The organism is Halioglobus maricola (genome assembly GCF_009388985.1).
In the GTDB taxonomy this organism is placed as follows: Bacteria; Pseudomonadota; Gammaproteobacteria; order Pseudomonadales; family Halieaceae; genus Halioglobus; species Halioglobus maricola.
Window position 1 is genome coordinate 4045278 of record NZ_CP036422.1, and the last position, 56293, is coordinate 4101570.

General features: G+C 57.4%; 58 protein-coding genes and 1 other RNA gene (2 of these 59 only partly in view). 19 read left to right on the forward strand and 40 right to left on the reverse strand.

Annotation, left to right across the window (positions count from 1 at the left end):
* The 7 genes from EY643_RS18285 to EY643_RS18315 all read right to left on the reverse strand — a co-directional run.
* On the reverse strand, nt 1–550 hold the 5' portion of the coding sequence (locus tag EY643_RS18285) for a TonB-dependent receptor (protein WP_153240601.1). Its footprint begins 1607 nt before the window's first position; only the first 550 of its 2157 coding nucleotides appear in the window; it begins with the start codon at nt 548–550; its stop codon lies off the left edge, out of view.
* A 37-nt stretch (nt 551–587) separates the two neighbouring features.
* The gene (locus tag EY643_RS18290; RefSeq protein WP_153240602.1) at nt 588–887 is read right to left on the reverse strand and encodes a hypothetical protein; all 300 of its coding nucleotides are present in this window, start codon (nt 885–887) and stop codon (nt 588–590) included.
* A 71-nt stretch (nt 888–958) separates the two neighbouring features.
* Nucleotides 959–2152 (reverse strand): sodium/glutamate symporter, encoded by a 1194-nt coding sequence (gene gltS / locus EY643_RS18295; protein ID WP_153240603.1) that lies wholly within the window; start codon nt 2150–2152, stop codon nt 959–961.
* Nucleotides 2153–2161: 9 nt separating this feature from the next.
* Nucleotides 2162–3076: a YbaY family lipoprotein gene (locus tag EY643_RS18300; protein ID WP_153240604.1), complete on the reverse strand. Its 915-nt coding sequence runs from the start codon at nt 3074–3076 to the stop codon at nt 2162–2164.
* Nucleotides 3077–3124: 48 nt separating this feature from the next.
* Nucleotides 3125–3517: a nuclear transport factor 2 family protein gene (locus EY643_RS18305; protein ID WP_153240605.1), complete on the reverse strand. Its 393-nt coding sequence runs from the start codon at nt 3515–3517 to the stop codon at nt 3125–3127.
* A gap of 112 nt (nt 3518–3629) precedes the next feature.
* On the reverse strand, nt 3630–4472 hold the full coding sequence (locus tag EY643_RS18310; protein WP_153240606.1) for a DUF1295 domain-containing protein: 843 nt from the start codon (nt 4470–4472) through the stop codon (nt 3630–3632).
* Nucleotides 4473–4542: 70 nt separating this feature from the next.
* Nucleotides 4543–6870, reverse strand: a complete 2328-nt coding sequence (locus EY643_RS18315) for a TonB-dependent receptor (protein ID WP_153240607.1) — start codon at nt 6868–6870, stop codon at nt 4543–4545.
* 196 nt (nt 6871–7066) lie between these two features.
* On the opposite strand from EY643_RS18315, the gene EY643_RS18320 reads away from it, so the two are divergent.
* Entirely contained in the window at nt 7067–7540 is a 474-nt protein-coding gene (locus tag EY643_RS18320) for a hypothetical protein (protein ID WP_153240608.1), read from the forward strand.
* Here EY643_RS18320 and EY643_RS18325 read toward each other — a convergent pair whose 3' ends face one another.
* The 4 genes from EY643_RS18325 to EY643_RS18340 all read right to left on the reverse strand — a co-directional run bounded on the left by EY643_RS18325 (nt 7541) and on the right by EY643_RS18340 (nt 13915).
* Nucleotides 7541–8410, reverse strand: a complete 870-nt coding sequence (locus EY643_RS18325) for an alpha/beta fold hydrolase (RefSeq protein WP_153240609.1) — start codon at nt 8408–8410, stop codon at nt 7541–7543. It abuts the gene before it with no gap.
* A complete protein-coding gene (locus tag EY643_RS18330) occupies nt 8403–9959 on the reverse strand; it encodes a class I adenylate-forming enzyme family protein (protein WP_153240610.1) in 1557 nt (518 codons plus the stop codon). Before EY643_RS18330 ends, EY643_RS18325 begins: the two co-directional genes overlap by 8 nt.
* Nucleotides 9960–10049: 90 nt before the next feature.
* Nucleotides 10050–12320, reverse strand: a complete 2271-nt coding sequence (locus EY643_RS18335; RefSeq protein ID WP_153240611.1) for a TonB-dependent receptor — start codon at nt 12318–12320, stop codon at nt 10050–10052.
* 149 nt (nt 12321–12469) lie between these two features.
* The gene (locus EY643_RS18340; protein ID WP_153240612.1) at nt 12470–13915 is read right to left on the reverse strand and encodes a sodium:solute symporter family transporter; all 1446 of its coding nucleotides are present in this window, start codon (nt 13913–13915) and stop codon (nt 12470–12472) included.
* 107 nt (nt 13916–14022) lie between these two features.
* Between EY643_RS18340 and EY643_RS18345 the strand changes: the two genes are divergently transcribed.
* Nucleotides 14023–14670 (forward strand): TetR/AcrR family transcriptional regulator, encoded by a 648-nt coding sequence (locus EY643_RS18345; RefSeq protein ID WP_153240613.1) that lies wholly within the window; start codon nt 14023–14025, stop codon nt 14668–14670.
* 6 nt (nt 14671–14676) lie between these two features.
* Here EY643_RS18345 and EY643_RS18350 read toward each other — a convergent pair whose 3' ends face one another.
* The gene (locus EY643_RS18350; protein WP_153240614.1) at nt 14677–15036 is read right to left on the reverse strand and encodes a hypothetical protein; all 360 of its coding nucleotides are present in this window, start codon (nt 15034–15036) and stop codon (nt 14677–14679) included.
* 339 nt (nt 15037–15375) lie between these two features.
* Between EY643_RS18350 and EY643_RS18355 the strand changes: the two genes are divergently transcribed.
* On the forward strand, nt 15376–15693 hold the full coding sequence (locus EY643_RS18355) for a hypothetical protein (protein ID WP_153240615.1): 318 nt from the start codon (nt 15376–15378) through the stop codon (nt 15691–15693).
* A gap of 53 nt (nt 15694–15746) precedes the next feature.
* On the opposite strand, the gene EY643_RS18360 is transcribed toward EY643_RS18355, so the two are convergent.
* From EY643_RS18360 to EY643_RS18370, 3 genes are read right to left on the reverse strand one after another with little or no spacing between them, the layout of a single operon-like run.
* On the reverse strand, nt 15747–18404 hold the full coding sequence (locus EY643_RS18360) for a TonB-dependent receptor domain-containing protein (RefSeq protein WP_153240616.1): 2658 nt from the start codon (nt 18402–18404) through the stop codon (nt 15747–15749).
* Between the two features lie 15 nt (nt 18405–18419).
* Nucleotides 18420–21935, reverse strand: coding sequence for a hypothetical protein (locus EY643_RS18365; protein WP_153240617.1), 3516 nt, complete (start codon nt 21933–21935; stop codon nt 18420–18422).
* Nucleotides 21936–21950: 15 nt separating this feature from the next.
* Complete coding sequence (locus EY643_RS18370) at nt 21951–22331, reverse strand: hypothetical protein (protein WP_153240618.1); 381 nt, start codon at nt 22329–22331, stop codon at nt 21951–21953.
* Nucleotides 22332–22572: 241 nt separating this feature from the next.
* On the opposite strand from EY643_RS18370, the gene EY643_RS18375 reads away from it, so the two are divergent.
* Entirely contained in the window at nt 22573–22764 is a 192-nt protein-coding gene (locus EY643_RS18375; protein WP_153240619.1) for a hypothetical protein, read from the forward strand.
* Nucleotides 22765–22832: 68 nt separating this feature from the next.
* Here the strand turns inward: EY643_RS18375 and EY643_RS18380 are convergent, their stop codons facing one another.
* On the reverse strand, nt 22833–23180 hold the full coding sequence (locus EY643_RS18380; protein ID WP_153240620.1) for a hypothetical protein: 348 nt from the start codon (nt 23178–23180) through the stop codon (nt 22833–22835).
* Nucleotides 23181–23308: 128 nt separating this feature from the next.
* Here EY643_RS18380 and EY643_RS18385 point away from each other — a divergent pair, with 128 nt between their 5' ends.
* From EY643_RS18385 to glk, 5 genes are all read left to right on the forward strand, one after another.
* The gene (locus EY643_RS18385; RefSeq protein ID WP_153240621.1) at nt 23309–23584 is read left to right on the forward strand and encodes a DUF3012 domain-containing protein; all 276 of its coding nucleotides are present in this window, start codon (nt 23309–23311) and stop codon (nt 23582–23584) included.
* Between the two features lie 13 nt (nt 23585–23597).
* Complete coding sequence (locus tag EY643_RS18390) at nt 23598–24407, forward strand: substrate-binding periplasmic protein (RefSeq protein ID WP_153240622.1); 810 nt, start codon at nt 23598–23600, stop codon at nt 24405–24407.
* A gap of 64 nt (nt 24408–24471) precedes the next feature.
* Nucleotides 24472–25449: a glycerophosphodiester phosphodiesterase gene (glpQ, locus tag EY643_RS18395; RefSeq protein ID WP_153240623.1), complete on the forward strand. Its 978-nt coding sequence runs from the start codon at nt 24472–24474 to the stop codon at nt 25447–25449.
* A gap of 29 nt (nt 25450–25478) precedes the next feature.
* On the forward strand, nt 25479–26927 hold the full coding sequence (gene pyk / locus EY643_RS18400; protein WP_153240624.1) for a pyruvate kinase: 1449 nt from the start codon (nt 25479–25481) through the stop codon (nt 26925–26927).
* Complete coding sequence (gene glk / locus EY643_RS18405; protein ID WP_153240625.1) at nt 26927–27880, forward strand: glucokinase; 954 nt, start codon at nt 26927–26929, stop codon at nt 27878–27880. The genes pyk and glk overlap by 1 nt, the downstream gene beginning before the upstream one ends.
* Before the next feature lie 15 nt (nt 27881–27895).
* Here the strand turns inward: glk and EY643_RS18410 are convergent, their stop codons facing one another.
* Both EY643_RS18410 and EY643_RS18415 read right to left on the reverse strand, forming a co-directional pair.
* Entirely contained in the window at nt 27896–29272 is a 1377-nt protein-coding gene (locus EY643_RS18410; protein ID WP_153240626.1) for a histidine kinase dimerization/phospho-acceptor domain-containing protein, read from the reverse strand.
* Nucleotides 29269–29931, reverse strand: a complete 663-nt coding sequence (locus EY643_RS18415; RefSeq protein WP_153240627.1) for a response regulator — start codon at nt 29929–29931, stop codon at nt 29269–29271. Before EY643_RS18415 ends, EY643_RS18410 begins: the two co-directional genes overlap by 4 nt.
* 295 nt (nt 29932–30226) lie before the next feature.
* On the opposite strand from EY643_RS18415, the gene cspE reads away from it, so the two are divergent.
* The gene (cspE, locus tag EY643_RS18420) at nt 30227–30433 is read left to right on the forward strand and encodes a transcription antiterminator/RNA stability regulator CspE (RefSeq protein ID WP_153240628.1); all 207 of its coding nucleotides are present in this window, start codon (nt 30227–30229) and stop codon (nt 30431–30433) included.
* Between the two features lie 60 nt (nt 30434–30493).
* Here the strand turns inward: cspE and EY643_RS18425 are convergent, their stop codons facing one another.
* The 10 genes from EY643_RS18425 to lgt all read right to left on the reverse strand — a co-directional run bounded on the left by EY643_RS18425 (nt 30494) and on the right by lgt (nt 38397).
* Nucleotides 30494–31834, reverse strand: coding sequence for a tetratricopeptide repeat protein (locus EY643_RS18425; RefSeq protein WP_153240629.1), 1341 nt, complete (start codon nt 31832–31834; stop codon nt 30494–30496).
* Between the two features lie 16 nt (nt 31835–31850).
* A complete protein-coding gene (locus EY643_RS18430) occupies nt 31851–32453 on the reverse strand; it encodes an energy transducer TonB (protein WP_153240630.1) in 603 nt (200 codons plus the stop codon).
* Nucleotides 32454–32458: 5 nt separating this feature from the next.
* Nucleotides 32459–32869, reverse strand: coding sequence for an ExbD/TolR family protein (locus tag EY643_RS18435; RefSeq protein ID WP_153240631.1), 411 nt, complete (start codon nt 32867–32869; stop codon nt 32459–32461).
* A 14-nt stretch (nt 32870–32883) separates the two neighbouring features.
* Nucleotides 32884–33291, reverse strand: a complete 408-nt coding sequence (locus tag EY643_RS18440; protein ID WP_153240632.1) for an ExbD/TolR family protein — start codon at nt 33289–33291, stop codon at nt 32884–32886.
* 13 nt (nt 33292–33304) lie between these two features.
* Nucleotides 33305–33823, reverse strand: a complete 519-nt coding sequence (locus EY643_RS18445; RefSeq protein ID WP_153240633.1) for a MotA/TolQ/ExbB proton channel family protein — start codon at nt 33821–33823, stop codon at nt 33305–33307.
* Between the two features lies 1 nt (nt 33824).
* The gene (locus EY643_RS18450; RefSeq protein WP_153240634.1) at nt 33825–35210 is read right to left on the reverse strand and encodes a MotA/TolQ/ExbB proton channel family protein; all 1386 of its coding nucleotides are present in this window, start codon (nt 35208–35210) and stop codon (nt 33825–33827) included.
* Nucleotides 35211–35996 (reverse strand): DUF3450 domain-containing protein, encoded by a 786-nt coding sequence (locus EY643_RS18455; protein WP_153240635.1) that lies wholly within the window; start codon nt 35994–35996, stop codon nt 35211–35213.
* A gap of 237 nt (nt 35997–36233) precedes the next feature.
* Nucleotides 36234–36752 (reverse strand): dihydrofolate reductase, encoded by a 519-nt coding sequence (locus EY643_RS18460; RefSeq protein WP_153240636.1) that lies wholly within the window; start codon nt 36750–36752, stop codon nt 36234–36236.
* A 2-nt stretch (nt 36753–36754) separates the two neighbouring features.
* The gene (locus EY643_RS18465; RefSeq protein ID WP_153240637.1) at nt 36755–37588 is read right to left on the reverse strand and encodes a thymidylate synthase; all 834 of its coding nucleotides are present in this window, start codon (nt 37586–37588) and stop codon (nt 36755–36757) included.
* Entirely contained in the window at nt 37588–38397 is an 810-nt protein-coding gene (lgt, locus tag EY643_RS18470) for a prolipoprotein diacylglyceryl transferase (protein WP_153240638.1), read from the reverse strand. The genes EY643_RS18465 and lgt overlap by 1 nt, the downstream gene beginning before the upstream one ends.
* A 111-nt stretch (nt 38398–38508) precedes the next feature.
* On the opposite strand from lgt, the gene EY643_RS18475 reads away from it, so the two are divergent.
* A complete protein-coding gene (locus tag EY643_RS18475; protein ID WP_153240639.1) occupies nt 38509–39282 on the forward strand; it encodes an NRDE family protein in 774 nt (257 codons plus the stop codon).
* A 6-nt stretch (nt 39283–39288) separates the two neighbouring features.
* On the opposite strand, the gene ptsP is transcribed toward EY643_RS18475, so the two are convergent.
* Together ptsP and EY643_RS18485 are read right to left on the reverse strand one after the other, a co-directional pair.
* A complete protein-coding gene (gene ptsP / locus EY643_RS18480) occupies nt 39289–41556 on the reverse strand; it encodes a phosphoenolpyruvate--protein phosphotransferase (protein WP_153240640.1) in 2268 nt (755 codons plus the stop codon).
* A gap of 1 nt (nt 41557) precedes the next feature.
* Nucleotides 41558–42061: an RNA pyrophosphohydrolase gene (locus tag EY643_RS18485; RefSeq protein ID WP_153240641.1), complete on the reverse strand. Its 504-nt coding sequence runs from the start codon at nt 42059–42061 to the stop codon at nt 41558–41560.
* A gap of 120 nt (nt 42062–42181) precedes the next feature.
* Between EY643_RS18485 and EY643_RS18490 the strand changes: the two genes are divergently transcribed.
* On the forward strand, nt 42182–42838 hold the full coding sequence (locus EY643_RS18490) for a histidinol-phosphatase (RefSeq protein ID WP_153240642.1): 657 nt from the start codon (nt 42182–42184) through the stop codon (nt 42836–42838).
* Nucleotides 42839–42863: 25 nt separating this feature from the next.
* Here EY643_RS18490 and EY643_RS18495 read toward each other — a convergent pair whose 3' ends face one another.
* From EY643_RS18495 to EY643_RS18520, 6 genes are all read right to left on the reverse strand, one after another.
* On the reverse strand, nt 42864–44048 hold the full coding sequence (locus tag EY643_RS18495; protein WP_153240643.1) for a class I SAM-dependent rRNA methyltransferase: 1185 nt from the start codon (nt 44046–44048) through the stop codon (nt 42864–42866).
* Nucleotides 44049–44060: 12 nt separating this feature from the next.
* A complete protein-coding gene (gcvH, locus tag EY643_RS18500; protein WP_153240644.1) occupies nt 44061–44453 on the reverse strand; it encodes a glycine cleavage system protein GcvH in 393 nt (130 codons plus the stop codon).
* An 81-nt stretch (nt 44454–44534) separates the two neighbouring features.
* Nucleotides 44535–45758, reverse strand: a complete 1224-nt coding sequence (locus EY643_RS18505; protein ID WP_153240645.1) for a UbiH/UbiF/VisC/COQ6 family ubiquinone biosynthesis hydroxylase — start codon at nt 45756–45758, stop codon at nt 44535–44537.
* A 4-nt stretch (nt 45759–45762) separates the two neighbouring features.
* On the reverse strand, nt 45763–47001 hold the full coding sequence (ubiH, locus tag EY643_RS18510; protein WP_240732760.1) for a 2-octaprenyl-6-methoxyphenyl hydroxylase: 1239 nt from the start codon (nt 46999–47001) through the stop codon (nt 45763–45765).
* A gap of 3 nt (nt 47002–47004) precedes the next feature.
* On the reverse strand, nt 47005–48318 hold the full coding sequence (pepP, locus tag EY643_RS18515; protein ID WP_153240646.1) for a Xaa-Pro aminopeptidase: 1314 nt from the start codon (nt 48316–48318) through the stop codon (nt 47005–47007).
* A gap of 18 nt (nt 48319–48336) precedes the next feature.
* Nucleotides 48337–48909 carry a UPF0149 family protein gene (locus tag EY643_RS18520; RefSeq protein WP_153240647.1) on the reverse strand — a complete coding sequence of 191 codons (573 nt, stop codon included), beginning with the start codon at nt 48907–48909 and terminating at the stop codon, nt 48337–48339.
* 149 nt (nt 48910–49058) lie between these two features.
* Here EY643_RS18520 and EY643_RS18525 point away from each other — a divergent pair, with 149 nt between their 5' ends.
* The 4 genes from EY643_RS18525 to EY643_RS18540 all read left to right on the forward strand — a co-directional run bounded on the left by EY643_RS18525 (nt 49059) and on the right by EY643_RS18540 (nt 50430).
* Nucleotides 49059–49259, forward strand: a complete 201-nt coding sequence (locus EY643_RS18525; protein ID WP_153240648.1) for a TIGR02449 family protein — start codon at nt 49059–49061, stop codon at nt 49257–49259.
* A 4-nt stretch (nt 49260–49263) separates the two neighbouring features.
* A complete protein-coding gene (locus EY643_RS18530) occupies nt 49264–49590 on the forward strand; it encodes a cell division protein ZapA (RefSeq protein WP_153240649.1) in 327 nt (108 codons plus the stop codon).
* 67 nt (nt 49591–49657) lie between these two features.
* A non-coding RNA gene (ssrS, locus tag EY643_RS18535) (6S RNA) lies at nt 49658–49837 on the forward strand.
* Between the two features lie 8 nt (nt 49838–49845).
* Complete coding sequence (locus EY643_RS18540) at nt 49846–50430, forward strand: 5-formyltetrahydrofolate cyclo-ligase (protein ID WP_153240650.1); 585 nt, start codon at nt 49846–49848, stop codon at nt 50428–50430.
* Nucleotides 50431–50447: 17 nt separating this feature from the next.
* On the opposite strand, the gene EY643_RS18545 is transcribed toward EY643_RS18540, so the two are convergent.
* Both EY643_RS18545 and ilvA read right to left on the reverse strand, forming a co-directional pair.
* Entirely contained in the window at nt 50448–50594 is a 147-nt protein-coding gene (locus tag EY643_RS18545) for a hypothetical protein (RefSeq protein ID WP_153240651.1), read from the reverse strand.
* Nucleotides 50595–50743: 149 nt separating this feature from the next.
* A complete protein-coding gene (gene ilvA, locus EY643_RS18550; protein ID WP_153240652.1) occupies nt 50744–52285 on the reverse strand; it encodes a threonine ammonia-lyase, biosynthetic in 1542 nt (513 codons plus the stop codon).
* A gap of 142 nt (nt 52286–52427) precedes the next feature.
* Here ilvA and rpiA point away from each other — a divergent pair, with 142 nt between their 5' ends.
* Nucleotides 52428–53102 carry a ribose-5-phosphate isomerase RpiA gene (gene rpiA, locus EY643_RS18555; protein WP_153240653.1) on the forward strand — a complete coding sequence of 225 codons (675 nt, stop codon included), beginning with the start codon at nt 52428–52430 and terminating at the stop codon, nt 53100–53102.
* 2 nt (nt 53103–53104) lie between these two features.
* On the opposite strand, the gene EY643_RS18560 is transcribed toward rpiA, so the two are convergent.
* Nucleotides 53105–53833 (reverse strand): acyltransferase, encoded by a 729-nt coding sequence (locus EY643_RS18560; RefSeq protein WP_153240654.1) that lies wholly within the window; start codon nt 53831–53833, stop codon nt 53105–53107.
* Nucleotides 53834–53966: 133 nt separating this feature from the next.
* Between EY643_RS18560 and trmB the strand changes: the two genes are divergently transcribed.
* Together trmB and cysE are read left to right on the forward strand one after the other, a co-directional pair.
* Nucleotides 53967–54635, forward strand: a complete 669-nt coding sequence (trmB, locus tag EY643_RS18565) for a tRNA (guanine(46)-N(7))-methyltransferase TrmB (RefSeq protein ID WP_240732761.1) — start codon at nt 53967–53969, stop codon at nt 54633–54635.
* A 36-nt stretch (nt 54636–54671) separates the two neighbouring features.
* Entirely contained in the window at nt 54672–55478 is an 807-nt protein-coding gene (gene cysE / locus EY643_RS18570; protein WP_153240655.1) for a serine O-acetyltransferase, read from the forward strand.
* Here the strand turns inward: cysE and hemE are convergent, their stop codons facing one another.
* Nucleotides 55479–56293: the 3' portion of a uroporphyrinogen decarboxylase gene (gene hemE, locus EY643_RS18575; protein ID WP_153240656.1), read on the reverse strand. The gene runs 256 nt beyond the window's last position; 815 of the gene's 1071 nt are visible here — the last part of the coding sequence; the start codon falls outside the window, past its right edge; its stop codon occupies nt 55479–55481.

Below are 56293 nucleotides of genomic sequence, written 5' to 3' on the forward strand. Positions count from 1 at the left end.
AACTGCCGTCGAAGCGTCCGACGACATTGTCCAGATCAGAAGCACTGTCGTGGCGATACTCCAGCGCACCGGCAGATTCTTCACTCAGGTTAGCCGGTACACGGTTGTCGATCACATTGACAACACCACCAATGGCACCGCCGCCGTACAATAGGGTAGCGGGGCCGCGCAGAACTTCGATGCTATCGGCCAGCAGGGGCTCAACCGCAACTGAGTGGTCGGCACTGAGATTAGAGGCATCCGCACTGCTGGTACCGTTTTGCAGCACGGTGACTCGAGCACCCTGGTGGCCGCGAATTACCGGCTGGCCCACACCGGGGCCGAAGGAAGCGTTGGCAAGGCCAGGCTTGTTACCCAGGGTATCCCCCAGGGTGGCGGAAGCGGCACGGCTCAAATCGTCGCCAGTAAGCACAGTGACAGGCATGGCGGTTTCAGCAGCCTGCTTGTGCAGCGGCACAGATACCAGCACATGTTCCATGGGAAGGTTTTCGTCGGCTACAGCCGCGTTCGCTGCGGCGACAGCCACAGCGAGGGGAATCAATCGTTTCATTGCTATCTCCTGAAGATTATAAAATTAAGTTTTATAGTCAGGAAAGTTGCGGAGGTCCCCGCGCAAGGAAGGCCAGGCTGGCGCCGGCGTGACTGGATTGCTGGTCAGCGGAATCCGGTGTAGATGCGGCCACCGGGGGCAATATGGGCATACCGGAAACCGGCATAGCCGCCCCGCTGCCGCTTTTGCAGACCAGGCATTGAGAATAGCTGTCGTCGAGGCCGCTCCAGTGATCGTGGCTGGCCTCCTGGATCTGCAGCGCAGCGGCGAACAGCAACGCCACCAGGGCCATGGCCCTGGCGGTAGCGTTCTTACTGAGTCGGTCGCTGAATTTCATGCAAATCTATGATAATCGCCGGGGGGCGGATTATATACAGCCTCTGCTATCTATTACTACCACCGGAAACGTCAACCAAACCACGCCAACAGCAGGTTGATGACGACTGCATTGAACAGATCGATGAAGAAAGCTCCCACCAGAGGCACCACAATAAAGGCTCTCGGGGCCGGACCGAGGGATTTCGTTACCGCCGTCATATTGGCGATCGCGGTGGGGGTCGCCCCCAACGCCAGCCCGGAATAACCTGAACAAATAACGGCCGCGTCGTAGTCACCACCCAGAGCGCGAAACACCACGAAAATGGAAAACAGACTGATGAGAACCACCTGAGCGACGAGTAGCAACATCATCGAACCCGCCAGATCAGCCAGGGCCCACAACTGGAGGCTCATTAACGACATGGCCAGGAACAGGCCCAGGCTGACATCTGACACCAGGGCCAATGAGCGCGTACCCGAGGGCCACTGGTACTTGGGCAGGAAGCGCGGCAGGCTATTAGTCAGGATAATCCCGGCAAAGAGACAGGTTACGAAGTCGGGAAGCTTAACCCCCCAGCTACCGAACAACAGGTTCAAATGGAGGCCCAGGCCAATCGCTATGGCGATCACCAGCAGCACCTGGAGGATACTGTCGACGTTGATAATTTCGTGTTCTTTGTAGCGAAAACCAACCGTCAGGTCGCCAGTGGCGTCAGGTGTCAATTTGTGCCGCCACACCAGAAAACGGGCGATGGGACCGCCGATGATGCCACCAAAAATGAGGCCAAATGTGGCGCAGGCGAGGCCAATCTCCATGGCGTATAAGATACCGTAGTCACGCGCAAAGGTCGGCGCCCAGGCGATGGCAGTGCCGTGACCGCCGCTTAAGCTCACTGAGCCCGTGAGCACACCGAGTACCGGCACGCTGCCGGTGGCTGCCGAAATACCGATACCCACCAGGTTCTGGATAAGCAAATACCCCGCGGCCAGCAACAGCAGAATGCCCAGTGATTTGCCGCCAGCCTTGAGGACATCAATCCGGGATGAGAGACCAATGGTGGTGAAAAAGACCACCAGCAGCATATCCCGATTCGCCATATCAAAATTGACTTCGATATCGGCAAACGTATACAGCAGCCCGAAGAAAATTGAAGCGAGAAGCCCTCCGGTCACAGGCTCCGGAATATTGTAGTTGCGCAATAGCGCCAACCGCGCATTGAGAAATCGCCCCAGATAGAGGACCAGAATGGCCGCAATCAGAGTCTGTCTGGTATCGAGTTCCACAACTACTCCCTACTTGGGCTTAAAGGTCGCGACAACCTCGCTACCTGACAGCAGGGCGAGGTTATCCCCCTCCATGCGATAAGCATCAACGCTGCCCAGTGTCTTGAGATAACGCTGCTCCAACTCACCCCCATCCGCACAGGCCATCATCGTTCCCGCTAAATTGCCAAAGACAATGGGGGTGCCGTGAGTGGACCCACCATCGGTACTGAAGCCTCCGCTGTAGCGGTTGCAGCCAGAGAAGCCCGCCGCCGTGCTTTTACTTGCATTCATATGCAGATCAATTGCCTTGCCCCCAGCCCCGGCGGGCGCGGTTTCACCGGCCAGTGTGTCGAGAATCCAGACAATAGTGCCCTCCTCGGGCTCCGCTGGTGCAGCCACAGCCGCACCACCACCTGCCGAGGGTGCCTGCTGTTGTTCTGTGCGTGCTTCCTCCCGCGGTTCGGTGCGCGCCACGTTTTGAACCAACACACTCACCGGATTGCCGCTGAAAGGATCGATATAGTCAGTATTGGTAAAGCGCAGCCTGCCATCCGGGTCGGTGATGCGCACTCGCAGGGCGTAGCGCATACGCTCGTCTATCTCGGCCGGGTTGTACTCGATACTGAACGGATAAGGCGGGCCACCCTGGGGTTTGAGCATGACACTGGCCATCACCGTCGCCATAGCATCAGCCCTGGAAATATCCTCTAGCTGCACCTCCACCTCGGTGCCGGGAGGCAGCATGATCCGCTCGCGATAGAAAACTTCACCTTCAATTTTTGCCACTTCAACCACCTCCTGCTCGGGTTGGGGCTCAGGTGTTGCAACAGCCGCAGGCGCGGTTGCCTGCTCTTCACCGCCACAGGCCGCAAGAAAGACAGCGAGGGCTGCAGCAAGTGTGGTGCGCAAAGGTGTTTTCGCCGCCGCGGTGCTCTTCAACATTGTGGTTCTCCTGATTGCCTTCCTGAAAATATAGCCTATCCAAACAGATCAGGCTGACAGTTGCTCCAGCATATCAGCCATCTTCTGCTTCACCAGATGGAGAGCCTTGAGAGGACGCACCATAACCTTGAACTCACAAATCTTACCCTCGTCGTCGAAGGTCATGATATCCACGCCATTGACTGTCAGGCCATCAACCTCCGTGACAAACTCAAGCACCGCATGGTTGCCGCTGACGACTTCCTTAATATAGCGGAAGCTTCCACCCACGCCGAGGATGTGAAACGCCCCCGTCAGGTACATTTTGGTCAGCTCGCCACCCTCTTGCGTTGTGTGCAGAACGGGAGAGACAAAATCACAGTCATCCGCAATCACTTCCGCCAGTCGAGAGGGGTCTTGAGCCGCCAGCATCTCATGCCAGATAACCAGGGTATTGTTCATATAAAGCTCTCGTTGTGGACGCCGCCAAAGCGCAGAATCTAACATGGTAGGCCAGCCCAGCGCGCAATCCAAGCCGCTCTCTGCGCACTGACGGCTCGCCTCTCTGGCGTCGCTAGAAAAGCCGGGGGAAAAGTACCGGGGTACGCGCCTTGTAGGCTTCGTATTCTTCCTGCCCGCCCCACTTGGCATCCGCCTTCTTCTCCAGCAGCGGAACACCGCTCACACGCGACAACAGCAAGTAAACAAATACCGGTGATACCAGGGTCGCCATGGCCCAGCCCTGCAGCGCTGGCAAGGCGATCAAGGCCACCCCAAACCAAAGCAGTATCTCGCCTGCATAATTGGGATGACGGGAGCGCGCCCACAAACCCTCGGTGATAAATTCGCCAGCACCAGCACGGCCGCGAAACACGCGTTTTTGGTGATCGGCAATGACTTCTATCGCAAAGCCGGCGACCCACAAGAGCACGCCGACACATGCCAGCACCCCGATGGGAGCATCGCTGTCTGATGCTATCGCTGCGAGTGCTGCACCGGCGGTGATCAATACCCACAAACCCTGCAGACTCCAGGTCATGAAAAACCGAACGGGGTTGGGCTTGATCTTGTCAAAGCGATCATCCGCACCATCCTTGTGGATGCGCGCAAAAAGGAAAGCGCCAAGACGCGAAGCCCAGATCAGCACACAGATAGCCAGCAACAGCGAGCGCATATCAATGGAGCCACTGAGCGCAAGGGCAAGCACGATACAACTGGTGTAGGTGATGCTGCCGACAAGATCGTAGAATTTTTCTGTCTGCTTCAGATAAGCCGGCACGAACGCAAGCCATTGCAAGGCAAAAGCCAGCAAAGCACAGAGCGCGAAGACGGGCATTCCAGCATAGCTAGCTGAACCCTGACTGCCGGCCCAGGCGATAGCCAGACCCAGCGCGTAGACGATGATGATTCCTCGCATAGTGGATTCCTTGGAAATTCAGATAAAAAAATGGCGGCTCAAAAGAGCCGCCACATCAATCACACCGGGCTTAGAAGTGCCAGGTAGCCTGCAGGTAGGTCGTGCGAGGCCGTGACATGAAGCTGTAGAAGGTATTGGTGCCAAAGGTGCTGCCAGACAGCGGCGTGTTGCCCACGTAAGTGAACTGCTGCTCGTCCGACAGGTTTTGTACCAGTACCGCGACATCCCAGCTGTCAGCGTAGAGACCCATGCGGAAGTTCATCTGGGTGAGGTCATCCACTTCCCACTGCGGGTCCAGGTTCACGTGCACATTTTGCTCACCGGTGTAGGACAGGTCGAAGGCGCTGTGCAGCTCCAGTTCGGCACCCAGCGGGTAGACATGGCTCAGGCTGAAGAAGCCGCTCCACTCAGGTGCGTACTGGCCGGTACGGCCGGTGTAATCACACAACCCGGTCTCAGGATTGGGAGTCTCACGGTTGTAACAGTTACCGTTGGGGTAATCCGTGTACTCGTGATCGAGATAGGCTGCGCCATAGGCGGCTGTCAGGTTATCAGTGATCGCCCAGCGACCATCGATCTCCACTCCCCAGAGTTCAGTTTCAGGCGCGTTGCCCACGTTGAAGCCGAGGGTGCCGTCGAACTGCGCTATCTGCAGGTCGGTGTACTCGGTGTAGTACAGGGCGGCGTTGAACTCGAGCGTGCCGTCCAGCAGGGTAGACTTGGCGCCCAGTTCGTAGGTCTCGTTCTCCTCACCCTCGAACTCCCAGCTCGCAGTAGAGTTGGAACGGGCATCGAAACCGCCGGACTTGAAGCCCTCGGTATAGGAGACGTACATCATCACATTCTCAGTGACATCCATCTGGAAGTTAACCGCAGGCGTGAAATCGCTCTCGTCGCGGCTGCCGTCCAGCTGGTGGCCAGGGATCTGCTGGTTTTCAACACCAAACACAGCGAACCACAGGAAAGGTGCCGCTGAATTTTCAAGGAAATTGCCATCGAGGTCGGTGATGAATACTTCACGATCGGCGTCGCGCGTCTCGTCGGTGTAACGGCCACCCAGTACCAGGCGCATGGTGTCGTTAATATTCCACGTTGCCTGGGCAAAGACAGACCACGCCTCACTGTCCTGGTTGTAGAAACGCTTGGCGCCGGTACCCGTCAAGGGTGCAAGGGCTCCGCCGGCGATAGCAGGGCTGCCGAGAATCGCATCTGTCGGGACGGTCAGATCGCCGTCATAGTTCAGTTCACTTTCCTGGTAGAAGACCCCGGCCAGCCAATCGACAGTTTCACCGCCCGGTGACACGATCCGGATCTCCTGACTGAACTGGTCATATTCTTCCGCTTCCAGAGTATCGATAATCGGTGCTGCTACGAAGTCACAGTCACAACCATTGAGGATGTCATAGCCGACGAAACCAGTGATCGACGTAAGCTCATAGTCACCCATGGCGTAGTCAATCGTCAGGGTGTAGTTCTCGATCTCATTCTCGGAAATCTCGGACTCGTCGCGCTGACGCTTGTTGTTCTGCTTGGCCTCTTCAATACCGCCGGGATAACCCAACAGCCCCAGGATCTGGGAGAAGTTGAAACCGGGCAGCGGCGCATCCGCGAGACCGGGATCATCCTGCACAATTTCGATCTGGCGGCCGTTTACGTCAAACTCATCGCGCTCGGCTTTGAAAGTAATCTCGAGGTTGTCGGTCGCGGCCCAAAGCAGCTGACCGCGCAGGGCCCATTCGTCACGCTCGGGCTCGTCGTTGCCCAGGGTGGTGTTTTCCATCCAGCCGTCTTCATCATACTTGCGCGCTGAAATACGTCCGAAGAGGTTGTCAGTCAGTGGGCCTGACAGGATACCGGTGAACTCGGTGATCTCACCGTCCGGGGAGTACTTACCAGTAACACGTCCTTCGAGCTCGTCGGTGGGCTTGGCTGTCACAATGTTTAGCGCACCCGCAATACTGTTCTTTCCGAACAGAATACCCTGGGGGCCACGCAGGACCTCGACACGCTCAAGGTCGAGGAAAGGTGCGCGCAGCAATTGCTGGCGACCATAGTGGACGCCATCTACGTACTGGCCCACGGACTGCTCGAAGCCCTGGTTGTTGCCGGTACCGACACCACGAATATAAATCTGGGTGCTGATGCCGGTCTCGGTCATTGACAGGTTAGGCGTGAAGGTTTGCAAATCTTCGATCTTGAAGACGCCTGCCTCTTCCATCTTGTCACCGGCAACGGCGGTGATGGACAGCGGCACATCCTGCAGGCTCTCGACCCGTTTCTGGGCGGTAACGATAACTTCTTCCAGCTGGGCGAAGGCAGTGGGCGCTGCGACGGCAGAGGCGAGAGTGATAGCTGCGGCGAGGCGTACCGGGGTAAACCGGCGGTTGATATTAGACATAAGACTCTTCCAGGTTGCGTTTATTTATTAGCGAAAGGTAACTTTGACCCTACGCTTTTATACGGCTCGCGCAGTATATCGGTTCTTTTGAAAAAGTTTCTAGCCGGGTAATAGTGAAAATTTCCCATGTGAATAGCTCAGCAAGAGTCGGCCCGCTATGCGCTAAACTTCCACCTGAAGTCACGAGGAACCCACCATGCCAACTCGCATTAGCACTTTATTGCTATTCACATTGTTGTCAGTCGCCGCGAACGCAAACCCGCTGGCTCCGTTCGAGCGACTGATCGGCGGCAAATGGGTAATCGTGGACTATTCGTATCAACGCTTTCACTGGGGCCCCGGTAAGCACTCGGTGCAGGCCCGTGGCTACAGCATAGAAAATGGCGAAGAAGCATTAACATCCACAGGATTCTGGTACTGGGACCCGGAGGAAAACGCCATTGTTGGTGTGCACTCTGCAGCGGATATGCAGGTGAACCTGTTCAAGTATCGCACCCATTTTGAAGGGGACACCATGGTCAATGAACTAAAGAGTTTTGGCGACAGTGGTGCAGCCACTTACATGGAATACTGGGAATTTACCGATGTCGATACTTACCAGTGGCGCCTCGTGGAGAAAGGTACAGACAAGCCGATAATGCATGGCGCTTTCAAACGCCTCGCCGAATGATCAGGGAAGACCTTGCAGAAATTGCTCGATAGCCTCTAATGCCAACGCTTCATTGAGCGTCGGAGCGTGGCCGCGGCCAGGGATTTCGACGTACTGAAGATCCGGCTTGCGCTCTCGCATGGTATCGACACAACTGCGCGCCAGAATATCCGAGGTCTCACCGCGTACTACAAGGAGCGGGATGCCTGAAACCGCGTCGAACAGCGGCCACAGGTCCGGCGGCGCGGCCACGTCCTTATCACTATCGATGGGCTGTGAAATCGCCGGGTCGTAAGCCAGCACGGGAATACCGTCAACATCGTTGTAGATCCCGCGCGTGAACTCCTTCCATTCCTCATCAGTGAAGTCGGGAAACGCTATACCATTGATTTCTCGCGCCTGCGCCACGGCATCATCCCAATTGTGTACCGGTTTGGTCTTGCCGACATAGGCTTTGATACGGTCGAGACCTCGCGGGTCAATCTCGGGCCCAATGTCGTTGATGACCATCCCAAGAATACGCCCTGGCTGCGTGGCACCCATCATAATAGACATCAAGCCACCCATCGACGTCCCGCAGAGAATCACCTTGTCGATCTGCAGATCTTCTAACAAGGTCAGCATGTCCTGAACATAGACAGCGGGATTGTAGTTGGCCACCACCGGATCGTAGTCTGATTTTCCACGACCGCGGCAATCGACTGAAACAACTCGACAGGCTTGACTCAATTGGCTCGCTAATCCGGCAAAGTCGGCGGAGTTGCGGGTGAGGCCATGCATGCACAGCACAACCGGTGGCTCAGCCCGCCCGGGTGTGCGGCAGGCATAGTCCCGAGCGTACAGGCGCAGGCCATCTGTGCTCTGGTAATAATGGTCGACATATTCAGCCATATTCACGGTCCTTGAACTGTTGGCGCAATTCGCGCTTCAGTATCTTGCCGTTCGGGTTGCGTGGCAACTCATCAACCAGGATGACATCTGCCAGGCGCTGCTGTTTACCCAGATGACTGTTAGCCCACTCTTTTAATGAACCCGGCTCACAGCCTGTGTCAGCAGGTACCACCAGTGCAACAGGAGTCTCACCCCATCGAGCGCTGGCCAGGCCAATCACGGCGACATCATCGATCGCCGGATGATCAAACAGGATCGCTTCGATATCCTGCGGATAGATATTCTGACCACCGGACAAGATCATGTCCTTCTTTCGATCGACGATATAGAGGTAGCCTTCATCGTCCACATAGCCGATGTCGCCTGAGCGCAGCCACTGTACACCGCTTGCGTCAATGAACTCTGCTTCCAGGGTCGCGTCTTCACGCGCCCAGTAACCCGGCATCGAGATGCGGCCCCGGGACACAATCTCGCCGCTCTGATTCGTGCCAACAACCCTGTCATTGTCATCGACAATACAGATGTCGGTGCCGATAAGCGGCTTGCCCACACTCGACCAACGGCCTTCGGCCTCCTCCGGCTCCAGTGTCGTAATAATACCTTCGGTAAGACCGTAAAGTTCAATAATCCCGCAGGGGAAGTACTCGAAAATCTCCTGCTTGAGGCTCTCGTGCAATGGCGAACCACAACTCATCATGCCCTGCATACTTGAGACATCGCCATTCCCCGCCTTAAGCAATTCAACCACGCGCTGAAACTGGATCGGCACCATAGCCGTGTGGGTGATCCCCTCCTCTTCTGTACTGCGCAAAAACTCCACCGCATCAAATCGAGACTGTACAACGAGGGTGCCGCCGGCGATTAGCGTACAGAGCATCGCCACCCAGGAAATATTGGAGTAGAGCCCGATGGTAAGCAGCGTTCGAGCGGAGCCGTTGTAGCGCAACGCAATCGCGAGATCGTAGGCCCAGTCACGTCGCCCACGGTGATTGTGCAGAATGCCTTTGGGCAAGCCGGTAGTGCCAGAGCTGTAAATGATATTGAGCGGCGTATCACCGTCGTAATCTGGAGATGGCATAGACTCCGGCTGGCCTGCGCACAATTCGTCGAGAGAAATCCAATCATCGACAGCGTGGCTGTCGGTCACCAGTAGCTGCAGTGACGCGGGCAAACTACCGGCCATTTTGCGGATGCGAACAGCCTGCTCCGCCGTGGCAACGAGCGCGACAATGCCAGCATCGCTGAGCATGCCTGCTAAAGCATCGTCACTAACAGACAGGTTGATGGGCACCGAGCAGGCTCCGGAAGCCATGATGCCGAAAATGGCTTGAACCATGGGCAGGCCATTGGACATGACGATGGCTACCCGGTCGCCAGTGCGCACACCGCGCGCGCGCAGGCCGTGGGCAAAGCGATGGTTGGCTGCACAGAACTCAGCCCAGCTCCAGCGCGCGTCCCCGCAAATCACCGCGTCCTTGGCGCCCCGCCATTTGCCGTGTAGCGAGAAGATCTCCGGCATCAAGGGGGCGACTGAATCAAATCTGTTCACTGCTTAAGTATCCACGAATCTGGTCTGGAAAAAAGGGCCGCGGGATCAACCGCGGCCCAAACAAGGGCATTGCTGCCCTTCTGCACACATCTAGAAGCGATACTCTGCGGTCACCGTCCAGGTACGGGGCGGGCCGTAGAAAATAGTCGTGTTGTCCTCCAGGCCGATCGCTGAGCAGTAGACCTCATTACCGAAACAATAACCGGCAGTTTTAACATCTTCGTCGGTCAGGTTTTTACCGTGAATGCCCAGCAACCAGGTGTCGGCCGCTGACAACCAGACGACACTGGCATTGACGATGTCGTGGGAGTCCTGGTCGATCACCGGCGCTTCAAATTCGAACTGGGTGATATCTCCCTTATAGGAGTAGCTGGCGTTCCAGTTCAAATCGCCGCCGAAGGCATCCATCACGTAGTTGAAGCCAACATAAGCCATCTCTTCCGGTGTGTTCTGAATGTAGCGATCATCAGAGACGTCGACATCATTGACGATCCACTCGGTGATATCTGTATCCAGAAAACTCGCTGCGACTTGCATGCTCAATCGCTCAGTCAGCAGGAAGGTACCTTCGATCTCGATACCCGCGATTTCCGACTCGCCCGCGTTAGTCAGCGTGCCGACAAAATCGTCATTGGTGCCGTCACCGTCGCTGTCGATACCGACCGAACCAGGCACCTGCATGTCGGTGTATTCCGAATAGAAAAGCGCGATGTTGGTCACCGCCCGACCGTCCCAGTAGGTGGATTTGAAACCCACTTCATAGGAGTCCAGTGTCTCGGGATCCACACCCTCTTCAACGGCGGGAGTCACAAAATTTGCGCCGCGTGGATCGAACATTCCCGCTTTGAAGCCCTGGCTGTAGCCAGCGTATACCGTCATGTCGTCATTCCACAGATAGCTGACGTTGACACGAGGGGACCAATCATCCCAGGTTTCGCTGGCCTCATAGTCGCTTGTCGCACCCAGGAGGAAAGCATCATCGTTGCCAAAGAAGGGTGAGCCCACCCCAAGATAGCTTGCCCTGTACACATCGACTGAGCGCTCATCCTCGGTATAGCGAACACCCACAGCGACGGACAGCCTTTCAGTAAAGTTCCAGGTCATATCAGCAAACGCCGACCAGGACTCAGTGTCCACCGTGCCGCCTGTATAGGACGTCAATTCAGTACCGTAGGCCACGCGGCCCAACTGCCCCAGGACAACATCGAAATCATTGGAGGCAGTTGCGTCGATGTAGAATAAGCCCGTGACCAGGTTCATTTTTTCGCCGCTGTATAGCAGCTGGAATTCCTGCGTGAATTGCTCGTTGTCGTAGATCACTGGCGCGTCGAAATCGTCCACTGACAAGCTGTCGAAATCGATCACGGATTCGGTGTAGTCGGAACGGTCAGCAGTAATCGAGCGAAGCGTATAGTGGTCGCCGAAGTTCCAGTCTACGGAGAGCGCCCAGCCATCGGCTTCGACTTCATTGTTGCCATTGATTCCAGCCGTGGTCGCATTGTCAGCAGCGCCCGCCCAGGTATCGCGGATATCGCTCAGCACAGGTTCGCCAGAGGCCGCTCCGGCGCGTGGACGATAGCCCGCCACCGGGTCCGACTCATCCTGAGTGTCGTCGTAGGAGAATCGCACCAGCAAATCTTCCGTCGGCAACCACTCGGCGCTCAGACGATAGGCCAGAATATCCTTGCTGTAGTTGTCATCGCCCGTGGTAAGGCTCTCGCCGAATCCGTCGCGCTGAAAAGATGCCAGTGTTCCCCCCACACGGAAGGTATCGCCGAGCGGCACACTGATCGTTCCCACCAGATCAACCTGATCGTAGTCACCATAGCTTGCTTTCAAGCTCCCGCTGAGCTCATCGTCAAGCCGTCGGGTGACATAGCGAATGGCGCCACCCATGGTATTGCGGCCATACAGCGTACCCTGCGGACCACGCAGCACTTCGATACGTTCTACATCGTAGATGTCCACCACATTTCCCTGGGGGCGAGACATGTAGACATCGTCCATGTACAGGCCGACGCCCTGCTCGAAACCAGCCAGCGGGTCTTGTTGTCCCACACCCCGAATGAACGCTGTGAGGGTAGTGTTAGTAGCCCTGGAAGGCTCGAGAGTAACGCTGGGAACAGCCTGCGCCAGCTCGGTTATATCGGAGGCCCCTTTCAAGGTCAGGGCGTCACCTGAGATAGCCGTAACTGCGATGGGCACATCCTGCAGGCTCTCAGAACGGCGGCGGGCGGTAACGACCACTTCCTCGAGGGAGAAACTCTCACCTTCACTCTGGGCGACAACAGCGGGGGAACCCACAGCAGTGGCCATCGCGATGGCAGCGAAAAGCGGCGTACGGGCGGTACAAGGTTTCATGTGTAATCCTCTGTTTGTGTCTTATTTTGACGGCAAATCTTAGTGTTATCAGCGCGAAGGCCTAATCGCGCATTTATTTCAACAATTGTTGAATTGACTGGAAAAGTAATTCAACAAGCGTTGAACTGTCAAGCTTCGAATGAAATTTTTTACACGCCGGCAGGGTGATTGTTGGGCGTATTACGTGTCAGGAATAAACCAGCAAGACCGAAAGCCAGCGCCGCCAGTATCGCGTATGTGGCTGAAACGGCCGGGTTTTCCACCCCGCCGAACAAGTTGAGCCCAAGGTGCAGGAGCAGGCCTATCGCGGCAGAACCCGCCACCACCCAAAGGGGAATATGGCGCCGCACCAGCACGCCGAACAGCACCGGCACAAGCGACGCTGCCGCGAGCCCATAGACGCCCTTCTGGGCGAACAAGCCGATCAATGGCGGCGGGTTCCATGCGAGAACAACACCGACAATGCCTACACCCACGAGTACCCAGCGGGACATGACCAGGCCGTCCACCTTTTCGCCGGCCAGCGGATGCACGATATCGTTCACTACCATTGCGGAAAGCGAGACCAGGATGCCGTCAAGCGTACTCATCCCCGCAGCCAGCAGGGTAATAAAGATAAACACCAGCACATACTCGCCCCACAGCGAGGAGCTGAATTCGTGCAGCAGGTATTCCCGGACCACCGTATCCTGGGCCCCCACGTCCACGCCGGAGAGGCGCGCATAAAAACCAATCATCAACATCAGCATAAACAGCGAGCCCACCGCGACGGTCGTGCCAATGAACTTGCCAATGTCTTTTTCGCTGCGAAGATACAAAACCTTGGTCAGAATATGCGGCTGTAGCATCAGCGCGAATGTCACGACAAACCCACTCAGAAAGACCGAAAAGAAGTCGAAGTAGAGATTGCTGTCGGGATTGTAAATCGAGCCGTAGCCCTCGCCGATTCTGTTCAGGGATCCCAGAAAATCACCGTCGAAGTACTTGAAGCCCAGTACAAACAAAACCACAGTCACCAACATCATCATGATGCCCTGCAAGGAATTCGTATAGGCGTGGGCATACGTGCCCCCCATCAAAACGTAAGAGAACACAAACAGCAGGACCATAATCAAGGCGGTCTTCTGCTCCACGGGAAAAAGACCGGTCACCAACAAACTACAGCCCACCAGAATCAGTACCACGAAGGTAATGGAGAGCAGGTTAATAAACGCGAAGAACAGGCTGAAACCACGGTGGTTGTAACGATAATAAATCCACTGGGGGATCGTAACAGCGGCGCTATCTTCTCCGAGGCGCAGGAAGCCCCTGGTCAGCACAAGAAATGCGGTGAGAATACCCAGAGAGCCTGCGACGCCGTAATGGATATACGCGGAAAGACCATGGGTGTAGACAAAGCCCGGGTTGATTACGAAGGTCGCCGTGGATGAAATAGACGCTGCCAGGGTTATGCCAACCAGATAGGGACTCATATCCTTGTTGCCAATCGAAAAACCCTCGACACTGCGGGTTCGGCGCATGCCCAGCCACGATAGCCAGTACACCAGTAGCGCGTAGCCCCCTACCATCAGGTACTTGAAAATTTCTGGGCTCATAGATTTCGAAACCACTTCATTATGATTTATTGTCGCTGCGGAGTGTATTCAACAAGCGTTGAATTTACAACTATGCTAATCTCTGGCTCTGGAAAATAAGGACGATAATGAGTAAACGCGCACCCAGTCCCAAGAGCGAGCGCATCCTCGATGCGGCGGAAGAACTTTTTGCCCTGCATGGTTTCGATGGCGTGACCCTGCGTCAGATCGCCACGAGTGCCGGCGTCGACGTGGCCCTGGCCAGCTACCATTTCGGCAAGAAACTCGACCTGTTCAACGCAGTATTTGAACGCAGGGCGGGCGACCTTAATGACTCGCGCCTGAACGCTCTGCGCGAGTGCCAGCAACAAGCCGGCAAGAAAGGCCCCACCGTAGAGCAAGTCATTGAAGCGTTCCTGCGCCCTCTGGAAATCGCCCAGGAGACCGGGGATGACGGCTGGAAGAATTATCTGGCACTCATTGCGTACATCAACAACTCCCCCTATTGGGGCCAGAAAATGATGTCCAAGTTATTCGACAAACTGGTATTGGAATTTATTGAGGCACTGCGGGGCGCCTTGCCCGGGGCCCGGGATGAAGATCTTTACTGGTGTTACCACAACTTGTCCGGCGCTCTAACCCTTACCCTGGCGCAGACTGGCCGAATCGATAAACTTTCCGGGGGGAAATGCCGCTCCAGCGATTTCCAGGCGGCATACGATCACATGATCCCGTTTACTGCGGCAGGATTCCGCAAAGTGTGCGGTTCGAAATAGCCCCGGCTATAGGGCAACGGTAACCCGATAGTAGGCCTGCTCTTCGCAGGAAGAACTGTCGACAAACGTCTGCAGCCGCGCGTCAACCTGATCCGGATTATCGCTCTCAACCGCAAACATCAAGCCGTCCATGTAACCGAGCGCCTTGGACAGGATATTGTCACGCTCGAGGTCATCGAAGCCATCCAGCACGGTGTGAGTGCGGGAGCCGTATTCATTTTCTGACAGGTATCCCAGTGATTGCTCCGCCAACACACAGGCCAGCTGGCGCGAGGCAACAAATTCTTCCGGGGCCAGGGAGAGGCTGTGGGCCGACGAGGCCAGCAGCGTTGCGAACAGGCCTGCCACTATTACAAAAATACGCATGATACCAACGAAATCATAGGCTTAAGGGGCACTTGGGCAACATTTATCCAACTCATTGGCGCCACAATACAGGGCTTTTCTTACAGCAATGTGACTCTTTTTTGACACTCCCACAGCGCCAGCACTCTTCATGAAATGGTTGTTTCATATGTATGAATGAATTATGAATTTTTTATTACAAAGATAGATGGTGGAGACCGTTTGTGGGTATATTTTAAGCAGTCGCCTAGCACTCAATTGTTATTGTTTTGTGACACTTAAATGAATTATACGGCCGCGAGGCCGAAACCCCCGGTGTGGGGTAGTTGAACCCCACCCGAGCGCGAGGAGGTAAACACAATGAAAAAGTTAATTGCAGCTCTATCTACCGCAGCCCTGTTGGCCACGTCCGGCCTGGCCATGGCAGAAACACGCAAAGACTGCCTGTTGGAAGGTACTGTCTATGAATCGGGTGAAGGCCAGAGCGTAAAATTCCACTCTGCCAAGAAGTACGACGAAGATGCTAATTGCCGCGTCCGTCGTGGCGAAAAAATGGAGTTCAAACTGCCGGAAGATACCCGCCTGAAGGAAGCGCCCTCTGGCAGCACGGTCAAGTACCGCTATCAGGAAAATAACGACGGTAGCAGCAAAACTGAACTGGTTAGCGTTAGCACCTGATCGGCGGCTCAGCGAAAGCGGCAGCAAAAAAAGGGGGCTTACGCCCCCATTCACTAGAACCTGGCCTTCAAGCCAAGACTGTAGGTGACGCCCGGATCCCAGCGCTCGTATAGCTGGCCTCCCTGGGTCCACTCAACTTCTGAGTCGAAAATATTGGCCGCCTTGGCCTCCAACTCCAATTCAGAGTTCTGCCATTCGAAGGCGTACTTCAACAGTACGTCGACACGGTGGCGGTCTTCCTCGACGATATCCGGCGCATTGTTGTCACCCACCAGCACGATCCGCTCGCCAGTAAAGTTGTAGGCAATACTACCGGTGATACCGTTGTCATAACCCTGGTAGGAGAACAACACATTCCCCAGCAGGTCAGACTGGCCGGTCATGGGGCGCTCGTTGGAATAGAGCGGAGCGATCTGGCGACCGCCGGTCAGAGGCACGTCTGCCGCGGTTTCGCCGTCACCCAGAAGAGTCACCTCTGAATCAATCCAGGAGACGTTCGCCGATACGCGGAAACCGTCCCACTCAGGACTCATGCCGAACCATTCGCCGAAGTAAAGCTCTTTACGGATATCGAACTCCACACCTTCCAGCGTGGCCTCTTCCGCGTTGAACCAGGTGAAGATATCGCCCTGTGCCTGAATCTTGGCAAGCTCGATCGGATCGGTGAAGTCCTTGGAGAACACACCAACTGACATTTCGTCTGCCGCTCCGAAATACCACTCCCAGCGTAAATCCAGGTTCTCCACATCGGCGGGTTCCAAAAATACATTACCGCGATAGAGGTTTTGATCTTCGGGATTGCGCAGGGTAGAACCGGTGATCTCCAGCAAGCTCGGACGGTTTACTGTTTCCGAATAAGCCACTCGAACCTGCATATTCTCCAGGAATTCCCAGGTGACCGAGCCGCCGGGCAAGGTATCGGAATAGGAGCGTTTCACAAGGTTTTCTGTGCCCTGTTCGGTGTTACCACCCCAGGCATCAGCGGTGATGTCCGTATCTTCGTTGCGAACACCCAGTTGCACCCGAACCGAAGGCAAAACCTGCGAGTCAATGGTGCCGTAAAAAGCGCTCACTTCCTCGGACGACTCGGCAAACGGGAAGATCCCTGAAGCATTGGCCTGGCCGGCAGAGAAATCTCGCACCGTCAGATACTGGTTCGCCCAGTTATCAGTGCTGAACAACTGTTGCGGCGTCATCCACGACACGTAGTCAGGTGCCGATGGCTGCAGGCCAAAGCGGAACAGGCGATCTTCACTCTCGCGACCACGCTCGTAGTCGGAGTAGCCCGCCTTGATGGTGCTTTCGAGAAAATCGATCGGCAACTCTATATCGAAACCATAGTCGTCAATCTCATCTTCGAGTTGGCTGTAATTGCGATCAGGCGCCTGGTAAACATCCCGCAAGTCGCCAGCTGCCTGACGGCTGGGGTCAACCAGAGACATATAGCCGCTGTTGTCCTCTGCGTATGTGTAAGTGCGGGTATCAGGCGCTTCCCTGGAACCGGAGCCGTCTACGATACGCCACTCGAACAACATGTCGTTGAGGCTGCTGAAGTAGTGCTCGCCGGTCAGCTGAAACGACTCGATCTCGTTTTCAGTCCACTGCAGGCGATAGCTCTCGACAAAAGTTCCGTCTGTCACATCGTCTTCAGAAGACAGGCCGCGATCCTGTTGAACTTCGTCCTCAGACTGACGCAGATTCAGCGCTGTGAAAGACAGCGAGTTATCCTGATTAAGCTCCAGACCAAGGTTTAGGAAGCCAGACAGGTTTACGGTTTGCTTGGTAATCCAGCGTGTGTAATCAACGGTTTGGTTGCTGCCGCCATCGACACCAGTGAACTCATAGCGCGCAAGATCCTTGATCGTGTTATTCCACACATTGGTGTACTTGACGTTACCCAATACGCCCAGCGCCATACCATTGTCGAAATCGAAACGCTTACCCAGCTCAGCTTCGCCACTGTAAATGGGCTTCATATCTTTTTCGTAGATATCCCAGTTGTTGTAGAAGCTGGCACCCAGGTTGGCTTTCTGGGGGTAATCTACGTCTTCAAACTCTTCACTGGTAAGCCCCTGGACATTCTTGGGAATTTTGCGAGTGCCATCGTCCCAGCCCCAGTTGTCGTTCTCGCCACCGCGGTAAAAAATTCCGTCGCCGCCTGTAGTTTCGGAATTGCCGCCGATCCGCAACTTGGCGACGAAGTAGTCTTCATCGGGAATGGTCTTGGTACGGATGTCCACAACACCACCGGAGAAGTCGCCTGGGTACTGAGCAGAATAGGTCTTCTGCACCAACAGGCTCTTCACGATATTGTTGGGAACAATGTCTAGGGGCACCGTCTTCTGGAACGGAACCGGGGAGGAGATACGCGACCGGTTAAGCAGGGTCGAAGAGTAGCGCTCACCCAGACCGCGAACGTAGACGTATTTGCCGCCTACGAGGCTAAGGCCTGCCACCCTGGAGAGGGTCGCGCCGACTGTTGTCTCCGGCACCAGGTTCATATCGTCTTCACCAACGAGGTTGGAGATTTCAGAGGTGTCCCGTTTTTCGTCCGGGATGAACTGGCCGGTCACAAATACTTCTTCGATCTGCGGCACCGTGGCGCTGATCTCGATGTCTGTCTCCTGTGCTGTAGCGCTGGCGGACATTCCCGCCAGGGCTGACAGTACCGCAAGAGGCAGCTTCGCAGGTATTGGTTGCTTACGTTTCATTGCCGTTTCTCTCGTTTACAGCCCAAATACCCAGGAACCTTTCCAGCTGTCGAAGTCGGATCCGACCACGTCAGATGCTTCAAAGAATCCATCAGAAGGCAGGGTTGCGGCGGGCGGTATGCTCCCGTCCTGAGTCACGTTGACCGCGCCATCCAGGTAGGTCTGCAGATCCGGGTTATCGCCATCCACTACCTCGGAACAGCCAAAGGAGGCACTCTCGATGTTGATATCCATGCCGATGAGGCCGATCGAAGTGTCGCCGTCAACGTCCAGGCAAGTAGCTGAGCCGCCGACCATCACGTTGTAGAGATCGGCTCCCGTGCCGCGACGCAGGCGTATGCCGCGCTCGCCAGTGTTGCCCAGGATGGACATATTGGCGATGGTTGGATTGGAACGCGGTGCAGCGTTCTCGTCACCTTCGCGGTTGTCCGCTTCGATGCCGTTATCCGCAGAGTCGTCAGCCTGAACAATGTGGACATACTGCATGCGACCTTGCCAGCCGTCAGTCCAGTCCAATGAGTCATCGGCGTTGCCTGTGAGAACCACGTGCATGGCGTCTACTGTGCCACCGAAGAACTCGATGCCGTCGTCCAGATTGTTGTGAACCTGGATATAGTCAACCATGGTGCCGGAACCTACACCCTGGAAGGCGATACCGTTCAGCTGGTTCTCAGGGTCAACGTTGGAGCCGGCGTACTTGACGACAAGGTAGTTGAGGCTACCGCTGGAGTCGAAAGCATCGGCGCCACCGAACAGGCCTGAGTTCGCTTCACCTTCCTTCGTACATTCCACGGTGCCGCCTTCGGCGCCTTCCGGACAGTCGTTGATCGGCGCGTTGCCATTGATCACAAGGCCGCCCCAGAGTCCGCGAGTAGAATCGGACAGGTTGGAACCATCCACGTCGGCCAGACCGGTCAGTGTCACAGGTGCAGTCGCTGTACCGTTGGCCACAATCTGCGAGCCGCGGGAAATCACCAGGAAGTCCTCGGCATCGTTACCGACAACCGTAGTACCCGCATCCAGTGTCAGGGTTGCCGAATCAGTGTTGTCTCCACCCACCACAACTTTGCCGCTGAGAATGTAGAAGTTACCGGAGGTCAGGTGCATGTCAGAAAGAATCGTTTCCGGCATCAGACAGGTAGGCGTGCCGTTGATCGGGCTGCCATCGGTAGTGCCGTCAGGACAACCTGCTGGCTCAGCCGGGAAGTCAGGGCTGCCGGTGTCGATGTCACCAAATGCCCAGCCTTCGGTCCAGTCATTGGCCGGGTCTGTAGCACCAATGAAGTCGACAGTCTCAAAGTTACCCATGCCATCCAGGTTAACCGGAGTGACCGAGCCACCCGTCTGGGAAACGTTACCCAGACTGTCCAGATAAGACTGCAGATCGGGGTTGTCGCCGTCTACCACTTCCGGACAGTTGAAGGACACGCCATCGAACAGGATTTCAGTGCCCAGCAGGCCATTTGAAGTGTCACCATCCACATCGATACAGGTAGCATTGTCGGTGATGTAGGTGTTGTACATGCGAATGCCGGTACCGCGACGGAAGCGCACGCCACGCTCGCCGGGGTTACCCACGATGGACATGTTGGCAATCATCGGCATGGAACGCGGCGTGGCGTTCTCGTCACCTTCGCGGTTGTCCGCCTCGATGCCGTTGTCGGCAGAGTCTGCGGCCTGGTTAATCACCAGGAACTGAATGTTGCCCTGCCAGCCATCTGTCCAATCCAGCGAGTCATCAGCATTGCCTGTCAGCACAACGTGCTTGGCAGAAACACTACCACCGAAGAACTCGATGCCGTCGTCCAGATTGTTGTGCACCTGTACGAAGTCGACTTCAGTGCCGGAACCCACACCCTGGAAGGCGATACCGTTCAACTGGTTCTCAGGGTCGACATTGGAACCGGCGTATTTGACCACAAGGTAGTTGAGACTGCCGCTGGAATCGGAAGCGTCAGATCCGCCGAACAGGCCGGAGTTCGCTTCGCCTTCTTTGGTGCACTGATCGGTGCCGCCAACAGCGCCCTCAGGACAGTCGTTGATCGGCGCGTTACCGTTAATCACCAGGCCGCCCCACAGGCCGCGAGTGGCGTCGCTCACACCGCTGCCATCGACATCTGCCAGGCCAGTCATCGTCACCGGCGCATTTGCTGTACCGTTAGCTACGATCTGGGAACCGCGGGAAATCACCAGGAAGTCGTCGGCGTCATCACCAACAATAGTGACACCGGCATTGACTGTCAGGGTAGCGGAGTCAGCGTTGTCACCACCGACAACCACCTTGCCATCAAGTACGTAGTAATTACCTGAAGACAGGGTCAGGTCAGAGGTAATGCTCGAGGGCAGTAGACAACTGGACACACCATTGATGTCTCCGTTCTCAGTGGTGCCGTCAGGGCAACCGGTGCTGGGCTGATCGCCGCCGCCATTGCTGACAGAACCAGCTACGGTCCAGCTAGCCGTCCAGTCGTCGCCGCCAAAGGCGCCAATAAAGGGTGCCGATTCGAAGTCACCGGAAGGTGTTACCGGGTCAACCTGGCCACCGGTTTGGGACACTTCTTCAGCGGAGTCGAGGTAGACTTCCACCGCACCGTCGTCATCGTCTTTGTGCGTTTCTGTGCAACCGAAGCTGGTGCCGGCAATGGTCAGGTCGGAACCCAAGAGGTTGCGGGATTCGCCACCAATGCGCAAACAGGTGCCGGCATCAACAACAAAACTGTTGGTCAGGTGAATGCCCGTTCCGCGACGGAAGCGCAGGCCGTTCTCACCGCCGAGGCCGTAACCGGACATATTGGTAATATTGGGCAGAGAGCGGGGCTCGGCATTCTCGTCGCCCTCGCGGTTATCTGCCTCGATCAGATTGTCGCCACTGTCTATCTGCTCCATATATAGATATTGGATGCTGCCCTGCCAACCGTCAGTCCAGTCGAGAGAGTCATCGCCGTTACCGGTCAGTACAACGTGGCTGGCGGAGACAGTGCCGCCGAAGAACTCAATGCCGTCGTCCAGGTTGTTATGTACCTGCACGAAGTCAACCTCGGTGCCGGAACCCACGCCCTGGAAGGCGATGCCGTTCAGCTGGTTTTCAGGGTCGACGTTGGAGCCTGCATAAGAGACAACAACGTATTTGAGGACACCAGAGCTATCGGCGGGATCGTCACCACCGAACAGGCCGGAGTTCGCCTCACCTTCCTTGGTACATTCGGCAGTGCCACCTGCAATACCTTCCGGGCAGTCATTGATAGGGGCAATACCATTGATAACAAGGCCACCCCACAAGCCGCGAGCGTTGCTCTCGACATCGCCGGTCACCGCCTGGTTGGCCGTAAAGTTAATGGGCTGCTCCGCGGTACCTTCCGCATGTATTTTGCAACCCTGCTCAATGACAAGGAAATCTTCGTTGGTGGCGCCGACAATCGTCGCGCCCTTCGCTACTTCCAGAACACATGACTGAGCCTGGGACTGCGCGCTATAGCCTGTAGAGAGCAGGAGGCCTGCTGCAACAGCACTGTATAATTTTGTTCGGTTCATTCTGGCAAGTCTCCCTTAACCGTTGCTTACGCTAAGGGCACCGCCCTTGATGCGGAACACGACGTCATTGCCCAGCAGCAGACCTTGTGGGTCCAGCTTTCCACCCGGCAACGCAGTCACGTCAATGTCGTAGATTTCCCGGCCGTCATTCGCTGTCTCGCCGGTCGGGGTAATTGCAGATTCGAGGCCAGCAGGAATGACGCTCATAACAACGTCTCCATCGCCGTCACCATCGCCATCTCCATCTCCATCGCCGTCGCCGTCGCCATCGCCGTCGCCGTCTCCAACCACTATCTGGCCCGGGGAAACGTTGTCAGAGGAGGAACCGCCGCAAGCGGCAAGCGAAGTAAGAAGCAGAGCAAGCAGTATCTGCTTAAGTCTGGTTTCGGAAGTCATGTCTAATCCCTGTATTTTGATGTAACAAATTTCACGGCACAGAAGCGCCCGGCTTTTCACCGATGTGTAGCGCCGAATACTAGGAGGGAGAAGTGACAGTAATGTGATCGGGATATTGCAAAAATATTAAACATCAGGAGTCGCCATGTTTTGCAGTCACAAAACATTCACGCCTCTATCGCGGGGGTGTAACACGAACCGGCAATCCTGCCCGTAAATAGAACGGCTCAGAGGCAAGACCATGAAACGACACAACAACACGATTAACGAATCCGAGAAGAAGCGAATCCGCGACGAGATTGACACGCAGATCGCGCAGTTTCTGGAGACCGGCGGCAAGATCGACGTCCTCAGCGGCAACTCAAACGACTCAAAGCGTGTTATCGGGTCGGTGTGGCACCACGGGGAAGATCTGCCCAGCCAGGGTCAGTGACCGCCTGAAGGCAGACCTTCTTTGAGATTCAGCAGCTCATGGAAGAGCGCCATTGCCGCAAAGGCACCCTAGAGATCGACTTCCCGGCGAAATTCGCGTTCGATTCGCTGCTGCTGCTCATAGCGGCTGACGCCACGACGCCGGTCGCTGTCACGCATGCGCTGCTGATAGCGCTGGCGTCGATAGCGGGCCACCAGGCGGGGAAACCACTCGGCCTCCTCCTCACCTGCGATCAGCGCCTCTATGAAGGCGATATCTATGCCTACCCGATAGGCGATGCGACTGGGGCGAATTTTATGCGCGTGGAATTCGGCAACGATGTGAATCTGTTGCTCGCGGTTGTGCTGGCACTCGCGGGAATAGCCATAGGGCGGAGAGGGTGTGCGCGGGTCGGCTGTTGATAGTTGCTTTGTCATGATCACATTATTTAGCAGCAGCTGCGGAAATTGCAATTTATCTAGCCGCAATGACACCAATCCCAACTGGCGACTTTGGCTATCCGGTGCAATACTGGAGAGGAGTAAACCCCAAAAAGGAAGCTATGATGAAGCGGACCCTACTAGCCACAGCACTCGTGGCAGGCACTCTCATCCTCGCCGGATGCAGCGCCGAGCCCGGCAGTGAACGGTGGTGCAAAGCGAAAAAAGATCAGCCCAAATCAGAGTGGACTGGCAGCGATGCCGCGACCTTTGCCAAAAATTGCCTGATTGACGGCACCGAAGTCGGCTCTGAAAAGTGGTGTGAAGACCTATCCGGCAAGCCCAAGGGTGACTGGACCGCCAGCGAGGCATCCACATACGCCAAGCACTGTGTAATGTAAGGAATATCCACACATGAAAAATCTTCTCGCCCGGCTTCTGCCGGGTTTTGCGTTTCTTATTGCCCTTTCAATTGTTCCCGGCGCCACCGCCGGAGATTCCCTGCAGCGGGTCATCGATTTCAAAACCCTGACTGTGGGTACTTCCGGAGACCAACCCCCCATGACAGCGGTCAGCAGGCAAGGCGGGGTAATGGGCTTCGATGTTGATCTCGCCCAGGGCCTGGCAAAGGCCATGCGAGTCCAGCTGGATATCCAGGTATTGCCCTTTGGCGAACTGTTGGACGCCCTGGAAGACGGCAAGATAGACATGATCATGTCAAACTTTTCGATCACCCCGGAACGCTCCGAACGCGCGCACTTTATAGGCCCCTACATGATGTCGGGTAAATCCATTCTCACCCGGAATTCCGTTCTGGCGAACGCGCAAAACAGCGAAGATTTCAATCGCGCTGACCTCAAAATTGCCGCTGTCCAGAATTCGACCAGTGCGATGTTCGTCGCCGAAGTGGCACCCGATGCAACCCTGGTAGCCGTCGAAAGCAGTGACCTGGCGATCCAGATGCTATTGGACGGTAAGGTGGATGCCCTGATGGCTGATATGGCTGTTTGTAAGCTTGCCGTGCTGCGTCATCGTGACGCGGGCCTGGTCACTCTGCAGGAACCACTGACGATCGAGCCAGTCGGTATCGCCGTCAGCCTGGAGGACCGCCAGTTTCAAAATCTGGTTAGCAATTACCTGAATGCCTACGAAAAGACCGGAGTGCTCACCAAATTACGCAAGAAATGGTTCGAGCAAAGCGACTGGATAGGCGCCCTGCCCTGATGCCCCGGCTCACGCCCGAAATACTGCTCAGGCTCGCCGCCTGCTCGCACTGCGGGGTGTGAGCGTGGCCTCGGCTGACCCACTGGTTATCGCTCACCGAGGTGCCAGCGGCTATGTGCCGGAACATACCCTGGAAAGCAAAGCCATGGCACATACCATGGGCGCAGACTACATCGAACAGGATGTCGTGCTGACCGCCGATGGTATTCCCATCGTGCTGCACGACATCCACCTGGAACCCACCACCGATGTGGAGCAACGCTTCCCGGAGCGCGCCAGGAACGATGGCCGCTACTATGCTCTGGATTTCACGCTCGCAGAAATTCGCTCTTTACGCGCTCACGAGCGAACGAGAGCAAGTGAGAATGGCAGTAGAGTCGCGGTTTATCCGGGGCGCTTCCCCGCCTTTTCAGGCCATTTCTCGGTACCGACCCTGCGCGAGGAAATCGAACTCATCGCCGGCCTCAACCAGAGTACAGGTCGCACAGCCGGCTTGTACATCGAGCTGAAAGCCCCTCAGTGGCATCTCGCACAGGGATACGATTCAGCAAAAGCTGTATTTGAGATTCTGACGGATACTGGGTACGCCACGCGCAGCGATGACGTTTTTCTACAGTGTTTCGACGCACCGACCCTCCGGCGCCTGCGCCACGAATTCAAGACGGTATTGCCCCTGATTCAGCTCATCGGCGACAACAGTTGGGGTGAGGACGGTGACAATGACTACGACGCGATGCGCACAGCAGAGGGGCTCGCCCAGATCGCCACCTACGCGGACGGCATCGGGCCGTGGATTCCACAGGTGATCACCCTGCAAGCCGACGCTAGCCAGGCGCAAAGCACTGGCCTCACCGAAGCGGCACACGCCGTGGGTCTGGTGGTACACCCCTACACGATCCGGGCAGACGAACTACCGGCGGGAACAAGCGCAGAACAACTGCACATCGCCCTGTTCGAAACCGCAAAAATCGATGGCGTGTTCACCGATTTCCCAAATATTACCCGCGCCTTTGTGGATGATCGTACCGGCGCAAGGGAGTAATATACGCACTCTCAAAATTGGAAGCCGATGTGACTCCGAAAATAAACAGACGCACAAAAATTGTGGCCACCATTGGCCCTGGCAGCGAATCTGAAGACATGATCGCGCGGCTGATAACGGCTGGCGTGGATGTATTCAGACTAAACTTTAGCCACGGGACTGCCGAACAGCACGCCGCTGTTGCACAACGTATTCGCAAACAATCGCGAATCGCCGGGCGCTATGTGGGTATTCTCGCAGACCTGCAGGGCCCCAAGATCCGCATCAGTAAATTTCGCGACGATGCGATCGAGCTTACCGAAGGCGCTCCGTTTCGCCTCGACCTTAACCTGGGCGATGACGAAGGCGATCAACGCAGTGTCGGCCTGGACTATCGCGAGCTCTGCGACTTCGTCGTGCAGGACGATATTCTGCTGCTTGACGACGGCAGGCTGCGGCTAAGGGTCGACCAGGTAACGCCGAGCGCAGTGGATTGCACAGTCGTGATCGGCGGCAAGTTGAGCTCACGCAAGGGCATCAACCGGCTAGGTGGCGGGCTGGCGGCCCCGGCCCTGACCTCCAAAGACCTCAACGACATTAAAGAACTGAGCACAATCAAACCCGATTTCGTTGCGGTATCTTTTGTGTCCAGTGCGGACGATATCCTCCAGACTCAGGAATTGCTGGCGGAGATCGGCCTTGAAGCAGGCATCATCGCCAAGATCGAGCGCGCCGAAGTCGTGGCCGACGAAGAGATCCTCAACGGCATCATCCGCGCCTCCCTGGGGGTCATGGTGGCCCGTGGCGATCTCGGCGTAGAGGTAGGCGACGCACAGCTGATCGGCATCCAGAAAGAACTCATTTCACGCGCGAGAAAAATGGACCGCGTCGTCATCACTGCCACTCAGATGATGGAATCCATGATCGATAACTCCATGCCCACCAGAGCGGAGGTGTTCGACGTGGCCAATGCTGTGCTCGACGGCACCGACGCAGTCATGCTGTCAGCCGAAACCGCTGTGGGTAAATACCCCGTGGAAGTGGTCACGGCCATGTCGGACGCGGCCCTCGGCGCAGAACGCCAGGCCGTGGCTCGCACATCCCGCTACCGGCTCGAACGCCAGTTTTCCTCTCCCCAGGAAGCCATCGCCATGGCAGCGATTTACGCCGCCAACCACTATGCCAATGTCCGTGGCATCGCCTGCCTGACGGAAAGCGGTAGCACACCGCTGTTGATGTCCCGCCTGAGCTCAGGGCTGCCCATTTTCGGCCTTAGCGCCAAGCCTGAGACCCTGCAAAAGCTGGCCTTATGCCGCGGGGTTATCCCGAAGTTCTTCGACGCCAGGGCTTTCGAGGAGATTGATGTGGAATCCCGGACGATAGAATTCCTGCTGGATGGGGGCTACGTGCTCAAAGGCGACTCGATCCTGCTCACCAAGGGAACGGTCATGGGCGAACCAGGCTCCACCAACATCATGAAGGTACTCCCGGTACAATAATGTCGAATAAACGCCTTGTCGCCGACGTCGGCGGCACCAACAGTCGTATCGGAATCTACGATGCCGACAGCGATACGTTCAGCGCGATCTCCAGTTACAGCAATCGCGACTTCACCAGTTTCGAGGACATTGTCGAGCGTTGGCTGTCCGACCTCGAGGAAGAGCGTCCATCGCAAGCCTGCATAGCGGCTGCCGCGCCCCCAACGGAAGACAGGATCAACATGATCAATATCGGCTGGGACTTCTCCTGCCGAGACCTCGCCGATCGCTTCCTCTTCACGCAGTGTGGGTGGCTCAACGACTTCCAGGCCAATTCCCACGCCCTGCCCTACCTGGCCAGTCACGACCTTGAACAGATCCAGGCGGGTGATATTCAACGTGAACGCTTGCCGCTTGCGGTTGTTGGCCCCGGAACCGGGCTCGGTGGTGGCTCTTTGCTCTGGAGCGGTGACAAGCCAGTCGCCAGCAACGCGGAGCCTGGCCACGCGGGGCTATCGCCTGCGACCGAACTTGAGCTCGAAATTTTTAGCCTGCTACTACCGCGTCACGGCAACATTTACACAGAGCTCTTTGTCTGCGGCGCCGGCCTGGCCAGGCTGTACGGCGCCATCGCCGAAATCAACGGCCACACCCCTGAAACGCTGTCTCCTGCCGATATATCCGGTAGGGCACTCGATGGCAGCGACCCCCTGTGTGTGACGGCTCTGAAAACGTTCTGCGCCATGCTGGGTTCTACCTGTGGTGACTTTGTGCTCAGCAACGGCGCCTACGGCGGCCTGTTCATTGCGGGCGGCATCATTCCACGGATGATCCCCTTCTTGCGCCAAAGCAGCTTTCTCGATCGATTCAGCGCCAAAGGCGCGATGGGTGAATACCTGGCCAGGGTGCCAGTGCAGGTGATTACTACCGATCACCCCGGCCTGATAGGCGCTGCGCACGCGCCCTTGGAGTGAAGCTGACCATCAGGGCTACGCTGAGAAAACAATCTCAACCTGAAACCCGCTTCTCGCCGGGCCAGGCCCCACTCGCAGCTCAGCCCCATGTAATTCTACAATGCGGCTGACAATCGAGAGACCGAGGCCACTACCCACGCTGGCAGTGCCGGGGACGCGGTAAAAGCGCTCCGTTATCCTCTCCATCTCCTCCGACGAAAGAGGCGCGCACTCGTTGAATATCCTGATCGTCCCGGGGCGCTCTACCATCACCGACACCACGCTGCCCTCTGTGGCATAGCGAAAAGCGTTGATCACCAGATTGCGCAGTAGAATGGCCAACGCTTCCTCGCTGCCTTCCACCTGAACTTCAGGCCCGTCTTCAAGCTCCACCTGAAGTTCGCGATCGGCTGCCAGGTGACCGTTTTCTGCCATCACATGGGCCAGCAACGCGCGCAAATTAACGGTAGTGATCGCCAGAGGCTGATCCGGATCCAACCTCGCCAGCGTCAGCAATTGCTGTACCGAATGATTGGCCCGGTCCACCCGCGAGGCGATGCGCCCCAGCATTCGCGCGCCCTCCTCGGTCTGCAGTTGCCGCTGGCATAGCTGCACCTCGGTCTTTATCGCAGCCAGCGGGGTGAGCAATTCGTGGGATGCATTGGCGGTAAAACGCTGCTCACCTTCCAGAGCTACCGCCAGGCGGTGCAGAAGGTCGTTCAGGGAGTCCACCACATCGACCACTTCATCGGGCACTGATTCAGTATCGACCGGGTCCAACAGCCCGGGTTTGCGCCGCGCAATCTGTCTAGCCAATTCATTCAGCGGCCTCAAGCCCCGTGTCACACCGAAGAACAACACCAGAATGGTAAGGGGCAACACGATAATGAGCGGCTGGAGCGAACGGCCAACAGTGTCGAGCATCGCTCCACGTGCAGCACCAAGTTCGATACCCACCCTGATCCAGAGGCCATCGCGGGCGTTGTAGAGGGTGAGGATTCGCCAATGGGTTGCCCCCGCATCCCGGTCCAGCGAAACCAGGCCGGTTGCCGTGGGCCGCTCAAAGTGTGGCGACCCGTCTGTCACTGCGATGAGGTTCTCGCCTTCCCAGACGTTTACCGCAGGGCTAAGCTCCGCGGCGAGCGGCTGGTCAATCACTATAGGCTCGAGATGAGCGCGATCATATTCGTGGCCAGACCAGGACTCATACAGCGGCTGGCCCTCATCGAGCTGGCGCGCAAACACGCCGGTCACATAGCTCACAAGGCTCGCATACTGCACCAGCTGGCGATCTACCTGGGCGTGCAAAACCCGATTGGCATAGAAATAGGTCAGCCCCGCAGATGCGGTCCATGCAAACAAGGTGAAGGCCAGCAGCGTCCAGACCAGCCGCTCTCTCAGCGACAGCTTCATGCGGGAATGCGGTAACCTACGCCGCGCATGGTCTCAATGGTAGCGCTGCCAAATCGCTTACGCAGACGCGAGATGTACACCTCAACGGTGTTCGAGCCAACCTCTTCACCCCAACTGTAAATACCCTCCTCCAACCTCGCCCGAGACACAAACCGGCCAGCGTTGCGCACGAGAATTTCCAAAATCGCGTACTCGCGTGCGGTGAGATCCAGAAGCTCGCCTTCAAAAACAACCGCGCGATCTGCCGGATCAACTTCGATCCCGGCCGCTCGGAGAGTGGCCGTGCCGCGACCCTTTGCGCCCCGGCGGCGCAGCAAGGAGCGCATCCGCGCAAATAACTCATCGATCTCGAATGGCTTGGTAAGGTAATCGTCGGCCCCGGAATCCAGGCCGTCGACCTTATCTTCCAGCGTATGTCGGGCGGTCAACAGAAGAACCGGCAGCTCATGCTTATCAGCGCGCAACTGGCGCAGGACCTGCATCCCGGGCACGCCTGGCAGTCCCAGGTCGAGGATAATAAGATCATAAGGCGTCGCGCCTAGCGCGGCCCGCACTGGATCGCCGCTGCGCAGCCAATCGACCGCATATTGCTCCAGGCGCAGGGCCGCTTCCAGGGACTCACCCAGTTGAACATCATCTTCGACAAGCAGAACGCGCACGGCAGCCTCATGCAAAATTCGGAGGGACTAGGGTATACCTTCATCGATTTTGATGAAACTGTCCCCCTGAACGCACCATTTCAGGGCCTCAGCTTCGGCAATATTCCCGAAATTCTCTTGACACGGACACATGATATTTTCTGATCTAGTGATACACTGAATTGGTCAGGAATTTTTTTCTGGCAGGATTTGGATAGCGGTCGAAGTTCCCACGAGATCATTCGGTACGTAAACCATATAAATTGATTAGCAGGGCTAGCCGTCAGGCGCCTTTAGTAACAGGAATAATATTGTTATGTCTTCAACTACCGGAACCGTGAAGTGGTTTAACGAAAGTAAGGGCTTTGGCTTCATCGAACGCGAAGATGGTCCGGACGTATTCGTCCATTTCAGCGCTATCAAGGGCGACGGCTTCCGTACCCTGGCGGACGGCCAGAAAGTACAGTTCGACGTCACCGACGGCCAGAAAGGCCCTCAGGCTGAGAACGTTATCGCGATCTGATTTTTGATCGGAATAAAAAAAGGAGCCTTACGGCTCCTTTTTTGTTTCTCGCTCAAGGGCTTAGCCTTCAGCCAGTGACCGCTGTCGTTCCAGCTCAGAGTTCATGTACTTGATCCACTGAGCGGCGTACTTGGAGGAACGCTCATCCCGGGCTGCTGCCTGAAATGCCTTGCGCGCCTTTTCGTACTGCTTGGTGTTGAAGTAGGCCATGCCCAGCACCAGACGAGCTGTGTCAGGGCGCTTTACCCCACCGCGACTCAGGCCCTTGTTGATCGCAGAAATTGCCTTGTCGTTCTGGTCACCATCGAGATAGATGTTACCCAGACGCGCATATAGCTCACCGGTCTCAGACTTGGATGCGGCTTTTTCCATCGCTGGAATCGCCTTCTCGGTTTCCTGGGCCTGACGCCAGGCACTGCCAGCGATCTCCCAGTTCTTGGACTTGTCATCGATAGAGCCATCTTTCAGACCCTTATCCATCACTTTCGCTGCCTTGTAGGGAACATCAGCATTCAGGTAGAGATAAGCCATAGTGACCTGCTCGGTACCTTTGTCCAGCATGCCCTGTGCATAGGCAGTTTCCATCGCTGAAAGCTGGTCTGTCTCTTTCTTCTGCTCACCGTACATGTGAGAGAGCTGCACCCAGTACTGCTTCTTGGGATAGTGCTGCAGCAAGATTTCGAGCGTATTAACCGTATTCGGAATATCGTTCTGCTCGAAGTACAGGAAGCGAGCGAGGTTATACCACTGCTCTTTCGGCAATTTGCCTTTCTCGTCATACATGGAGATTGCTTTCTCCACGTTGGTAAGCGCCTTGTTGTAGTCCTTCTGCTGGTAGTAACCCTGCGCCAGCAAGACATACGCCGCAGCATTGGGAGACTCCGTCATGTCAAACCACTTGAGCAAGGCGTCGATACCGCGAGCCCAGTCTTCCTGCACAAAGTACAGCTGAGCTATGGTGTAGCGAGTATTGATTTCCATCGCCAGAGGGATGTCCGGCTGGGACACAACATTCTCATAGGCCTGCAAGGCTTTGGGGTAGTTTTCCTGGCTGTAATAGATAAAGGCGTAGAGGTTGTAGACATTGGCCAGCTCGTAGCTGTTCAGCGCCTTCTTGCCTCCTGCCGATACCATACCGTTGAGAATCTTCTCAGCAGACGCAAGATCTTTCGCTTCCGCGGCGGCCTGGGCCTCCGCAAGCTTTTCATAGACCTTGTTGCGCAGCGCCGGCGTACGACGAGTCTCGCGCGTGTCTGCCTTCTTCTCTTCCTGTGCCACTGCGCTTGCGAATGGAGCGTAACCCAACTCGCTCTGCAGCTGGGTTACAACCACCTGGGCGGCCAAAACGGGCACTGCAAACAGCGCCGCGCGTGACCAGGTCTGGTGTCTAAACAATTTCATAACAAAACAACCTTGTTTACTGTTCCAGCTCGTAGGTGAATTTGTTCTGTACGCCGGCCACTTCAATGGCCTCGCCATCGACAACGCGCGGCTTGTACTTGAACTTGAGGGCGGCCTTCACGGACGCTCTCTCAAACACACCCGAGGGCTGGCAATCGACGGCCTGAGGGTCACGGATTGCGCCGGATGTAGTCACCGTGTATTCCACGATGCAATAACCGGTGATACCGCGAGTCTGTGCCCGACGAGGGTAGATAGGCGCCACCTTAACAATGGGCAGGTACTCTCCGTCGCCGGATGACATGCCGGTGGTAGAAATCTCCACGCTAATCGCCGCTGATGGGGCAGCGTTGGATATATCCATATCCACGTCCATGATCAGCTCCGGTGTATCGAGATCCGGCGGCGGCTCTTCAGGATCCTCTACCTTGTCGGGCTTCTCGGTATTGCTCTCCAGCTGGATTTCTTCGTCCGGCTGTACCAGATCGGCGATCTTGGTATTGGTCACTTCCGGGTTCTCGAAGTCCTTATCGATCAAACTGTGCATGATCATGAACAGGCCTACCACAACCGGCAAGGCCAACAGAATTGAGACTATCGTTCTCACACTATTTCCCATCTGGCTTACCCCGCGTCATCGGTGGAAGCACACAGAGGCGCGTCCATCAGCGGCTTGAGAACAGCCAGTAATTCACTTAGAGCCGACGTCGGCGCATCCACATCTGCCTGGATCACGAAATTAGCCTTGGGGGCCTCTTTCTTGGCCGCTTCGGCGAGACGATATGCGCGATCGACAGGAATCTGCTTCTTGTCGTAGTAAATATCGCCCACGGCATTGACCGCAAAGATGATCGTTCCACGCTCACAGGGATTCGTGGTAACAGCCTCAGCCTTGAGAATGTCGACACCGGGCTCCTTCACAAAGGATGACGTCACGATAAAAAAGATGAGCATGATGAACACCACGTCCAGCATTGGAGTGAGGTCGATCTCACCCTCACCACTGCTTTCGGCGCCTGCTCGGCTTGCTGACATACCTCGTCTGCTCACTACTTCTCCTCCGCTGGCCAGTTGACCTGATTCACACCTGCTTCGCGAGCGGCATCGCCCACTTCAAGCAAAGTTCCAGCGCTGGCGCCGGCCTCGGTCTTGACGGTAAATCCGGCCTCAGGATCGGACGCCAGGATCCGGGCAATGTTCGCCCTTACTGCACGTATGTCGATCCGGCGGTTTTCCATCCATATCTGGTTATCACCAGTGATGGTTACCACGATGCTGACAGCATCAGTATCCGGGGGGTTCTGGTTACTGTCGGGCCGGTTCACTTCGATACCGGCCTCCTTCAGGAAGGAAGCGACCACGATGAAGAAGATCAACATGATAAATACCACGTCGAGCATCGGCGTCAGGTCGATCTCCGCCTCATCTGCATCAGCTTCTCGATTTCTCTTTCGCATTAATCTTGCTCTATTAGTGATCTGTCGTCAGGTTGTCCTGCAGGAATACACTTTCCCGCTGGGCAATCCTGGTCACATATGTGTTGGCAAAGACCCCAGACAGTGCTGCAACCATTCCAGCCATAGTTGGAATAGTGGCCTGCTGGACACCGCCGGCCATGGATTTCGCATCGCCGCCGCCCGTCACTGCCATGATGTTAAACACCTCGATCATCCCGGTAACCGTACCGAGAAGACCCAACAGTGGGCACAGGGCAACGAGAGTCTTGATAACCGGCAGGTTGCGGTTAATCTGCATCCTGGTCTGGGAAATCATCATCTCGCGGATCTGGAACGCCTCCCAGGATTTCCGCTCAGAGCGGCCCTCCCACTTGGCAATCACTTGCGCGACATCTTTCTTCCAGCCCAACTGCAGGTACCAGACACGCTCGAAAATCAGGGTCCACATCACGAACAAGAGCGCGGCGATCAGCCACAAGACGTCGCCGCCCTTGTCCATGAAGCCGAGGAGTACCTCGCTCATACCGCCCATATCAAGACCTCAGGTTGGCTTCTGTATGCTCTGCGATCATGCCGGTAGTCTGCTCGTCCAGGACATGGATGATGCGCTGTGCGCGGCCATTCACAACGGTGTGCAGAAGCACTGTTGGGATAGCTACCAGCAGACCCAGTACGGTAGTAATCAATGCGCCGGAAATACCGCCAGCCATTGCCTTCGGATCGCCCGCACCAAAGATGGTGATGGCCTGGAAGGTAATGATCATACCGGTAACCGTACCCAGCAGACCCATCAGCGGTGCGACCGCAGCGATGATCTTCAGCAGGGTGAGACCGCTTTCCAGTTTCGGAGTTTCCTTCAACACGCCCTCGGACAGCTTGAGCTCGAGAGTCTCGGTATCCATGGTGGGGTTGTCCTCGTGGATCTTGAGAACACGGCCCAGCGGGTTGTTGGTGTTGGCTTTGCTCAGGTTCTTGAGCTGGGAGTTGACCTTGCCGCCTACAGCGGTCAGGACAAGCATGCGCCAGATCGCCAGTACGAAGGCAAAGATACCAACCGCGGTGATGGCGTAGCCAACATAGCCGCCCTGGTGCCAGCGTTCTTCCAGCGTCGGTGTATCGATGATCGCCGCGAGGAAGGAACCGCCTGTGGGACCAGTGGGGTCAACACCAAAGCTGTTGAGGCCGCCACTAGCGTTAGCCAGGTTGGAAGCCCAGCCGGTGTAAGGGCCGGAGGGCTGACGAGGCAGCTCGCTCAGGCTGCCACCGTCGTAGGACAGGTAGTTGCCGTTGGTGTCGACGATGTTGAATGCGCCTACACGCAGAACCTGGCGGGGAGCACGCTCACCGGCAGGCGAGGACACTTCCGCGTCAAAGGTGGTTACAACACCGGTTTCGCGAATCTCACGCATCAGCTCAAACCAGACACGCTCAATTTCCTCGATGCTGGGCAGAGTATCTGAATTGCTCATCTTGTCGATCAGCTCTTTCAGGAACTCGCCACGGCCGGGATACTGGGCAGAAGCCAGGGAAACCTCAATATTGGAAGAGAGGTCGCCGGCAGCAGAAGTCAGGTGGCCGAACAGTTCGGTCAGGGTACCCAGCTTTTCCTGCAGCTGCTGCTGCTTGGCAGAGATGAGCAGTTCGTTCTGTTCGAACTTGGCTTCCAACTCGGCACTCAGTTGCTCCTGACGGGCGCGTTCAGCTTCTGCGCGCTGCAGGGCTGCGGCCTGATTGGCCTTGTCCTTGGAGAACTTGGCTTCGCGAGCGCGGTTTTCTTTCGCCTCACTCACCTGACCCTGCTTCACGTAGTTCAGCAGTTCGTCCAGTGATTTGGCTTCCTGCGCCATGACAGAGCCGGCGGAGAGGGAGAGTACGCCGGTCAGCGCCAGGGCTGCGGCTTTTACAAAGTTAACGCTCATTTAGTTAGCCTCCGGCGCAGATACGGGCATGTTCAGTAGTTCGATGGTGGCCTGCTTCTTCGCGATACGGATGCCTTTACGGATAGCGGCATCGTATTCACCGGCGGGAAGCTCGACCCATGCGCCGGAACTCTTGTCCCAGGCACCGGACATGGCGCCGTCAGTCGTTTGATAAACCAGGGCGATACGGCCGATTCGGAGGAAGTCCACGTCACGTGGAGAACCGCCCAGATCGATAGTGCCGCGGTAGGTGTCGATGCCGCGGCCATACTGGAGTTCGATGTTGTAAGCCTCGAGCACGCCGCGGAATTTTTCCGCCACGGTCACGTCGGCACGATCGATGTTGCTGCGCAGGAACTCTACGCGCTCGATACGCTGCTCTTTCTCGAAGGGCACGTCGAGCTCTACAAATTGTTCAAGGCCATCGATCATTCGAATGACCAGGGGTGTCATCTGACGCTGAATAACCGTCACCTGGGAGATGGACTGCTCGATCTCGCCCACGCGCTTATTCTGGTTTTCAATTTGGCGCTGAAGGCGTGCGTTGTACACCTTGAGCCCGTCGACCTGCTTCATCACGGTCTTGTAGTCCGTGAGCAGATCACTGGTCTGGTCAGCGAGGCGATCGATTTTCGCCTGTGATTTGCGGGCGGCGTCGTTCTTCGACTCGCTCACGTCCAGAATTTGATCAAGGGTGCTGGCCTGTACAACTGCAGTCGCTCCCGCCAAGGTGCCGGCGGCAACGAGCGCAGCGATCAGCCCATTTTTCAATCGATGCATAGTCATGAGGTGTGTGTTTCCTATGTCCAACAAAAAAGAATCGGCTCTGAAAAACCGTTGATTAAGCAGTAAATATATAGTGGATAAATCAGAGTCGGTAAACCGAGGGAGCAAATTTAAACCAAAGAGGTGGAAATTATCAATTCTCATTACTCCCCGAAGGGGTTAGTTTTCACTATTGTGTATGAAGGTAACACTTTACCCCAGTCTATCCAGCTATGGTAACAGTGCATTTAAAACATGCTATTCCGCTGCACCTATCCGCTCGTAGACAACGAAACTGTAGTCATACGGGTTAGGGCCCGCCGCTGAGAACGCCTCCCGCCGCACCTCACCCCAGTTCGCCATATCAATCTCGGGCAGAAACGTGTCGCCTTCAACATCTGCGTGGACTTCAGTGAGATAAAGCCTGGCCGCGCGCGGCAGAGCCTCGGCATACACCTGAGCGCCGCCGATCACCATCAATTCCTCACAGCCCTCGATCAGGGCCAGCTCCTCCGCCAGCGCCAGGGCCGCATCAAGGTCGTGCACGATTCGCACGCCTTCGGGTGAGAAATCCGAGGCCCGGGTCATAACAATATTGGTACGGCCGGGCAGCGGCCGCCCGATAGACTCGAAAGTCTTGCGTCCCATCACAATCGGCTTACCCATTGTTACCCGCTTGAAGTAGCGCAAATCCTCGGGCAAGTGCCAGGGCAAGGCATTGTTGCTCCCGATCACGCCGTTTTGGGCCGCGGCGACAATCACTGCCAGATCAACCATCGCTACACCGCCACCGGAGCCGAGATATTTGGATGCGGGTCGTAGCCCTCCAGCTCAAAATCTTCAAAGCGGTAGTCGTAAATACTATCGGGGCGGCGCAGAATCTTCAGACGAGGCAGCGATCGCGGGGCGCGCGAAAGCTGCTCCTGCACCTGCTCCATGTGGTTGCTATAGAGGTGTGAGTCACCGGTAGTCACTACAATTTCGCCGGGCTCCAGATCACATTGCTGGGCCAGCATCATGGTCAGCACAGCCAGGCTGGCGGTGTTGTAGGGCAACCCCAGGAAGGTATCGCTGGAGCGGATGTACAACTGGGCGGAAAGCTTACCGCCGGCCACATAGAACTGATACAGCAAATGGCAGGGGGGCAACGCCATGCGGCCATCGGCCACGTTCTGCTGCGGGCTGGCAGACTCGTCGGGCAGATATTCCACATTCCAGCCGTGAAACAGAATGCGCCGACTGTCCGGATTATTGCGCAGGGTATCCACGACATAATCAATCTGGTTGATACTCCCACCATCCTGCGTGGGCCACGCCGTCCACTGGGCACCGTAGAGGGGGCCCAGATCACCTGACTCGGTCGCCCACTCATCCCAGATCGACACCCCGTTCTCTTTCAGCCAGGCGGTATTTGTATCGCCGTTGAGGAACCAGATAAGCTCATTGATAATGCTCTTGAGATGAAGCTTCTTGGTGGTAAGCAAGGGAAAGCCATCGGCCAGATTATGACGATACTGGCGCCCGAACACGGACACAGTACCTGTGCCGGTGCGATCACCTTTCTGCACACCATTGGTGAGGATGTCTTCGAGCAGGTCGAGATATTGTTTCATCAGTTTTGTTCCGTAGCGGTAGCGCCCTGCTTGCGGCCGTAGGCCACCCACAGCAGAACGAGACCAGTGATAATCATGGGAATGCACAGCATTTGGCCGCGGGTCATCCAGCCAAAGGCCTGGAAGCCCAGATGAGCGTCCGGCTCCCGAAAGAACTCGGAGAAGAAACGCACGCAGCCATAACCGAGCGAGAACATCCCCGACACTGCGCAGGTGGGTCGCGACCTGGACGAGAACCAGATCAGGAATGAGAACAACAAGACACCCTCAAGCGCAAACTGGTAGAGCTGTGATGGATGCCGGGCCAGCTGCAGCGGATCGGCAGGAAAGACCATCGCCCAGGGCACATCGGCAGCGCGCCCCCACAGCTCCTGGCCGATAAAGTTACCCAGGCGTCCAAGACCGAGGCCGATCGGGACAAAAGGCGCGACAAAATCCATGAGCTTCCAGAAAGCAATGTTGTGGCGTCGGCCGAACATATACATGGCGAACAGCACACCAAGGAAACCACCGTGGAAGGACATACCACCCTCCCACAGGCGCAGGGCCCACATCGGGTCTTCCACCAGGCGCTGGCCGCCGTAGAGGAATGTGTAGCCCACCCGCCCTCCGAGGACGACGCCGAGAGCCACATAAAACGTCAGGTCATCCACCTGGTCGCGTTGCACCGGCGACCACGAATGGCGGCTGCGGCGCATGGCGAGCCACCAACCGGCTGCGATACCGGTCAGGTAGGCGAGGCCGTACCAGTGTATTTTCAGGGGCCCCAGGGCCACGGCAACGGGGTCTATCTCAGGATAGGGCAGCATATTCAGGCTCAATCAGGGCGCACGGCCGACCGCCGGCGCGCGAATGTCGTATTATTATGCAGCGCGATGTGTTTCACAATTGCCGACCACCAAACTGGACCCCTGAAGCCCATGTGCCTCATTCTTTTTTCGTACCGCCAACACCCACGATACCCGCTGCTGCTGGCAGCCAATCGGGACGAATTCCACGCTCGCCCGACCCAATCGGCTCGGTTCTGGCCGGAGCGACCGAAGCTGCTAGCGGGCCGCGACCTACAGGCAGGTGGCACCTGGATGGGAATTACCCGCAACGGCCGCTTCGCAGCAGTCACCAACTTTCGCGATCCGGAGCGCACCCGGGCTGCACCGCGCAGCCGCGGTGACCTGACACTGGGCTTCCTGGAAGGCGACGAATCCCCGGCGAGCTATCTGCACCGACTAAGTGCCAGCGCAGGCGAGTACGCCGGCTTCAACCTGTTGCTGGGAGACCGCGCAGGGCTGTGGTACTACAGCAACAGTGCACCGACCCCGTCAGCCCCACAGCAGCTTCAACCCGGCACGTATGGCCTGAGCAATGCCTTGCTGGACACCCCCTGGCCCAAGGTTCAGCGCGGCAAGCAGGCCCTGCGCTCGCTGACAGGGGGCGCTGTGGATCACAGCCAGCTGGCAGAAGTGGTTGCCAGCGGAGAACTTGCGGAACAGGACGAACTCGCAGAGGTCGGCCTGCACGGCGAAATGGATCAGATGTTGTCGGCCCAGTTTATCGTCAACGAAGCCTACGGTACGCGGGCCACCACAACACTGTGGCAGGATCAGGAAGGTATGACGAGCTGGCGGGAACTCAGCTTTGATGCTGGCGGCAACAGGGTCGACCGGGTCACAGAGCAGTTTTTACTGGAGCGCTGAGAGCCCTCAGGCCACAGGATTGTGAATGAATTTCTCCATCCCGTGATCCGCCAGGAAGCTCTCTAGCCTGGCGTGAATAGCACCGGCATCCTCCATCGCCAGCACTTCCTGGAGCAAGGCCTGGGATTCGGCCATATTCACACTGCGCAGGGCCTGCTTCACTTTGGGCAGGCTGGTGGCATTCATCGAAAGAATGTCATAGCCCATCGCCAACAGCAGCACTGCGCCCTCAGGGTCACCGGCCAGCTCGCCACAGATGCCGACTTTTTTCCCTTCAGCACGGGCAGCATTGGCCACCATCTCCAGTGCACTGAGCACCGCGGGGTGCATGGAGTGATAGAGGTCCGCCACACGGGCGTTATTGCGATCGACTGCCAACAGGTATTGGGTTAAATCATTGGAGCCCACCGACAGGAAATCAACCCGTCGAGCCAGGGCACGCGCCTGATAAACGGCAGAGGGCACCTCAACCATCACCCCAATCATGGGCAATTCTGTGTCGATACCTTCCTGCAAAATTTCGCGATGGCTGCGGTGAATCAATTCAAGAGCCTCGTCCAGCTCAGAAATCGAGCAGATCATGGGCAGCATGATACGGAGATTGCCCAGACCGGCATTCGCCTTGAGCATCGCCCGCACTTGCGCGAGGAAAATCTCCGGATGATCCAGCGTGACCCGAATACCGCGCCACCCGAGGAAGGGATTGTCTTCCTCGATAGGAAAATAAGGCAGGGCCTTGTCGCCGCCGATATCCAGAGTGCGCATAGTCACCGGCCGGGGGGCAAACGCTTCCAGTTGATTGCGATAGATCTGGCGCTGCTCCTCCTCAGAGGGGAAGCGTTCGCGCAGCAGAAAAGGCACTTCCGTGCGATACAGCCCCACGCCCTCAGCGCCCTGCTCCAGCGACCGGGTAATGTCTGCCTGCAAACCGGTATTTACCCACAGTGGCATACGGTGGCCATCCAGCGTTTCACATGGAAGATCCCGCAGGGATTCCAGATCCTTGGACAGGGCGAGGTCCGCATCCAGGATTTCCTTGAACCGTGCCCGCACCTCAGGCAGTGGATTGAGATGCACCGCACCGTTGTAGCCATCAATCACCAGCTCGCGGCCCTGTAACCGACGATAGGGCAGATCGAGAGCACCCATCACTGTCGGTATACCCATGGCCCGGGCCAGAATCGCAACGTGGGAATTGCCCGAACCGCGCACCGAGATCAGGCCCGCGAGCTTCTCCCGGGGAATCTCCCCGAGGGAAGAAGCTGTGAGCTCCTCGCCCACCAGGATGGCGTTGTCGGGATAGACATGTTCAGCCTTGTCTTCCGCCTGCAGATAGGCAAGCACCCGGGTTCCCAGGTCCTTGATATCCACTGCACGCTCTTTAAGGTAACTGTGCTCCATCCGCTCAAAGTGGCGGATGTGTTCAATCATCACCTGACTCAAGGCACCCTGGGCCCACTCGCCCCCCTTGATCAAGGTTACGACCTCCCGCCCGATGGCGGAGTCGTCGAGAATACCCAGATACACATCAAATAGAGCGTGGTCTTCAGGGCTTAGCTCACCCCCGAGATTATCGGCCACCTCTTCGATGTCATCGCGAACCTTCCCCAGCGCCTCGCGAAACGCATGTACCTCACTCCGGCGGTCGGTGATCGTTTTGCTCGGGACGGCATACAGATCCGCCCCCGGAGAGATAATGAAAGCCGTGCCAATCGCGATACCCGCAGCGCCGGCCACACCGCTAATCTTGGCGGGCGCTCCGCTGCCGGCCGCTTCATCAACATCCACTGCGCCGGTGACCCGGGCGTGGGCAATAATAGCGGCCAGCTGGGCCGACATTGTGACGAGGAAGGCCTCGTCGCTCTCATCAAAGCGACGCCGCTCTGCCTGCTGCACTACCAGGACACCCAGGACCCTGCGCTGGTGGATAATGGGCACACCGAGAAAGGAGTGGTAAGCGTCTTCACCCAGGTCCGGGAAGAAGCGAAATGCGGGGTGGTTTTCGGCATTCTCAAGGTTCAACGGCTCCTCGCGCTCAGCAACCGTGCCCACCAGACCCTCGCCCGCCATCAGGCTGGCGACACCGATCTGGTCCTTGTTGAGGCCCTCGGTAGCGCGGAAAACGAAGCGCTCTTCACCGGGGTCGCAGAGATAGACGCTACAGACTTCGGTGCCCATGGCATCGCGCACCCTGCTCACAATGATCTCCAGCGCTTCGCCGAGGTCCGACGCAGCGTTAACTTCCTGGACTATCTGACGCAGGGTCTCAAGCATATCAGCGCTCTCCCTCGAGGCGCTCAGTGTGTCTACCCAGGGGCGCTGCCAACTCTTTCATGGCGCGTCGGTAGACCTCTCGCTTAAAGGAAATGACTTCATTGAGCGGGTACCAGTAACTGACCCACTGCCAGTGATCGAACTCGGGCTTGGCATTCAGATCCAGTTTTACAGCATCGTCAGGGTCGAGCATACGCAGCAGGAACCACTTCTGCTTCTGGCCAATACACAAGGGTTTCTGACCCTTGCGGATGAACCGCCTGGGCAGGCGGTAACGCAACCAACCGCGGGTAACCGCGAGCACTTCAACCGAATCCCTGGTCAACCCGACCTCCTCTTCAAGCTCTCGATAAAGGGCTTGTTCGGGGGATTCGCCGCGGTTGATACCACCCTGCGGGAACTGCCAGGCATTGCGGCCACCCACCCTGCGGGCCCACAGTACCTGGCCCTGATCATTGGCCAGGACAATCCCCACATTGGGCCGGTAGCCCTCTTTGTCTATCACGCTGCTGCTTCAATTCTCTATTATGAACCCGCTATTCTTCCACACTTTGCCGCCCCAGAGAAATTTACTAGCCAGCCGCGCCGCGCTATATTGGCGCCCCTTTACGCGGAGCCCACCACAATGGCCCTGGCAATCTTCGACCTCGACAACACCCTTCTCGGCGGCGATAGCGACTATCTCTGGGGTCAATTCGTGTGTGAAAAGGGCATTGTCGACGGTGCGGATTTTGCGGCGCGCAACGAGCAGTTCTACCGCGACTACCAGACCGGGCAGCTCGACATACAGGCCTACCTGCGCTTCGCCCTGGGGCCACTGAAGGATCAAGCTGCAGAGACCCTGCAAGCCTGGCATGCGCAATTTATGACTGAAAAAATCCAGCCGATCATGCTTGCCAAAGCTGAGCTATTGCTGGCACGTCATCGCGAGCGGGGCGACACCTTGCTGGTCATTACTGCCACCAACCGTTTTATCACCGAACCCATCGTACAGGCCCTGGGAATAGCAGACCTGCTGGCGTGCGAGGCAGAAGTCGTCGACGGGCTATACACCGGCGAACCAACAGGGGTCCCAAGTTACCAGGAAGGGAAAGTCACCCGCCTGCACGCGTGGCTGGAAGACCGGGATGTGTCCATGGAGGGAGCCTACTTCTACAGCGACTCGGTGAATGATCTGGCCCTGCTTCGGGAAGTAGACAGGCCTGTGGCTGTAGACCCGGACGCCGCCTTGCTAGCGGAAGCTCGCAAGGCCGACTGGCCGGTAATTTCACTGCGTAACTAGAACATCGAGTAGAGCGCCGCGCGTCTCAATCTGACTTAACTGCGAACACCGCCTTGAGATACTCCGTTTCCGGAATGGCCGGATGAATGGGGTGATCTGGCCCCTGAGCGCCCTGCTCTACCACCCGCAACTGACACCCTGCACGCACTGCCGCCTGCTGCATCGCGCCGATCAGGTCGGCCTGCGCTAAATGCATGGAACATGAACCCGCCACCAGCAGCCCGCCGGGGCGCAGCAATCTCAAGCCCAACTCATTGATCCGGCGGTAGGCGGTAATCCCTTTCTTGATGTCCTTGCGTCGCTGAATAAACGCCGGCGGATCGAGAATAACGACATCGTAGGCCAGGCCCTCATCGATCATCTGCTTCATGGTTTCCGGGGCAGACCCCTGGCGCACTGAAACCTTGTCAACAAGACCGTTCAGCGCGGCATTGCTGAGCACACCCTCAAGCGCAGGCCCCGAACTGTCCAGACAGCAGACCTCGGACGCGCCGAACGCACCTGCCTGGATTCCCCAGCCGCCGATATAGCTATAGACATCCAGCACCGACTTGCCTGCGACCCAGGGAGCCAGCCGGGCCCGAGCCATACGGTGATCGTAAAACCAGCCAGTCTTCTGACCACCATGGACTGGCGCCATGAAGTGCACACCGTTCTCTTCCAGCGAGACCTGCTCAGGCACGCTGCCCGACACGACTTCAATGTCGTCAGCCAGCCCCTTCTCACGCCTGCTGCGACTATCCCCTCGCAGCAGGACACCGGCCGGCTTAAGCACCTCTACCAGAGCCGCCACCACAAGCTCGCTGTAACGCTCTATGCCACTGTTATTCAGCTGCACCACCGCGTAGTCACCAAACCGGTCGATAACCACGCCCGGCAGACCGTCACTGTCACCGTATACCAGACGATAATAGGGTTGGGGGAACGCCGCCTGGCGAATCGCCAGGGCGGAGCGAATGCGGCTTTCAAGCAATGCGCTATCGAAAGGGGTATCGGTGGAAGCGTACAACCTGGCGCAGATCAGCGCCTGTGGCTCCATATAGGCACTGCCCAGCAGCTTACCGTCAGTGGCGCGCACGCGCACCGAATCGCCCGCCTGATATTGGCCCAGGCTATTGACCGCGCTGTCGATTTCGTTGGAATAAACCCAGAGATGGCCGCCGCGCAGGCGCCGGTCGGCGCCTTTGCGCAAATAGAGATCAGCAGTCATCGGGGAAGAAGATCAGTCTTCTTCGTCGCACTTCGCCTGGTAATCCTCTGCGCTTAGCAGCGCCTCCAGCTCACTAGTGTCCGAAGGCTGCAACTTAAAGAACCAGCCATCGTTGTAGGGATCGGCATTGACAGTTTCAGGTTCATCTTCCAGTTGCTCATTGACGGCAATGACTTCACCGGCAACCGGCGCATAGATGTCTGAAGCCGCCTTGACCGACTCGACAACACCGGCCTCATCACCAGCGGCAAGGGTAGCGCCAGGGTCCGGCAACTCGACAAAGACAACATCGCCGAGGGCTTCCTGGGCATGGGCAGATACGCCCACGGTAACCGTACCGTCTTCTTCAAGACGGGCCCACTCGTGGCTGGCTGCGTACTTCAGTTCGGCGGGAGTCTGGCTCATGGGGCTTCCTCGATAAATATCAGATAGTGGCCACGGGGGCGCTCAGCGGCTAATTCTAGCGGGGCGCAGAGGAAACTCAACCTATATACCCATCGCATGCCGCATCAATCGTCGCTTCAGGGGCGCAATACTGCCCACGCCGCGCATCCCGGCATTGCGCAACCAGCGCACCGGCGGTGAGCGATCGGCGAACAGACGCTTGAATCCATCCATTGCGCCCATCATCAACAAATTCTCGCCTTTGCGCTGGCGTTGATAGCGAGCCAGCACCTCAGTCGAACCCGGCGAGAGGCCCGCGCTGCGCGCCCGCAACAGCTCCCCGGCGAGGGCTTCAACGTCCAGCAAGCCGAGGTTAATGCCCTGCCCTGCCAGCGGATGGATGGTGTGAGCGGCATCGGCTACAAGCGCGACCCCCGGCTGCACATAATCCACGGCGTGGCGCTGGCGCAGCGGGAAAGCGAAGCGCCTTGATACACCGACGACGCCACCGAGACCATGCTCAAACGCCGCACTGAGCTCGGCGCAAAAAGCCTCGTCTTCCATAGCCATAAGTGGGTCCACGCGATCGTTTTCCAGCGACCAAACAATGGAACACAGATGAGAGCCCTCCTCACCAGGCAGTGGCAACAAGGCCAGCGGCCCGGTGGGGAGAAAGCGCTGCCAAGCCGTCTGTTGGTGCGCCTCAGCCAGCGCCACCGTGGCGACAATCGCCTGATGTCCGTAGTCCCACTCACGGGTGGTGTAATCCATCAGCGAGCGGATTCGGGACAGGGCGCCATCCGCCCCGACAACAAGCTCGGCCTCTATTTCCTTGACCGGGCCATCGCCATTCTCCAATTGCAAGATCACATGGCCATCGTCCCCACGGTGACAATCTGCAACGCGCTCTGGGCTCAGACAGCTGACATCAGACGCAGCCAACACCTGCTCAAGCAGCGCATCCACAACCGCCCGGTTCTCGACAATATGGCCCAGTGCCGGCACACCCAGCTCGGAAGCATCGAACTCGATACGGCCGGTTCCATCGCCATCCCACACCGTCATATGTCGGTAGGCGCAGCTGCGGTAGGCCTCTATTGCACTCCGAGCGCCCAGGCTTTCGAGAAAACGGATCGACTGCGGCGTCAGTGCACTCACCCTGGCATCGAAGTCATTCAGCCCGGCCGAAGCGGGCAGTTCTCGCCGCTGCATAGGCTGAGCTTCAATCACAGCAATGCGATAGCCGCTGCCGGAAAGCGCCAACGCCATGGCTGAACCGGCTATCCCTGCACCCACAATGACAATATCGAACTGCTGCCTGGCCATTTCGCTATTCCCCCAGCGCCGCGACACCCGCGGCCTGATTGACAAACTCCCGCTTCAGGGCCGGCAGAAAATCGAGCCCCGAAAGAGCCAGGTCTCGGGCGAGCCCAAGCAATGGATCGGCCTGCATGAACAGGGCCGGAAGACGATCACTGAATTCGATGGTGCGCTGCTGGTCTGCCTGCTGTAAGCGCTCATAGCGCTGCAGCACATTCAAATCGCCCAGGCCCTCGCCCTCCTCAACCGCCCCGGCGAGCACCCGCGCCAGCTCTGCCACGTCGCGCAAGGCGAGGTTGTAGCCCTGGCCTGCCACAGGGTGCAGGGCGTGCGCCGCATTGCCCATGACGACAACGCCCTGACGCACTTGTTCCGGACAGTGAACAAGCGACAAGGGATAGCTGTGGCGCTCACCAACCCGGGTGAGCCTGCCAAGCCGATACCCAAAACGAGCCTGCAGGCGGGACAGAAACTCTTCGTCACTGCTCGCCATAAGCTCCGCGCCCTCTTCTGGGGACACCGTCCAAACCAGGGCGCTGCGGTGGCGAGCCTCACTCACCGCCGGAAGCGGAAGCATGGCCAGCGGGCCGAGGGAAGTGAACCGCTCATAGGCACGCCCTTCGTGAGGCTGCGCAGTGGCGATATTGGCAATCAGGGCCTGTTGCCGGTAGGGCTTCTCGCTGACAGCGACGCCCAGCGACTCGCGCAGGCCCGAGGCTGCCCCATCGGCCACCACCAGCAGCGAAGCGCTCAATTCGCCACCCTGCTCACCGGCCAACTCAAGCCTCACACCATCGGTGCCGGTTTTCGCCGCCAGGACCTTACAGGGGCTGCGCACCTCGACCCGGCCCTGCTGGTACAAGGCCTGAATCAGCGCATTACCCAGCCAGGCGTTTTCAACGACATAGCCAAGCGCTTCCCAACTGTGACTCGCGGTATCCATCAGGGTGCTGCCAAAACGGCCGCGACTGGAGACATGAATAGTCTCGATCGGGCACAGGTATTGCGCCAGGCTGGGCCACAGCCCTATCTGCTCATAAATCAGGCGGCTGCTATAACTGAGCGCGGTCGAACGCGCATCAAAGGCAGGATGATACGCCGGGCGATGCCCTGGCTCGGGCTGCGGGAAAGGGAAGCCCTCAATAAGGCAGATACTGACGTCCGCCGGAAGGCTATGAGCGAGATGCATGGCGAGACTGATCCCGACCATGCCACCTCCGGCGATAACAATGTCCCGGTGCTCGACCACCGGTCAGCTCGCCATCAAGGCTTCAATGCCCGCCACGCTGCGGGGCACCGCATCCGTGAGAATTTCACATCCGTCCTGGGTCACCAGCACATTGTCCTCTATGCGAATGCCAATTCCACGCCATTTACGTGGCACACTGGCGTTGTCAGGGGACACATAAATTCCGGGTTCGATCGTCATTACCATCCCCGGCTCCAGCACGCGCCACTCCTCACCGACCCGATAATCACCCACATCGTGCACATCCAGGCCAAGCCAATGGCCGACCTTGTGCATGTAAAATTCACGGTAGGCCTGTGACGCTATCAGCGCGTCCACGTCGCCATCCAGCAAGCCCAGCTCTACCAGGCCGCCGGTAATCGCCCGAACACTGGCATCGTGGGACTGATTGAAGTGGTTGCCAGCGCGTACCTGCTCGATTGCGGCGCTATGGCCAGCAAGCACGACCTCATACAGCGCACGCTGTTCTGGGGAAAATCTGCCCGAGACAGGAAAGGTACGGCTCACATCGGCAGCGTAGTATTCGAACTCACAGCCCGCGTCGACCAGCACAAGGTCGCCCTCTCGCATCCGGGCGCTGTTCTCCACATAGTGCAGGGTACAGGCATTGCGGCCACTGCCGACAATACTCAGATAAGCTGGATGACGAGCACCGCCGCGGACAAATTCATGGTGCAGCTCACCCTCCAACTCGTACTCGAACTGATCGGGTTCGCAGAACCTCATGATCCGGCGATGAGCAGCGGCGGTGATCTCTCCCGCACGGCGCATGATGCGCTGCTCGGCTGCGCTCTTGATCAGGCGCAGGTCGTGCAGCATGTGATCGAGATCGGTGAACTCGCCGGGGGGTACCGCACCGGTGGATTCCTTGGAACGTATGGTGTTCACCCAATCCATAATCTGCTGATCAAAGCGGGAGCTGCGCCCCATGGAGTAGTAAACGCGCTCCCGCCCCTCAATCAGGCCGGGCAGTATGTCGTCAACGTCACCCACAGGAAACGCATCGTCAGCGCCGAAGCGACGGCACAGCCCATCGGGACCCGCTCGCTGGCCGTGCCAGAGTTCGGACTGTGGGTCACGCTCCGGGCAAAAGACCACGTATTCCCCGTGCTCTCGGCCGGGAATGAGCACCAGCACCGAGTCGGGTTCCTGAAAGCCTGAAAGATAGTAGAAATCGCTGTCCTGACGGAACGAATATTCAGTGTCGCGGCTGCGTAATTGCTGCCGCGCAGAGGGGATGATGGCGATACTGTTTGGCTCCATAAGGGCCATCAAATTGCGCCGGCGACGCTTGTATTCGCTATTGCTGATTTTCATGCGCGACGATCCGCTGAGCTAGTGCAACTGAGGTTCAGGAGCCTCAGGACCATCGACCCGGCTGTCCATGAACAGGTTGAGCACCGCAAAGCGCAGATATTCCACAATCTCGGTGTAGCTGCCCTCCGACTCTTCCTCCTCTGCGTCGTCATCGATGGAAGCCTCGGCGATAGCTGCCATATCGCGCAGAATTTCGCTGCTGTCCTGACCCACCTGGCGCTGGTTAGCCTGCGCAAAACCGGCCAGAAAACCATTGCACCATCGCGCGAGCTCGCCCGTGCGCGAGCTGATCTCGACCTCGTCGTCCGGCAACAAGGGGTGAAAATCGAACTCCTCGTCTTCCAGCGCCTCAGCGCTGACTTTGTAGAGTTGCAACACCTGCCCTGCCAGTTCGCCATGCAAACTGACCTCCAGCGCCTGTTGCAGCTGAGCGAGGCCCGCTTCAGCTTCCGCCGGCGCTCCGGCAGCCAACAGGCCGCAAAGGCAGCCGTGTAGTTGTGACGGGGAGTTGTCGAGTCCCTGTTCCAGCAAGTGGTTGGCAACTTCATCAAAATCGAATACAAAGTTGCCGCTGTCGTGATCGTCGAACATGTCTGGTTCTCGAGGTGCGCTGCCTACAGTTACAGCCGTTTGCAACAATGTCGGGCAGGCTATTGATTTTCATTGCTTTTACTTCGTTGACGGCTGTGCGAAGCGCCCTTATAGTAAAGTCCCAATCAAGCTAACACCAGTATAACTCCATGGCGGATAAGCAACTGCAGGATCTGGAACAGAAAATCGACCAGTTAATCGAGCTGTGCAAGGAGTTGAACCGGGAAAACCAGGCCTTGAAGGCGGAGAATGCCGGTTGGCTGGCAGAGCGCCAGGACCTGATCGACAAGAACGAGCTCGCGCGCTCAAAGGTCGAAGCCATGATCAACCGCCTGCGCACAATGGAGTGATCCCGTGAACCAGCCCAACACCGTCACGGTAAAAATTCTCGACAAAGACTACCAGGTCGCCTGCCCGCCAGAGCAGGAAGCCGAACTCGTGGTCTCTGCAAAATACCTGGACAAACAGATGCGCAGCATCCGTGAGACCGGCAAAGTCATCGGCCTTGAGCGCATCGCGGTCATGGCCGCCCTGAATATCAGCTATGAATTGCTACAGGCCTCCGAGGGTGGCGACGGCAAGCTGGACATTGCCCCAGACCCCGCGCCAGAGGCGGTTACCAGCCTCAACCGCAAACTTGACGACGCCCTTTACCAGCTCCGCCAACTAGAAATCGGCTGACCCCATTCTTACTTTGGCCTGAAATTCAAGGGCGCATCACAGCTATCGAGTGCGTATAATCGCCTCCGGATCCCTGGCGTATGCGCCAGGCAGACAGTCCTCGAGCCGATAAATTTGTATCAGGGGGCTTCCAGCCATTGTTGGTGTGCAAGTCCGGCGCGACCGGAAAGCCTTATACAGTGCGGGGGCCTCCACCTTGAACCATCGGGTTCAAGGGCAGTGCTGTCAGCGGTACGCCGGGAATCTCTTTTCATCATGTCTTCAATCGCCTCTACAAAAACTGCATTACGCCAGGACCTCAGGGCCGCCAGGCGCCAACTGCCGGATGCGGCAAGAGCCGAAGCAACGCAGCAACTGGCGCTGCATATCACCCGGCTCCCCGGGTGGCAGAGCTTCCAGGGCATTGCGCTCTATCTGGCCACAGACGGGGAGATTGACACATCAGCGATCTCGGAACTCGTTCTTGCCGCGGGCAAGCGCCTGTACTTGCCCGTTGTTGCCGAAGGCGGAACACTGGAATTTGCCCGCTGGGGTGGTACCACCAAAGGCACACAACTTAATCGATACGGGATTCGCGAACCGGATACTCACAGCCCTCGTATCGCCACCGAGGCGCTGGACTGTATCTGCTTGCCGCTGGTTGGCTGGAGCACTGACGGCTCAAGGCTGGGCATGGGGGGCGGTTATTACGATCGCACGCTGGCGAATGCAACTGGACCGATCAAAACAGGGCTGGGGTTCGAATTGCAGCGGCAGGAAACCCTGCCCAGGGAAAGTTGGGACGTACGGTTAGATTTTGTCGCCACCGAAACGAATCTCTACTCCTGCAAAGAGCAGTAAATTCACGGGCCGAGAAATCAGTCCCGGATTATTACTCCGGCCTGTAGTTCTGAAGCAGGTGCAGCGACAGTGTTGTTCGCGGCCATGGGCAACATCAGGGTTACCACAACGCCCATTCCGAACACAGCCATCAGTACCAACATCAGGTCAGGTTTGCTTTTCACGCTTGTATCACTCTCTTATTTGCTACGGGTGCGGCTTTCTCACGAAGCCGTCACTGTTCTTATCGTTAGCCTGAGCAACGACTAACTTTTGTGATTATTTCACAAAAGCCATGAATGTCCAGAGTATGACCAAAAAAAGCAGGGATATTTTAATTTTCTCCTGACTCGGGCCGCTGACCGAGGTAGAGCTGATAGGCGCGATTCTCGGTTTCATCCCAGTAACGGAATCCAATATCGTCCATAACGCTGCTGAAAGCCTTGCGCTCAGCGGCCCTCACCTGCACTCCCACAAGAATACGGCCGTACGCTGCACCGTGGTTGCGATAGTGGAACATCGAAATATTCCAGGCCTGGCCCAGGCCCGACAGAAACTTCGCCAGTGCGCCGGGGCGCTCCGGGAATTCGACCCGGTAGACGCGCTCGTTGGCAACCGCATCCGGCACGTGGCCACCCACCATGTAGCGCACATGAAGTTTGGCGACCTCATTTTCCGTCAGGTCTTCGACCTCGTAACCCTTCTTGGCGAGCTCACTCAACAGGCTCTCGAGATCGTCGCCGCCAGGGACCACAGACACACCCACGAACACCTGGGCTGAACCGGCATCCGCATAGCGGTAGTTGAACTCGGTGATATTGCGCCGCCCGAGAACGCCGCAGAAAGCGCGGAAGCTACCGGGACGCTCGGGGATGGTGACACTGAGCACCGCCTCGCGCTGCTCGCCAATTTCGGTGCGCTCCGAGATATAGCGCAGGCGATCAAAATTAGTATTGGCGCCGGAAACAATCGCGAGCAAATCCTTGTCTTCGCAACCCTCTCGCTCGGCATATTTTTTCAGGCCGGCAAGCGCCAGCGCTCCTGCAGGCTCAGCAATACTCCGCGTGTCTTCAAAGATGTCCTTGATTGCCGCGCACATCTCGTCGGTGGACGCGGTGATCACCTCGTCCACCGTTTCGCGGATAACCCGGAAGGTCTCCTTGCCGACCTGGGCGACGGCACAGCCATCGGCGAACAAACCCACTTCGGGCAGCGTTGCACGACGCCCACGGTCTAGCGCCAGCTTTAAACAGGCGGCATCTTCCGGCTCAACACCGATAATTTTTGTCTGCGGCCACACGTACTTCACATAGGCGGCCACGCCGGCGAGCAAGCCGCCGCCCCCCACTGGCACAAAAAGCACATCCAGTGGCGCCTGGTGCTGGCGCACAATTTCCATACCCACGGTGCCTTGACCCGCGATCACGTCCGGGTCATCAAAGGGATGCACGTAGGTCATACCTTTTTCTTTCACCAGACGGTCGGCGTGGGCTGCAGCCTCATCGTAGGAATCGCCATGCAGCACAACACGCGCCCCACGGCCGCGCACGGCATCCACCTTGATCAGTGGTGTGGTGCGAGGCATCACGATTGTCGCCTTCACCCCCATCTTCTGCGCGGCCATAGCCAGGCCCTGGGCATGGTTACCCGCCGAGGCTGCAACAACACCGCCGGCGCGCTGCGCTTCACTCAAGCGATGCATCTTGTTGTAGGCTCCGCGCAACTTGAACGAGAACACGGGCTGCAGATCCTCGCGCTTCAGCCACACCCGGTTGCCAGTGCGTTGCGACAACAACGGCGCCTGATCCACCGGCGTCTCCCGGGCCACATCGTAGACCCGCGCGTCGAGGATGCGCTTGATATAGGACTGAGGCATAGTCTGCTGCTGCCTGTAATTGAACGGAACAGGAGATGTTAATGGAGGTGGGGCCCATTTTCAGCCCCGCCGCTTGGTATTATTGGTGATCGCTGCAAGCGCCTGACCTATAATGGCCCCGCCCCAGCAGGAGAGATTTGGAATGACTCAGGACGAACTGAAGCAGGCGGTAGCGGAAGCTGCCCTGGAATACATCCGGCCAAAACTGGATGACGATTCCGTGATCGGCATCGGCACCGGCTCAACGGCCAACATGTTCATTGACGCGCTGGGCGGAATCAAAGGCCAGGTCAACGCCTGTGTGGCCAGTTCCGAGGCCTCGGCGGATCGCCTGAAGAGTCACGGGATTCCAGTCTACGACCTCAACGTCGTGGATAAGGTCGATTTCTATATCGACGGCGCCGATGAGAGCAACGCCGCCTTACAACTGATCAAAGGCGGTGGCGCGGCGCTCACCAGAGAGAAAATCGTCACCGCCGTGGCCGAGGAATTCATCTGTATCGCCGACGAATCCAAACTTGTGCATACCCTGGGCACGTTCCCGCTGCCCGTAGAAGTGATCCCCATGGCACGCAGCCACGTCGCCCGCGAGCTGGTAAAGCTGGGAGGAGATCCGATTTATCGCGAGGGAGTCATCACCGACAACGGCAATATTATTCTGGATGTATACAACTTTGCCATTCCCCAGGCCCTGGCCACCGAGGCGAAGATCAACGGCATCACCGGTGTCGTGACCAACGGCCTGTTCGCCCTTAAACCGGCAGATGTGTTGTTGTTGGGGACCAGTGAGGGCGTCAAAACCCTGCGTGCAGAATAGCGTTACCGCTTTAGCTTTGAGCCGGGATACACAACCGACCAGAGCCAGCGCCAGAAGCTATTGCCCTCCAGTACTTCGGCATTGATCGCATCGAAAAAACGCTCCAGTTCTGCAGGGTTAGCAAAGTAGTCCATGCGCGTGGTGAACTCCCGCTCCGGGTCCAACTCCTTGACCACCTTGGCCGGATTCCCGGCTACCACCACGTTGGCTGGCACGTCTCTGGCCACGACTGCGCGGGCCGCCACTACTGAATTCTCGCCAATCGTGACTCCCTTGAGTACGGTAGCGTGATCTCCCAGCCAGACGTTCTTGCCGATATGGACCGGGGTCGGCCGCGGATCGCGCTCGGTCCGATCGTAGATCTGGTGCCAGTCTGAATCCGTCACATAGGCGCCATTGGCAAACATGGTGCCATCGCCGATGGTTATTTCATCTGACGCGCTGATCCGGGATCCGGGGCTCATTAGCACGCAGTCACCAATCTCGAGCCGCCCCTGTCCCTCCTCGCGCCCCCAGACACCGAGCTCCACCCGGTGCATGGGCTCTCCGATGGCTGTGAACGAACGGCCTATGCGGATGTTATTTCCGGAGATTTTCACGTACCAGGGTTTCATAATCGTGTGGTACGGGCCCAGTGATTCACACTCGGGGCGCAGAAAGTATTCCGCGTACCAATAGCGAAAACGAAGATAGAGTTTTTTCAGCCACCAGGGCCGCAGATCTTTACGCATGGCAAGTTGAGTTCATGGCGAATGAGTTCATAGACAGTCGAGTTGATGGAAAGGCATGTCCAGTGTGCAGCCTTCCTGCCGGCAGGTATGATGGCAGCACCCGTCACCGACAGCAATCGCAGAGCCGTTAAACGTGTCCCAGTCTGACTATTCGCGCCCGGTCACCAGCAATCAGCCAGGGCTGCATCCCCGCCTCGCTGAGACCGTCACCCGCCATATGCAGCATGCGTTCAGGCGACCCGTTGCGCCCCATTCCCGACAAGCCTACCAAACACTGACAGAGCGCCTGTCGCGACAGCCAATGCCACTGGTACTGGATTCGTTCTGCGGCACCGGCCAGAGCACCGCAGAACTCGCCCGCCGGCACCCCGAACACCTCGTGGTCGGCATTGACCAATCTGCGCATCGCCTGGAAAAGCACGAGTCCAGCGATGCCTGCAACTACCTGTTGTTGCGCGCAGAGGCAGAAGACATCTGGCAGCTTCTACTCGCAGACGGACACAGCGCGGGCTATCACTATCTGTTCTACCCCAACCCCTGGCCCAAAGCCAAACACCTGCAGCGGCGCATTCATGGCCACGCAAGCTTCCCCTGGCTGCTCCGCCTGGGAGGCATCATTGAACTCCGCTCCAACTGGCAGGTCTACGTTGAGGAATTCGGTACCGCCATGCACATGGCGGGACTGCGAGGCTGTATCGACCGAATTAGTGGCGATCCGGCCATCACCCTGTTTGAGAAAAAGTACCGCGACAGCGGACACGCGCTCTGGCGCTGCTTGCTTACCGTGACGAAATCGTCGTAATGGGCTAAAGTCCCCGGTCCAATTGGAGGAGACGCAATGACTGCGACGCAAGCCGACCCAGTGTGGGAACGCATCCACAGCGAAACTGCGAAGCACGCCCAGGAAGAACCCCTGCTGGCGAGTTTTCTGCATTCCACCATTCTCAACCATCACACCCTCGAGTGTGCGCTGAGCTTCCATCTGGCAAATCAACTGGACAGCCCCACCGTGTCCTCCCTGCTGCTACGGGAAGTCATTCTGGAAGCCATGCAGAAAGATGCCTCTATCCGCCAGGCTGTACGGGCAGACCTTATGGCGGTCGTCGATCGCGACTCGGCCAGCCAGGAACTGTATGTCCCGTTTCTCTATTTCAAAGGCTTCCACGCCTTACAGAGTCATCGCATCGCACACTGGCTGTGGAAAAACGGCCGCGAATCCATGGCCCTGTTCTTCCAGAACCGAATCTCGGTGAAATTTGGCGTCGATATTCACCCGGCGGCTCAGCTGGGCAGGGGTATCATGCTGGACCACGCCACAGGCCTGGTTATCGGTGAAACCGCGGTCGTGGGTGACAACGTGTCGATTCTGCAGTCGGTGACCCTTGGCGGCACCGGCAAGGACGACGGCGACCGCCATCCGAAAATTGGTGACGGCGTGTTAATCAGTGCAGGGGCAAAAATTCTCGGCAACATCAAAGTTGGCGAAGGCGCCAAGGTCGGCGCTGGCAGCGTGGTGCTGGAAGAAGTGCCACCCCACACGACGGTGGCAGGTGTTCCGGCCAAAGTCGTGGGGCGCCCCGCAACCGACGCACCAGCATTGGATATGAATCACGATTTCTGCTGCGACGAAAACGCCGCCTGCTGATCAGTCGGCCAGGTGATACTGTGGCGAGAGCTCTACCACCGCGTCCACAAACGCGGTTACGTGATCCGGATTGATCCCTGGAGTAATACCGTGACCCAGATTGAAGACATGCCCGGTGCCGTGGCCGTACCCAGCCAGGATTAAAGCCACTTCGTCACGAATTCGCGCCGGGGAGGCATGCAGCATAGCCGGGTCCATATTACCCTGCAGGGCGACCTTGTCACCGACCAGCACGCGCGCGGTAGCGATATCGGTAGTCCAATCGATACCCACACCCTGGGCGCCACATTCAGCGATGGCATTCAGCCACTGACCGCCACCTTTGGTGAACACAATCACCGGCACCTTGCGACCATCTGCTTCGGTGGGCAGGCGCGAAATCACGCGCTGCATGTATTTAAGCGAAAACTCCTTGTACGCGGCAGCGCTCAGACTGCCACCCCAGGTGTCAAAAATCTGCACCGCCTGGGCGCCCGCCTTGATTTGCGCCGCCAGATAGTCGGCCACTGCGTCCGCCAGCAATGCCAGCAGACCGTGCATAAGCTCCGGCTTGTCATATGCCATCGCCTTTACATTGGCAAAGTCCTTGGAGGAACCACCCTCAACCATATAGGTCGCCAGGGTCCAGGGACTTCCCGAGAAACCAATCAGCGGAACCGATCCGTTGAGTTCCTTGCGAATCGCGCTCACCGCGTTCATGACGTAGGCAAGGTCGTCTTCCACCTTGATATCGTTCAACCCAGCCAGATCTGCCTCGCTGCGCACGGTTTTATGAAACTTGGGACCCTCGCCTTCTTCAAAGTACAGGCCCAGAC

What these genes read in the sequence shown, in the direction of transcription:
- EY643_RS18290 (WP_153240602.1), bottom strand. Translation starts at nt 887, where the DNA reads ATGAAATTCAGCGACCGACTCAGTAAGAACGCTACCGCCAGGGCCATG.
- EY643_RS18300 (WP_153240604.1), bottom strand. Translation starts at nt 3,076, where the DNA reads ATGTTGAAGAGCACCGCGGCGGCGAAAACACCTTTGCGCACCACACTT.
- EY643_RS18305 (WP_153240605.1), bottom strand. Translation starts at nt 3,517, where the DNA reads ATGAACAATACCCTGGTTATCTGGCATGAGATGCTGGCGGCTCAAGAC.
- EY643_RS18310 (WP_153240606.1), bottom strand. Translation starts at nt 4,472, where the DNA reads ATGCGAGGAATCATCATCGTCTACGCGCTGGGTCTGGCTATCGCCTGG.
- EY643_RS18315 (WP_153240607.1), bottom strand. Translation starts at nt 6,870, where the DNA reads ATGTCTAATATCAACCGCCGGTTTACCCCGGTACGCCTCGCCGCAGCT.
- EY643_RS18320 (WP_153240608.1), top strand. Translation starts at nt 7,067, where the DNA reads ATGCCAACTCGCATTAGCACTTTATTGCTATTCACATTGTTGTCAGTC.
- EY643_RS18325 (WP_153240609.1), bottom strand. Translation starts at nt 8,410, where the DNA reads ATGGCTGAATATGTCGACCATTATTACCAGAGCACAGATGGCCTGCGC.
- EY643_RS18335 (WP_153240611.1), bottom strand. Translation starts at nt 12,320, where the DNA reads ATGAAACCTTGTACCGCCCGTACGCCGCTTTTCGCTGCCATCGCGATG.
- EY643_RS18340 (WP_153240612.1), bottom strand. Translation starts at nt 13,915, where the DNA reads ATGAGCCCAGAAATTTTCAAGTACCTGATGGTAGGGGGCTACGCGCTA.
- EY643_RS18345 (WP_153240613.1), top strand. Translation starts at nt 14,023, where the DNA reads ATGAGTAAACGCGCACCCAGTCCCAAGAGCGAGCGCATCCTCGATGCG.
- EY643_RS18350 (WP_153240614.1), bottom strand. Translation starts at nt 15,036, where the DNA reads ATGCGTATTTTTGTAATAGTGGCAGGCCTGTTCGCAACGCTGCTGGCC.
- EY643_RS18355 (WP_153240615.1), top strand. Translation starts at nt 15,376, where the DNA reads ATGAAAAAGTTAATTGCAGCTCTATCTACCGCAGCCCTGTTGGCCACG.
- EY643_RS18360 (WP_153240616.1), bottom strand. Translation starts at nt 18,404, where the DNA reads ATGAAACGTAAGCAACCAATACCTGCGAAGCTGCCTCTTGCGGTACTG.
- EY643_RS18365 (WP_153240617.1), bottom strand. Translation starts at nt 21,935, where the DNA reads ATGAACCGAACAAAATTATACAGTGCTGTTGCAGCAGGCCTCCTGCTC.
- EY643_RS18370 (WP_153240618.1), bottom strand. Translation starts at nt 22,331, where the DNA reads ATGACTTCCGAAACCAGACTTAAGCAGATACTGCTTGCTCTGCTTCTT.
- EY643_RS18375 (WP_153240619.1), top strand. Translation starts at nt 22,573, where the DNA reads ATGAAACGACACAACAACACGATTAACGAATCCGAGAAGAAGCGAATC.
- EY643_RS18380 (WP_153240620.1), bottom strand. Translation starts at nt 23,180, where the DNA reads ATGACAAAGCAACTATCAACAGCCGACCCGCGCACACCCTCTCCGCCC.
- EY643_RS18385 (WP_153240621.1), top strand. Translation starts at nt 23,309, where the DNA reads ATGAAGCGGACCCTACTAGCCACAGCACTCGTGGCAGGCACTCTCATC.
- EY643_RS18390 (WP_153240622.1), top strand. Translation starts at nt 23,598, where the DNA reads ATGAAAAATCTTCTCGCCCGGCTTCTGCCGGGTTTTGCGTTTCTTATT.
- glk (WP_153240625.1), top strand. Translation starts at nt 26,927, where the DNA reads ATGTCGAATAAACGCCTTGTCGCCGACGTCGGCGGCACCAACAGTCGT.
- EY643_RS18410 (WP_153240626.1), bottom strand. Translation starts at nt 29,272, where the DNA reads ATGAAGCTGTCGCTGAGAGAGCGGCTGGTCTGGACGCTGCTGGCCTTC.
- cspE (WP_153240628.1), top strand. Translation starts at nt 30,227, where the DNA reads ATGTCTTCAACTACCGGAACCGTGAAGTGGTTTAACGAAAGTAAGGGC.
- EY643_RS18425 (WP_153240629.1), bottom strand. Translation starts at nt 31,834, where the DNA reads ATGAAATTGTTTAGACACCAGACCTGGTCACGCGCGGCGCTGTTTGCA.
- EY643_RS18430 (WP_153240630.1), bottom strand. Translation starts at nt 32,453, where the DNA reads ATGGGAAATAGTGTGAGAACGATAGTCTCAATTCTGTTGGCCTTGCCG.
- EY643_RS18435 (WP_153240631.1), bottom strand. Translation starts at nt 32,869, where the DNA reads ATGTCAGCAAGCCGAGCAGGCGCCGAAAGCAGTGGTGAGGGTGAGATC.
- EY643_RS18440 (WP_153240632.1), bottom strand. Translation starts at nt 33,291, where the DNA reads ATGCGAAAGAGAAATCGAGAAGCTGATGCAGATGAGGCGGAGATCGAC.
- EY643_RS18445 (WP_153240633.1), bottom strand. Translation starts at nt 33,823, where the DNA reads ATGGGCGGTATGAGCGAGGTACTCCTCGGCTTCATGGACAAGGGCGGC.
- EY643_RS18450 (WP_153240634.1), bottom strand. Translation starts at nt 35,210, where the DNA reads ATGAGCGTTAACTTTGTAAAAGCCGCAGCCCTGGCGCTGACCGGCGTA.
- EY643_RS18455 (WP_153240635.1), bottom strand. Translation starts at nt 35,996, where the DNA reads ATGACTATGCATCGATTGAAAAATGGGCTGATCGCTGCGCTCGTTGCC.
- EY643_RS18460 (WP_153240636.1), bottom strand. Translation starts at nt 36,752, where the DNA reads ATGGTTGATCTGGCAGTGATTGTCGCCGCGGCCCAAAACGGCGTGATC.
- EY643_RS18465 (WP_153240637.1), bottom strand. Translation starts at nt 37,588, where the DNA reads ATGAAACAATATCTCGACCTGCTCGAAGACATCCTCACCAATGGTGTG.
- lgt (WP_153240638.1), bottom strand. Translation starts at nt 38,397, where the DNA reads ATGCTGCCCTATCCTGAGATAGACCCCGTTGCCGTGGCCCTGGGGCCC.
- EY643_RS18475 (WP_153240639.1), top strand. Translation starts at nt 38,509, where the DNA reads ATGTGCCTCATTCTTTTTTCGTACCGCCAACACCCACGATACCCGCTG.
- ptsP (WP_153240640.1), bottom strand. Translation starts at nt 41,556, where the DNA reads ATGCTTGAGACCCTGCGTCAGATAGTCCAGGAAGTTAACGCTGCGTCG.
- EY643_RS18490 (WP_153240642.1), top strand. Translation starts at nt 42,182, where the DNA reads ATGGCCCTGGCAATCTTCGACCTCGACAACACCCTTCTCGGCGGCGAT.
- EY643_RS18495 (WP_153240643.1), bottom strand. Translation starts at nt 44,048, where the DNA reads ATGACTGCTGATCTCTATTTGCGCAAAGGCGCCGACCGGCGCCTGCGC.
- gcvH (WP_153240644.1), bottom strand. Translation starts at nt 44,453, where the DNA reads ATGAGCCAGACTCCCGCCGAACTGAAGTACGCAGCCAGCCACGAGTGG.
- EY643_RS18505 (WP_153240645.1), bottom strand. Translation starts at nt 45,758, where the DNA reads ATGGCCAGGCAGCAGTTCGATATTGTCATTGTGGGTGCAGGGATAGCC.
- pepP (WP_153240646.1), bottom strand. Translation starts at nt 48,318, where the DNA reads ATGAAAATCAGCAATAGCGAATACAAGCGTCGCCGGCGCAATTTGATG.
- EY643_RS18520 (WP_153240647.1), bottom strand. Translation starts at nt 48,909, where the DNA reads ATGTTCGACGATCACGACAGCGGCAACTTTGTATTCGATTTTGATGAA.
- EY643_RS18525 (WP_153240648.1), top strand. Translation starts at nt 49,059, where the DNA reads ATGGCGGATAAGCAACTGCAGGATCTGGAACAGAAAATCGACCAGTTA.
- EY643_RS18540 (WP_153240650.1), top strand. Translation starts at nt 49,846, where the DNA reads ATGTCTTCAATCGCCTCTACAAAAACTGCATTACGCCAGGACCTCAGG.
- ilvA (WP_153240652.1), bottom strand. Translation starts at nt 52,285, where the DNA reads ATGCCTCAGTCCTATATCAAGCGCATCCTCGACGCGCGGGTCTACGAT.
- rpiA (WP_153240653.1), top strand. Translation starts at nt 52,428, where the DNA reads ATGACTCAGGACGAACTGAAGCAGGCGGTAGCGGAAGCTGCCCTGGAA.
- EY643_RS18560 (WP_153240654.1), bottom strand. Translation starts at nt 53,833, where the DNA reads ATGCGTAAAGATCTGCGGCCCTGGTGGCTGAAAAAACTCTATCTTCGT.
- cysE (WP_153240655.1), top strand. Translation starts at nt 54,672, where the DNA reads ATGACTGCGACGCAAGCCGACCCAGTGTGGGAACGCATCCACAGCGAA.